General features: G+C 41.1%; 54 protein-coding genes. 36 read left to right on the top strand and 18 right to left on the bottom strand.

Annotated elements, in window-relative coordinates:
- Positions 1-472: 472 nt before the first annotated feature.
- On the top strand, positions 473-958 hold the full coding sequence (locus EDD57_RS14790; RefSeq protein WP_243649484.1) for a DUF3574 domain-containing protein: 486 nt from the start codon (positions 473-475) through the stop codon (positions 956-958).
- Positions 959-1005: 47 nt separating this feature from the next.
- Here EDD57_RS14790 and EDD57_RS07585 read toward each other — a convergent pair whose 3' ends face one another.
- Complete coding sequence (locus EDD57_RS07585) at positions 1006-1383, bottom strand: hypothetical protein (protein WP_131848854.1); 378 nt, start codon at positions 1381-1383, stop codon at positions 1006-1008.
- A 106-nt stretch (positions 1384-1489) separates the two neighbouring features.
- On the opposite strand from EDD57_RS07585, the gene EDD57_RS07580 reads away from it, so the two are divergent.
- Both EDD57_RS07580 and EDD57_RS07575 read left to right on the top strand, forming a co-directional pair.
- A complete protein-coding gene (locus tag EDD57_RS07580) occupies positions 1490-2026 on the top strand; it encodes a hypothetical protein (protein WP_131848853.1) in 537 nt (178 codons plus the stop codon).
- 400 nt (positions 2027-2426) lie between these two features.
- The gene (locus EDD57_RS07575) at positions 2427-4343 is read left to right on the top strand and encodes an FtsX-like permease family protein (RefSeq protein ID WP_131848852.1); all 1917 of its coding nucleotides are present in this window, start codon (positions 2427-2429) and stop codon (positions 4341-4343) included.
- Positions 4344-4432: 89 nt separating this feature from the next.
- Here EDD57_RS07575 and EDD57_RS07570 read toward each other — a convergent pair whose 3' ends face one another.
- The 3 genes from EDD57_RS07570 to EDD57_RS07560 form a co-directional block, all read right to left on the bottom strand.
- Positions 4433-5827, bottom strand: coding sequence for a transglycosylase SLT domain-containing protein (locus tag EDD57_RS07570; protein ID WP_243649487.1), 1395 nt, complete (start codon positions 5825-5827; stop codon positions 4433-4435).
- Positions 5814-6413 (bottom strand): hypothetical protein, encoded by a 600-nt coding sequence (locus tag EDD57_RS07565; protein WP_131848850.1) that lies wholly within the window; start codon positions 6411-6413, stop codon positions 5814-5816. The genes EDD57_RS07570 and EDD57_RS07565 overlap by 14 nt, the downstream gene beginning before the upstream one ends.
- Positions 6414-6613: 200 nt before the next feature.
- Positions 6614-8086 (bottom strand): nicotinate phosphoribosyltransferase, encoded by a 1473-nt coding sequence (locus EDD57_RS07560; protein ID WP_131848849.1) that lies wholly within the window; start codon positions 8084-8086, stop codon positions 6614-6616.
- 82 nt (positions 8087-8168) lie between these two features.
- Between EDD57_RS07560 and EDD57_RS07555 the strand changes: the two genes are divergently transcribed.
- The 5 genes from EDD57_RS07555 (at position 8169) to EDD57_RS07535 (ending at position 12039) form a co-directional block, all read left to right on the top strand.
- Positions 8169-9032, top strand: coding sequence for a DUF72 domain-containing protein (locus EDD57_RS07555; protein WP_131848848.1), 864 nt, complete (start codon positions 8169-8171; stop codon positions 9030-9032).
- A gap of 4 nt (positions 9033-9036) precedes the next feature.
- Positions 9037-9867: a sulfite exporter TauE/SafE family protein gene (locus EDD57_RS07550; protein WP_131848847.1), complete on the top strand. Its 831-nt coding sequence runs from the start codon at positions 9037-9039 to the stop codon at positions 9865-9867.
- 13 nt (positions 9868-9880) lie between these two features.
- Positions 9881-11344: a bifunctional metallophosphatase/5'-nucleotidase gene (locus EDD57_RS07545; RefSeq protein WP_165873708.1), complete on the top strand. Its 1464-nt coding sequence runs from the start codon at positions 9881-9883 to the stop codon at positions 11342-11344.
- A gap of 45 nt (positions 11345-11389) precedes the next feature.
- Positions 11390-11650: a DUF6154 family protein gene (locus tag EDD57_RS07540; RefSeq protein ID WP_131848845.1), complete on the top strand. Its 261-nt coding sequence runs from the start codon at positions 11390-11392 to the stop codon at positions 11648-11650.
- A gap of 95 nt (positions 11651-11745) precedes the next feature.
- Positions 11746-12039: a YunC family protein gene (locus EDD57_RS07535; RefSeq protein ID WP_424205581.1), complete on the top strand. Its 294-nt coding sequence runs from the start codon at positions 11746-11748 to the stop codon at positions 12037-12039.
- A gap of 77 nt (positions 12040-12116) precedes the next feature.
- Here the strand turns inward: EDD57_RS07535 and EDD57_RS07530 are convergent, their stop codons facing one another.
- The 4 genes from EDD57_RS07530 to EDD57_RS14955 form a co-directional block, all read right to left on the bottom strand.
- On the bottom strand, positions 12117-12503 hold the full coding sequence (locus EDD57_RS07530; RefSeq protein WP_131848843.1) for a hypothetical protein: 387 nt from the start codon (positions 12501-12503) through the stop codon (positions 12117-12119).
- A gap of 212 nt (positions 12504-12715) precedes the next feature.
- Entirely contained in the window at positions 12716-12922 is a 207-nt protein-coding gene (locus tag EDD57_RS07525; protein WP_072333201.1) for a cold shock domain-containing protein, read from the bottom strand.
- A gap of 192 nt (positions 12923-13114) precedes the next feature.
- Entirely contained in the window at positions 13115-13543 is a 429-nt protein-coding gene (locus EDD57_RS07520; protein ID WP_131848842.1) for a DUF2621 family protein, read from the bottom strand.
- 149 nt (positions 13544-13692) lie between these two features.
- Entirely contained in the window at positions 13693-15969 is a 2277-nt protein-coding gene (locus EDD57_RS14955) for an alpha-helical endospore appendage domain-containing protein (RefSeq protein WP_131848841.1), read from the bottom strand.
- Positions 15970-16475: 506 nt separating this feature from the next.
- Between EDD57_RS14955 and EDD57_RS07510 the strand changes: the two genes are divergently transcribed.
- The 17 genes from EDD57_RS07510 to yunB all read left to right on the top strand — a co-directional run bounded on the left by EDD57_RS07510 (position 16476) and on the right by yunB (position 34802).
- A complete protein-coding gene (locus EDD57_RS07510; protein ID WP_131848859.1) occupies positions 16476-18083 on the top strand; it encodes an ABC-F family ATP-binding cassette domain-containing protein in 1608 nt (535 codons plus the stop codon).
- Positions 18084-18153: 70 nt separating this feature from the next.
- Positions 18154-19296: a radical SAM/CxCxxxxC motif protein YfkAB gene (yfkAB, locus tag EDD57_RS07505; protein WP_131848840.1), complete on the top strand. Its 1143-nt coding sequence runs from the start codon at positions 18154-18156 to the stop codon at positions 19294-19296.
- A gap of 421 nt (positions 19297-19717) precedes the next feature.
- The gene (locus tag EDD57_RS07500) at positions 19718-20440 is read left to right on the top strand and encodes a hypothetical protein (protein WP_131848839.1); all 723 of its coding nucleotides are present in this window, start codon (positions 19718-19720) and stop codon (positions 20438-20440) included.
- A complete protein-coding gene (locus tag EDD57_RS07495; RefSeq protein WP_243649483.1) occupies positions 20437-21057 on the top strand; it encodes a class D sortase in 621 nt (206 codons plus the stop codon). Before EDD57_RS07500 ends, EDD57_RS07495 begins: the two co-directional genes overlap by 4 nt.
- Before the next feature lie 17 nt (positions 21058-21074).
- Positions 21075-21974 (top strand): conjugal transfer protein, encoded by a 900-nt coding sequence (locus tag EDD57_RS07490; protein ID WP_131848837.1) that lies wholly within the window; start codon positions 21075-21077, stop codon positions 21972-21974.
- A 1-nt stretch (position 21975) separates the two neighbouring features.
- Positions 21976-22245, top strand: a complete 270-nt coding sequence (locus EDD57_RS07485) for a hypothetical protein (RefSeq protein WP_131848836.1) — start codon at positions 21976-21978, stop codon at positions 22243-22245.
- 4 nt (positions 22246-22249) lie between these two features.
- Positions 22250-22669 carry a TcpE family conjugal transfer membrane protein gene (locus EDD57_RS07480; RefSeq protein WP_131848835.1) on the top strand — a complete coding sequence of 140 codons (420 nt, stop codon included), beginning with the start codon at positions 22250-22252 and terminating at the stop codon, positions 22667-22669.
- A complete protein-coding gene (locus EDD57_RS07475) occupies positions 22641-25151 on the top strand; it encodes an ATP-binding protein (RefSeq protein WP_131848834.1) in 2511 nt (836 codons plus the stop codon). Before EDD57_RS07480 ends, EDD57_RS07475 begins: the two co-directional genes overlap by 29 nt.
- Positions 25152-25193: 42 nt before the next feature.
- Entirely contained in the window at positions 25194-26759 is a 1566-nt protein-coding gene (locus EDD57_RS07470) for a CD3337/EF1877 family mobilome membrane protein (RefSeq protein ID WP_131848833.1), read from the top strand.
- A gap of 74 nt (positions 26760-26833) precedes the next feature.
- Positions 26834-29434 carry a type IV secretory system conjugative DNA transfer family protein gene (locus EDD57_RS07465; protein ID WP_131848832.1) on the top strand — a complete coding sequence of 867 codons (2601 nt, stop codon included), beginning with the start codon at positions 26834-26836 and terminating at the stop codon, positions 29432-29434.
- Positions 29435-29470: 36 nt separating this feature from the next.
- The gene (locus EDD57_RS07460; RefSeq protein WP_131848831.1) at positions 29471-29752 is read left to right on the top strand and encodes a hypothetical protein; all 282 of its coding nucleotides are present in this window, start codon (positions 29471-29473) and stop codon (positions 29750-29752) included.
- A 185-nt stretch (positions 29753-29937) separates the two neighbouring features.
- Positions 29938-30828: a sensor histidine kinase gene (locus EDD57_RS07455; RefSeq protein WP_243649485.1), complete on the top strand. Its 891-nt coding sequence runs from the start codon at positions 29938-29940 to the stop codon at positions 30826-30828.
- Entirely contained in the window at positions 30797-31504 is a 708-nt protein-coding gene (locus EDD57_RS07450) for a response regulator (protein WP_131848829.1), read from the top strand. The genes EDD57_RS07455 and EDD57_RS07450 overlap by 32 nt, the downstream gene beginning before the upstream one ends.
- Before the next feature lie 101 nt (positions 31505-31605).
- Positions 31606-32772 carry a type III polyketide synthase gene (locus EDD57_RS07445; protein WP_131848828.1) on the top strand — a complete coding sequence of 389 codons (1167 nt, stop codon included), beginning with the start codon at positions 31606-31608 and terminating at the stop codon, positions 32770-32772.
- Positions 32769-33347 carry an isoprenylcysteine carboxyl methyltransferase family protein gene (locus EDD57_RS07440; RefSeq protein WP_131848827.1) on the top strand — a complete coding sequence of 193 codons (579 nt, stop codon included), beginning with the start codon at positions 32769-32771 and terminating at the stop codon, positions 33345-33347. Before EDD57_RS07445 ends, EDD57_RS07440 begins: the two co-directional genes overlap by 4 nt.
- A gap of 63 nt (positions 33348-33410) precedes the next feature.
- Positions 33411-34016 carry a GNAT family N-acetyltransferase gene (locus EDD57_RS07435; protein WP_131848826.1) on the top strand — a complete coding sequence of 202 codons (606 nt, stop codon included), beginning with the start codon at positions 33411-33413 and terminating at the stop codon, positions 34014-34016.
- Between the two features lie 57 nt (positions 34017-34073).
- Positions 34074-34802 (top strand): sporulation protein YunB, encoded by a 729-nt coding sequence (gene yunB / locus EDD57_RS07430; protein ID WP_131848825.1) that lies wholly within the window; start codon positions 34074-34076, stop codon positions 34800-34802.
- Between the two features lie 32 nt (positions 34803-34834).
- On the opposite strand, the gene EDD57_RS07425 is transcribed toward yunB, so the two are convergent.
- Positions 34835-36598: a menaquinone biosynthesis decarboxylase gene (locus EDD57_RS07425; RefSeq protein ID WP_131848824.1), complete on the bottom strand. Its 1764-nt coding sequence runs from the start codon at positions 36596-36598 to the stop codon at positions 34835-34837.
- A gap of 83 nt (positions 36599-36681) precedes the next feature.
- Between EDD57_RS07425 and EDD57_RS07420 the strand changes: the two genes are divergently transcribed.
- The gene (locus EDD57_RS07420) at positions 36682-36915 is read left to right on the top strand and encodes a glutaredoxin family protein (protein WP_131848823.1); all 234 of its coding nucleotides are present in this window, start codon (positions 36682-36684) and stop codon (positions 36913-36915) included.
- Positions 36916-36980: 65 nt separating this feature from the next.
- On the opposite strand, the gene EDD57_RS07415 is transcribed toward EDD57_RS07420, so the two are convergent.
- On the bottom strand, positions 36981-38006 hold the full coding sequence (locus EDD57_RS07415; protein ID WP_131848822.1) for a M23 family metallopeptidase: 1026 nt from the start codon (positions 38004-38006) through the stop codon (positions 36981-36983).
- 212 nt (positions 38007-38218) lie between these two features.
- Here EDD57_RS07415 and lipA point away from each other — a divergent pair, with 212 nt between their 5' ends.
- Together lipA and EDD57_RS07405 are read left to right on the top strand one after the other, a co-directional pair.
- The gene (lipA, locus tag EDD57_RS07410; protein ID WP_243649481.1) at positions 38219-39124 is read left to right on the top strand and encodes a lipoyl synthase; all 906 of its coding nucleotides are present in this window, start codon (positions 38219-38221) and stop codon (positions 39122-39124) included.
- Positions 39125-39173: 49 nt separating this feature from the next.
- Positions 39174-39500, top strand: a complete 327-nt coding sequence (locus EDD57_RS07405; RefSeq protein WP_243649480.1) for a YutD family protein — start codon at positions 39174-39176, stop codon at positions 39498-39500.
- Between the two features lie 111 nt (positions 39501-39611).
- Here EDD57_RS07405 and EDD57_RS07400 read toward each other — a convergent pair whose 3' ends face one another.
- The 5 genes from EDD57_RS07400 to EDD57_RS07385 all read right to left on the bottom strand — a co-directional run bounded on the left by EDD57_RS07400 (position 39612) and on the right by EDD57_RS07385 (position 43360).
- The gene (locus EDD57_RS07400; RefSeq protein ID WP_131848856.1) at positions 39612-39881 is read right to left on the bottom strand and encodes a DUF3055 domain-containing protein; all 270 of its coding nucleotides are present in this window, start codon (positions 39879-39881) and stop codon (positions 39612-39614) included.
- Between the two features lie 69 nt (positions 39882-39950).
- A complete protein-coding gene (locus EDD57_RS07395) occupies positions 39951-40592 on the bottom strand; it encodes a MerR family transcriptional regulator (RefSeq protein ID WP_165873707.1) in 642 nt (213 codons plus the stop codon).
- 211 nt (positions 40593-40803) lie between these two features.
- Positions 40804-41802, bottom strand: a complete 999-nt coding sequence (locus EDD57_RS07390; RefSeq protein ID WP_131848820.1) for an alpha-helical endospore appendage domain-containing protein — start codon at positions 41800-41802, stop codon at positions 40804-40806.
- A 463-nt stretch (positions 41803-42265) separates the two neighbouring features.
- Positions 42266-42397 (bottom strand): hypothetical protein, encoded by a 132-nt coding sequence (locus tag EDD57_RS14950; RefSeq protein ID WP_279388946.1) that lies wholly within the window; start codon positions 42395-42397, stop codon positions 42266-42268.
- 198 nt (positions 42398-42595) lie between these two features.
- Positions 42596-43360: a TSUP family transporter gene (locus EDD57_RS07385; protein ID WP_131848819.1), complete on the bottom strand. Its 765-nt coding sequence runs from the start codon at positions 43358-43360 to the stop codon at positions 42596-42598.
- A 207-nt stretch (positions 43361-43567) separates the two neighbouring features.
- Here EDD57_RS07385 and EDD57_RS07380 point away from each other — a divergent pair, with 207 nt between their 5' ends.
- The 3 genes from EDD57_RS07380 to EDD57_RS07370 all read left to right on the top strand — a co-directional run bounded on the left by EDD57_RS07380 (position 43568) and on the right by EDD57_RS07370 (position 45932).
- A complete protein-coding gene (locus EDD57_RS07380) occupies positions 43568-44002 on the top strand; it encodes a DUF86 domain-containing protein (RefSeq protein ID WP_131848818.1) in 435 nt (144 codons plus the stop codon).
- 38 nt (positions 44003-44040) lie between these two features.
- Positions 44041-44385, top strand: a complete 345-nt coding sequence (locus EDD57_RS07375) for an HAD family hydrolase (protein ID WP_131848817.1) — start codon at positions 44041-44043, stop codon at positions 44383-44385.
- Positions 44386-44453: 68 nt separating this feature from the next.
- Positions 44454-45932, top strand: coding sequence for a recombinase family protein (locus tag EDD57_RS07370; RefSeq protein WP_131848816.1), 1479 nt, complete (start codon positions 44454-44456; stop codon positions 45930-45932).
- 13 nt (positions 45933-45945) lie between these two features.
- Here EDD57_RS07370 and EDD57_RS14945 read toward each other — a convergent pair whose 3' ends face one another.
- Positions 45946-46074, bottom strand: a complete 129-nt coding sequence (locus EDD57_RS14945) for a hypothetical protein (protein WP_279388945.1) — start codon at positions 46072-46074, stop codon at positions 45946-45948.
- Between the two features lie 441 nt (positions 46075-46515).
- On the opposite strand from EDD57_RS14945, the gene EDD57_RS07365 reads away from it, so the two are divergent.
- Together EDD57_RS07365 and EDD57_RS07360 are read left to right on the top strand one after the other, a co-directional pair.
- Positions 46516-47925 (top strand): ParB N-terminal domain-containing protein, encoded by a 1410-nt coding sequence (locus EDD57_RS07365; protein WP_165873706.1) that lies wholly within the window; start codon positions 46516-46518, stop codon positions 47923-47925.
- 31 nt (positions 47926-47956) lie between these two features.
- Positions 47957-49102 carry a hypothetical protein gene (locus EDD57_RS07360; RefSeq protein WP_131848814.1) on the top strand — a complete coding sequence of 382 codons (1146 nt, stop codon included), beginning with the start codon at positions 47957-47959 and terminating at the stop codon, positions 49100-49102.
- A gap of 934 nt (positions 49103-50036) precedes the next feature.
- On the opposite strand, the gene EDD57_RS07355 is transcribed toward EDD57_RS07360, so the two are convergent.
- Complete coding sequence (locus EDD57_RS07355; RefSeq protein WP_131848813.1) at positions 50037-50909, bottom strand: replication/maintenance protein RepL; 873 nt, start codon at positions 50907-50909, stop codon at positions 50037-50039.
- A 220-nt stretch (positions 50910-51129) separates the two neighbouring features.
- Between EDD57_RS07355 and EDD57_RS07350 the strand changes: the two genes are divergently transcribed.
- The gene (locus tag EDD57_RS07350; protein WP_131848855.1) at positions 51130-51678 is read left to right on the top strand and encodes a tyrosine-type recombinase/integrase; all 549 of its coding nucleotides are present in this window, start codon (positions 51130-51132) and stop codon (positions 51676-51678) included.
- A gap of 174 nt (positions 51679-51852) precedes the next feature.
- On the opposite strand, the gene EDD57_RS07345 is transcribed toward EDD57_RS07350, so the two are convergent.
- Positions 51853-52689: a hypothetical protein gene (locus EDD57_RS07345; protein ID WP_131848812.1), complete on the bottom strand. Its 837-nt coding sequence runs from the start codon at positions 52687-52689 to the stop codon at positions 51853-51855.
- Between the two features lie 372 nt (positions 52690-53061).
- Between EDD57_RS07345 and EDD57_RS07340 the strand changes: the two genes are divergently transcribed.
- Complete coding sequence (locus EDD57_RS07340; protein WP_131848811.1) at positions 53062-53775, top strand: Rha family transcriptional regulator; 714 nt, start codon at positions 53062-53064, stop codon at positions 53773-53775.
- 15 nt (positions 53776-53790) lie between these two features.
- A complete protein-coding gene (locus EDD57_RS15140) occupies positions 53791-54153 on the top strand; it encodes a Rha family transcriptional regulator (protein ID WP_131848810.1) in 363 nt (120 codons plus the stop codon).
- Positions 54154-54181 lie beyond the last annotated feature (28 nt).

Raw genomic sequence — 54181 nt, 5'->3', positions numbered from 1 at the left:
GGGACACCTCTCTATGGTTTAGTGGGCACTTTACCATTTCGAAGAAAGGTGTCTTTCTCCTTTTTATCCCATTTTTTGGTTAATCAACACACCTGTACTAAAATATTATTTAATACAATAATTATTCTAACTTTTTATTAAACTATTGTCAATATAATTTTTAAACTTTTTTATTAAATTATTGAATATCATGCACCGTAAATAATAACATTAAGTAAATACAACTTTTTTTTGTAAATGAAATAAATATTAAAAAATATACTAGGTTGGTTTGCTTAAAAAAGCTCCATCAAGGAGCCTTTTGTGTTAGAGAGGTTATTTTCAGATAGTCCTTAGTTATATCAATACAACTGACATAGTACAGTGAACGCCTTCTCAAGGGCTGACTTTGGAAGGCGTTCACCATCCTAAAGAGTTTCCGTACAGGTAAATAACATGATTTATCGAATCAATATGTAGGGAGGTTTCTACCATGAAAACGAAGCGTTTCCCCTATCTTTGGCTTATTATCCTCATATTGATTGGGATAAGTATAAGCAATTTTACGATGCAAGTCACATCAGATAAGCCGGTAGTAACACCTCAAATTTCGAAATCATCAGAAGTTGAGACGGGTGTTTTGTCAGGGTACAAGAACTTACACAATGTAGTGAAAATCTATATCCCATCTACCATCCTTGTAGACAAGGCCGCCAATAATGCTAGACATGTGGATCAGGCGTTAGAGAAGTTTTCCAAGCTATTCGGCGGAGCAACGGCAATGGAAGGGATAGGTGCTTGGGTGGCGGATGATAAGAAATTGGTCAAGGAAAAGGTTACGATTGTCTATAGCTATGGTGAGAAGCTAGATAAGAAGGCTCTAGATGAAGTAGTCGGTTATGCAAGACAAGTCAAGCAAGAGATGAAACAATCGTCTGTTGCGTTAGAAGTGAACGGAAAGATGTATTTTATTGAGTGAGTGAAACGGCCTTCCATTAGGTTCATTCCAAGTGGAGGGTTCATTTGTTATTTGGATTTATCGATATGTTTGATTAATTTAATAGGAGCGACGACGAATAGGAGAGCGATTACAAATGGAAATAGATATGGGATGATAGACGGAAATGAAAAGTGAGTTTCACAGCTTAAAGCGAGCGTATAAATACAGATGGACGCGATCGTGATGATATAAACATCTCGAACATACTTCTGATCGTGATGATATTTTTTTAAATACTTGATCGTCCATAGACCACAAATGATGATCCAGACCCATTTAAGGATCATGTATAGATTGAAAAAATCCTTATCTACAGCAAATTCAATAAAGAATCGACTTATCATCGCACCCCATAGAAAAAACACGGGTGCAAAACGAGAGAATTCATCCCAGTTTGGATACATAGTTTCCTCCTGTTAGCACAATGATTACAAATAGATTCATATAAGAATCATTTCTCTTAGTCTCCACATATTGTATGAATGAAAACTATATGGGAGGCCTTCTTCTATGGATATAAAAGAAACGAACAATGTGGAACTTTCCCCGCCTTGGGTCACATATTTTAATGAAATTAAGTACTCAGTAGGGGCTGATCCTGATGTAACAGTGGGGCCCCTTCTTCCTATTGGAGATGTTTATCTTATCATTGTCACAGTATCAGAAAATGAAAAAGCTAAAGCCATTGCTACACTCCTCAATCCTACGCAAACCTTCGGAAATGTCGAAGTCTTGGTTGTAGTGATCAATGAAGGAGAGCTGATTACTCCCTTACCTTGTCCTTTAAACGCTTTCTTAATCGCAAGCCTCGTTCAAACTGCATTAACGGGTAATGAATTCTTTCAAAAAGTTGTTGTACAACCTCAACTACCAAACCAACCGAACGCTGTCTACCCTGTTTTCAAGCCAGAAGTCATTCAGTTTTTCAATGATGATATATCAAATCTATGCAATACTTTTACTGGGGTTGCTGCAAGTGTATTTCAAGATGTTTTAAGAAATGAAATATGCGAAGTTCCTATTTTGTTTTCTACTAGTTGCGATTGAGTCAGAGGGTTCATCTTGTTTGAAATTAGATTTTGTTTGCAGTCTAAAAAAAGCTCCTAAAACGGGGCTTTTTCTGTGTTATGAGGATTGTTTATGGATCGTTCTTGCTAGTTATATTGAGTACAACTACCCATATTATTATTTTGTCACATAATAGTTGATGATCCTTACATTTTATTAAGATTATTGAAAGGTAAATCTATACTTTCTCATAATCCAGACTGCTAAACTAGTCCATAACTAGTTAATAGAGTGTCAAAAGGAATAGATCTATTAAGGTAGAACATCTATCAAAAGTTTACAGTGGAAAGGAGCACATAGATGGTTAAGTAAATTATCATGGAAGATGATTTTCCACGAAAAATATTGACATGTTATCGCTGTTAGGAGGAAATGTACATTGAACTTTCGGCAGTTTGCGTTTAATAATGTCAAACGAAATATTCGGGCTTATTCTGCCTATTTTCTAAGTAGTTCGTTTGCAGTAATGATCTTTTTTACCTATGCCATGTTTATCTTTCATCCTGATATGACGAAAACCCAAATGGGTAGACGAACTCAGATTGGAATGGGAGCAGCCGAGTATGTAGTTTTTATCTTCTCTTTTCTGTTTGTACTCTACTCGATCAGCGCTTTTTTAAAAGCAAGAAAAAAGGAGTTTGGTCTTTTAACCATTCTGGGATCGGAAGGAAGACAACTAAAACGTCTGATCTTTCTAGAGAATATGATCATCGGTTCCCTATCAATCATCGCGGGAATCGCATGTGGAATGGTCTTGTCTAAGGCTTTTCTCTACTTTGGTGCGGGAGTTGTAGGGGTTAAAGAACTACCGATCTACTTACCGTGGAAGGCGATGGGACTGACTACTGTTGCCTTTTTGACCCTTTTTCTCGTTATCTCTGCGCTTACTCTATTCTTTGTCCGACAAAATCGGGTGATAGAGTTATTACAAGGAGGCATGAAGCCCAAGCCAGAACCGAAGGTTTCCATCTGGCTATGTTTATTATCAGTGGGTTGCTTTATCAGTGCCTTTTATCTAATGAAACAACCATTATCGCAGTCTAATATGATGTATATTCTAGCACTCGGGCTTATCGCTACTTACTTTTTCTTTACACAGATCAGTGTGTGGACCATTCGCCTATGTAAAAGAAATCGTTCTTTTTCTTGGCGAGGAACGAACCTCCTCTGGGTTTCGGAGATTGGCTATAAGATAAAGGATAATGCGCGGATCTTTTTTATGATCACGGTTGTCACGGCAATGTCTTGTACTGTCATCGGAATTGTTCTTTCAATGGATCAAATGAATAAGAGAGCGTTTAGTGAAAATCCTTTTGCACTTACTTATACGGTAATGAACGAGAAGGGGGAGAATTGGAAAAAAGAGATTGATAAGATTGATCAAGAGTTGAAGTCTGCCAATGTAAAATTTGAAAAGATTCAACAGGCATCTATTGGTTCTCAATTCCGTGAGGCTCAGGATCGGTACCTACCGATAATGAAACAATCAGAGTATCAGCATCGGGTAGATAAGCTTAATGGGAAAAAGATTCCTACACTAAAAACCGGAGAGGCATTGGCTATTTCCCATCCTTCTATAAACAAGTTAAATGCGAAGCAGCTTACTCTACATGATGGGGGAGAAGTACTTCAAGTGGTCGGCCAGTTCGTGGAAAAATCGATTCAGGGTGGATCTCTCGTAGTCGTTTCGGATGAAACATATACTCAGTTGAAGGCTTCTAGGAAAGAGAAAGAAGATGTAGAGATCTCCTATTTGATTCCAGACTGGTCTAATAAAGAGTTACCTAATTCTAATTCGACAGAGGTGAAAATTGGAAAAAAATTAATCGATTTACATGATCAAGCGACAACATCAGGAGAAGAAAATGGTTTCCTCAGCTCTCGTGCAGATTCTTATTTAATGGTCAAGCAAAGTAATAGTATGTTAGTCTTTATCGGCATATTTCTCGCAGCGATTTTCTCCCTTTCTAGCGCTAGTTTCTTGTACTTTAAACTTTTTACTGATTTAAACCAAGATCAGCACATCATCCATGGACTTTCTAAGGTCGGTTTAAGTAGTAAAGAGATGAAGCGATCAGCGACTATCCAAATTGCTGCTCTCTTCTTTATTCCCATGTTTGTTGCAGCACTAGAGGCCATTATAGGTCTAGAAGCATTGAAAGGAACATTTGCTGATCTAGGAAATACCTTTCTCCCTACTATGACTGGGATCGGTGCCTTTTTCTTTATGCAGTTCATCTATTTCTTTATCGTTCGTGCTCATTATTTGAGTCAATTAAAGCGAGTAATGGTATAAAAAGGGTTGTACTACAAAAAAATGATGATCTTCTGATTAATCACTTCTGAACTTTGGATCAAAAAATAACCTAGCACATAAAGCCTAGGTTATTTTTTTTGCAGAAATAACAGCGGATCTCGCGCATCGGAGGAAGGGTTTAGACCGATGTGTACCTCAAAGTGAAGATGGGGGCCGGTTGAGCGGCCGATTTTTCGGATTAGGCCGATATACTGGCCTTTGGTTACTTTCGTGCCGACACGGACGCTTCCGTAGGGGATGGTATGACCGTACCAAGAGATAAGCCCGTTGGAGTGCTTGATGCCTAGATAATGGCCAAAGCCGCCGGGATTATCTTTATCGATATAGATAACGCCGTCCCCTGCTGCACGAACTAAGGTGTTTTCGGCACAAGCGAGATCAAGCCCACGATGAAAGTGTCCGGGTCTGCGCTCATTCCATCTACCTGTAATCGGGCAGTTCGGAGCTAGTGGCCAGGCGAGCGTGCCTCCGGTGTACTTCACATTTCCATCAATCGTAACTCTACCTGTGAAGAGATTGGCCTGAGAGGCTACTTCATTTACATAATCCCAACCACCGTCACCGGTAAATTTAGAATCTAGTTTATAAATTCCACAGATAACGTTGTCTCCGTAGGTACTAACGGTTTCTTCTCCTAATTTTTGGGTCGCATCCTTTTTACAGATCCCTTTTTGTGAATCGGCTTCTTCTTGTAACGTCTGAGCTAAGTCGAAAATGTAATCTTTAACAGGTGCAAGGTTGGTTTCTCCGGCAAATTTGCTCATTCGCTGAGGAACTTTTTTTACGTAATTTTGCGTTTCTTGGAACGGAGGAACCCCGTCGTAGCGCTTTACATTGCCAGCTCCAGCATTATAAGCCGCTAATGTATACTTTATATTTCCATTGAAATTATTTAGGTGGTTCACTAAAAGCTCTACGCCGCGATCGATATTATTGACCGGGATTTTACAATCTTGAATGGTCCATTTACGGGCTTGGCAGTTAGATGGCATAAGTTGCATTAAGCCAACTGCTCCGGCAGAAGAGACGACATTTGGATTAAAGTTACTTTCTTGCTCCATCACAGCGGCAACTAAAGCAGGCGTAACTTGATATTTTCGATCTTTGTTCCAACGGTAGAGGGAGGACTCGATATACTCTTTGTATTTTACATTTGGAACGGTTCCACTCACTTTCGAAGCATGGGAAGTGTATTGAGGGCTTTTGGCATGAATTGCGGCTAGGATTTCCCACGGTATGTTGTATTTGGCGGCGGCTTCTTCGTAATAGTCGCGAAACATAGACATGGTGGTAGTTGTTCCGTCTTCTGGTAAGGCCTCTGGCTTATTTATAAATGGGACCACCATAAAGATCGTAAAGGTGATGAGTAGGAGGATCAAAAGGGTAGGGAGCGCACCCATCCCCATTAAAAGGACTAAAAGGGGATCTCGGTCTTTTCTATTGTTTGGGTTAGTCGGCAGCATTGGCACTTTCTAACCACCTTACCTTCCATGTATCGCCGCTTGGCTTTAGTAGGATTGAGATAAATTGAGGCTCTGTTACGGCTTTGTTATCAGGGCCAGTAAAGGTGATATTGGCAGTTAGCTCTAGGCGAATATCTTGTGTATCTTCGACTGTTTTTGACTCTATTTTAAAATCTCGAAATTCCATTTTTTTCGTGTCTGCAAATGGCTCTTTATATTGAGCTTGTAACATTTCGTAGAGCGAGGGGTCTAAGCGGTTTTTTACCCTTTCTACATGTGCGGTTGGCTTCGATGCGTTGTATTGATAGAGATCTTTTAGAAACGAAGTGAGAAATGAGTCTATTTGTGCTCCCCGTTTTTGTTGGTTGTCTAGGATTTGTTTGGCTTCGGGATCTTGCTGATCCTTTTTCTTCGTCTCTTCTGTATCTTGGGGAGGAGTGGTAGGAATAAGAGTAGGAGGTTTTTTCTCAGATGCTGATTGGGCTGCTGGCTTCTCTGTTTCAAAGGGGATTCTACTAATAAAGGTAAAAATGAGGATGACCGTAAAGGCAATCAATAACCAAAATTGAAGTTTACTTAGCTTCATCTATATGCTCCTTAAAATGATAATTTTCTGTATAGTTAGAGTATATATAAAAAATGTCGAAAAGGAAATAATTTGTAAAATGATGCCGGTGAATTTCCAACATTTATCCCAATTATTGGAATTCCGCCTGTAGATGTATTTGCAAATATTGTAAAAGGTAAAAACGGGTTGCCTATCACATCGTAGGCAACCCGTTACATTCAATTTGTATCCGTAAGATCTTGCACTTGCTGTTGAATTAAATCTAACAATTGTTTCTTTGTTTCCCAAAGGGTGTCAGAGAGGTTTACGGTATACTCTTCTGGATTTAGGATACGGAGGTACTCTTCCCAAAACTGATCCATCTGCTGTTGATGGAATTGACGGATCTCATCCAGTTTTGGTAGCGAATATACGAGGTTCCCCCCTTGGAAAATGGGTACATGGAGGGGCTCTATTCGATAATTCCGGATTGTTTTCTTCTTAAATGAGTGAACAGGGTGAATTAACAGGAGTGGTTCGGCTGGATTTAGCTCCTCGTTTACTTCCATGATGTAGTCTGCCTGCGCTTTATTTGTTTTTGTATCAATGATTCGAACGATCTTTTTTCGGCCAGGAGTGGATACTTTGATCGGATTGGATGAAATTTTCAGTGTAGGGGTCCACTTATTATCTTCCAATCGCGAGACCATCTTATACACACAACCGAGAGATGGTTGGTCGTGGGCGGTAATAAGCTTGGTGCCCACGCCCCAACTGTCAATTCGGGCACCTTGGGCCTTCAGGTTTAGGATCGTTTGCTCATCTAGGTCGTTAGAAGCCACTATCTTCGTATTCGTTAATCCGGCTTCATCCAGCATGATGCGAGCTTGTTTGGAAAGATACGCTAAGTCTCCGCTATCCAATCGAATTCCTTTTAAGGTATACCCCTTCTCTCTTAACTCGAGTCCGACTTGAATCGCATGAGGAACGCCACTTTTCAGTGTGTCATACGTATCGACTAACAGGACAGCTTGGTCGGGAAACGCATCCGCATAGGCGCGAAACGCTTCCAATTCACTAGAGAAATCTTGTACCCAAGCATGAGCGTGTGTTCCGCTGGTGGGAATCCCAAATGTTTTTCCGGCGAGTACATTGGAGGTGGCGTTAAAGCCAGAGATATAAGCTGCGCGCGCTCCCCAGACGGCGGCATCTGCCTCTTGCGCACGACGAGTCCCAAATTCCATCAACGTACCTTGTTCTCCGATGATATGGCGAATCCGGGCTGCCTTGGTGGCAATTAGCGTTTGAAAGCCTGTAAAGTTGAGTAAGGCTGTTTCGATGAGATGAAGCTCATTCACATTTCCTTCTAAGCGCATGATGGGTTCATTAGGGAAGATAAGGGAGCCTTCACGAAATGCATATACGTCTCCTGTAAAGCGAAATTGGCGGAGATATTCTAAAAATGGGGCATCATAAGATGGAGATAAAGTTTGTATGTAAGAAAGGTCTTCTTCGGTGAATCGGACATTTTGCAAATAGGTAATCGCCCGCTCTAATCCGGCAAAAACGGCATATCCATTACCAAAGGGAAGGGTACGGAAATAAAGGTCAAATGCACGTCTTTTGGTATGGTTTCCTCGTTTCCAATGGGCAAACATCATCGTAATTTGGTACTGATCTGTGTGCAAGGCAGAAGCAAAATTGAGTTTCATGTTGTTTGAGCTCCTCTATATGGCTGTATTTACTATGCTACAATAAGAACATACATAGATAGAAGTGGGGCGTAATAATAGAATGAATCAAGTCCGAATAGGGGTTTGTGGTTGGGGAGACCATGTTCTTACTACGCAAGCATCAAAGACAAAAGATAAATTAGTGGAGTATACAAGTCATTTTCCTATTGTGGAGTTAGATAGTACGTTTCACGCGATAGCGGCTGTAGACCGTGTAGAGAAATGGGTTGAGCAGACGCCAGAGACGTTTCGCTTTTTAGTAAAGCCGTATCGAGAGCTTACGGGTCACGGACGACCCAGTCATTTCCCCGAGAGATCGTGGGAAGAGATTGTGAAGGCAGTCAAAGAATCGTTTGAGCCTATGCGGTTAACAGGGAAATGTGAATTGATGCTTTTTCAATTTCCTCCTTGGTATGATTGTTCACAAAAACATGTTCGATACATACGAAAAGTAAAAGAAGCATTTTCAGAATATCGTTTAGCTATCGAGTTTCGCAACCAAAGCTGGTTTAGTGAGTCGATGTGTGATCAAACGTTACGGTTCTTAACAGATGAGAAGTTAGTTCACGTTGTATGTGATGAACCACAGGCTGGAATTCACTCGATTCCGATCGTGGCGGCATCTACACATCCTACATATAGTGTAGTGAGATTCCATGGACGGAATAAAGCTGGCTGGGATCAGCCTGGCAATCCGAATTGGCGTGATATTCGCTATGCCTACGACTACTCAGATGAAGAAATTTCGGAGTGGGCTCCCAGAATACAAAGCTTAGCAACAAGTAGTAGAGAAGTATATGTATTATTTAATAATAACTCACAAGGGCACGCTGTCAAAAGTGCAAGGAAGATGATGAAACAGCTAGGTATTTCCTATGAAGGACTTGCGCCGAGGCAGTTAAGCTTACTGGACTGGATGGAGTAATCACATGGATGACATATTGATATGGGGATCACTATTATTAGTTGGTTATGTAGCAGGTACCATTGGAAGTATTGTCGGGCTTGGCGGAGGGATTATTATTGTTCCTGCTCTGCTGTATTTAGCTCATTTTTTTCCACCTTTTCGTATGGTTAGTCCTCCGATGGCTGTGGGGACCTCCTTATTTTTAATTGTTATTACCTCTCTCTCTTCGACTCTGAGTTTTCATAAACAAAAACGAATTGATTTTACAAGCGGATGGCTCTTTTTTCTGGGATGTGGCCCGGGTGCGATGATCGGTGCTTATTTATCACGTTATCTACAATCCAATTTCTTTCTCATTGGTTTCGGCCTCTTTATGTTGGTTATCTCTTTTGTTCTCGTGATAAAAGACCGAATTGGATGGATGAGATATACAGGGTCTCAGGTTAGAACCCATACGGATCCAGATGGCTATACATGGACGTATGGATACAATCGGTGGCTTGTGTTAGGGATGTCGTTTCCCATCGGGATCCTTTCTGGGCTTTTAGGGATTGGCGGCGGGGCACTGATGGTTCCCATCATGCTCATCGTGTTTCGATTCCCGCCCCATGTGGCTACCGCTACCTCGATGTTTGCGATTTTTTTATCGTCTATTCTGGGGAGTGGTATTCAGGCTTTTCAAGCACATATTCATTGGATGGCGGTCTTGTTATTAGCCCCCGGCTCTTGGCTGGGAGGGAAGACAGGAGCTTGGATTTCCTCTCGTTTGGAGAGTAAACATCTGCTACGAGTTTTTGAAGCGTTACTAGTAGTCATTGCGATTAAGATGATCTATGACGGATTTACCTTGTGAGGAGGACCCTTATATGAGGCATGTAATTCGTCTTTACCATACAAATGATCTACATAGCCATATGGAGGAAATGGAGAAAATTCATAGCTTTGTGGTGCGAAAGCGAGAGGAAGCGAAGCAGAGAGATGAGTCGTTTCTTCTCGTTGATTTGGGGGATCATGCGGACCGGTTTCGGATGGAGACGGAAGGAACGATGGGGGTAGTCAATCGTAGGATCCTCGATTATACGGACTACGATATCGTGACGTTAGGAAATAATGAATTATTAACGATTTCGGATGTAGATCTGGCTAAGATGTATCATCAGTCTTCTTTTTCGGTGGTAAGTAGTAACGTTCGTCAAAAGGAAGACCAACAGCTTCCTGATTGGCTTAAGGCTTGGGAGATTCGAGAAGTAAGAGGAGTGCGTATTGCTTTTTTAGGAGCTACGATCCCATATCCATTGGTTTATGATTTGTTGGGTTGGGATGTAGGTGATCCAATGGACTGTTTAGCAAGGGATGTGGCGTTGTTACGTTCACAAGTAGATGTTATCGTGGTTCTCTCCCATTTGGGGATTTTTTGGGATCGTAAGATTGCGACGATGATTCCGGATGTGGATATCATCATCGGAGCGCATACACATCATCTGTTGGAGGAGCCAGAGCGGATAGGGACTACGATGATTGTAGCGGCGGGGAAATTTGGGGAGTATGTCGGGGAAGTGCAAATGATCGTGGATCTAAGTAGCAACGCTACCCCTTGCTTCGATGCTTGTGTCCATATGACGAAACTAGAAGATTCTTCTGCTGAGATGGCTCACTTTATCCACGGTTTACGGATGGAGGCTAAGCGTGATATGACGAGGCCGATTGCGCAATTAAAGGAAACGCTCCCCATCTCGTGGAATAAAGAATCCACGTTTGCTAATTTGCTCGCCGATGAGCTTCGGGCATGGACGGGTGCTCCTATTTCTCTGGTGAATAGCGGAGTGTTATTAGGACCTCTTGTTGCGGGGACGGTTACGTGGGAAAAATTACATGAACTTTGTCCCCATCCGATTAATCCGGTATTAGTTGAGATTTCAGGAAGGGCGATTCGAGAGGCACTAGAGCAATCCCTACAGCCATCTTTTCAAAATAAAAAAATCCGAGGCTATGGGTTTCGTGGGAAGATACTGGGTTCTTTAGCGGTATCGGGATTGCAGGTGGTAACCGCTCGTACGACTAGCGGGGAGCTTGGTGTACAAGCTATCTATGTAGGCAATGAACGGTTAGAGGATGAGGATCGATATCAATTAGCCACGATCGATATGTTTACTTTTGGCTCTGGATATGTCACTTTAAAAGAGAGTGATTTGCTGAGGTACTATGTGCCCGAGTTTTTACGGGATCTCTTGAAGGATGCGGTTCAAGATTCCTCCAAAATTGAGAAAGCAAAAGAAAAACGTTGGTTTTCGAATGCTTCTCATGAAACAGATTGTGGTACACTCACATGATACGAACCAATAGATGTTTTTGATAGATGAAAAGGAGGACTCCTCTTGAGTTTCGTAAATGATATTTATGAACTTTATCGTGATCAGCTTTGTGATGATGAAGATGATGTGATTACCATCGTCCTAAATCTGTTAGAAGACCAATCACGTGAAAATATGATTCAACTGATTCAAAATATGGGTGACGAAGAAGTAAATCAGATGATGGGGATTTATCTGGTGGAGATGTTAAAAATGAAGATGGTACAAGATGGGAAAATTTCTCCGTATAAGCCAGTACCCGCCATTCCAACACGTATTCATTAACTTTTATAGGGAACTTATGTTCATCAGCACTCTTTGGGCGGGATCGACATATAATAGGATATAGATCCGTAAATGGGGTGTTTGATTTGATTCAAATGAAGCCAATCTATATTGGTGAATCAGTCGCGATGGGCATAGAAGTGAAATTACCCAAAACAACCCTTCTCGTCATTACCACAGATAAAGGATACATCATGTGCGGCGCGTTGGATGTAGGTTTATTAAATGAACGGTTAAGTGATCGTCAAATTATCGCAGCTCGGGCAGTGGGTGTAAAGACATTAGACGAATTGCTGACTGCACCTCTTGAGTCTGTGACTCACACAGCTGAGGATTTCGGAATCACAGCTGGTATGGTGGGAGAAGAAGCACTTCTACGAATGATGTAGTAAGCATATAGAAAAGAGCTTTTTTGAGCGGCGAGTGTCGTTCAAAAAAGCTCTTTTCTGTTTTGTTTCGTGGGGGATTACTGTAACAACTTTTTTAGTTCTAGGGATTCTTTATGAGGGAGTAGACCGTATTTTGTATCGAATGTGATTTCTGCTTCCCAGTTCTCGTTAAACCAGATGAAATATTTCTTCTCAAGGGGTACGTCTTCTTTCTTGTTTTTCGAGAACCAGAGTTGAAAATTCTCTGGCTTGGTCCTTGCAGGAGTGGAGGTCTTCCAGTCAATCATGCCGATATATTGGTTGATGCGATCGATTTTTTCTTTATCTGAGATCTCTTTTTTCTCGTTTAGTGTATTGTTGGCTTGTCTCTCTTGATAGATAACACGTTCATTTGTACTGTTGCAACCCACGATGATACCGATGATAGATATCATGAGGAGTAGAAGGAGCAATCTTTTCTTCAAAACAATCCCGCCTCTATATATGATTGATAGTATAATTTCCCACAAGTTTCGTTCATATACAGGAGCGGTTTGCACCTCGTTTGCAATTTGGTTGCAAATTCACTTTTTCCCCATAATAAGCTCGATAAAGCTTTGTTATGTAATCTTGAAAACCCTTGAAAACAAAGGAAAAAGCACCCTCAACATGAGAGTGCTTTTTCTTATAGTCCGAATTAACGAACGTTCAAACGATGAACGTTAGCGGATTGTGGACCACGGTCTCCCTCAACGATGTCGAACTCAACTGGCTCGCCTTCTTCGAGAGTTTTGAAACCTTCGGTTTGGATTGCGCTATAGTGTACGAATACATCGCCACCGTCTTCGCGCTCAAGGAAACCATAACCTTTATCAGCGTTAAACCATTTTACTTTACCCTTCATGCTTGGGGCCTCCTTCTTCATTAAAAAGCGGACAAACAGTCAAGCGTTTAAACCTATTGATGAACCTATTGTTTCAACGTACAAGAGGCCACACAAGGTGAAACTTGATTCCCAACCACTTTTTAACGTAATACACGTATCCTACCATACAACGTGAAAAATAACAACAAAAGCAGAAAAAGAAAATGCGATTTAAAACAAATGCTGATACGGCTGTAGATCGATCTGTTTTTTTTGTAAGGTTTGTTTTAGCCATTTGTGATCTCTTTTGGGAGTGGCTAGGATGTACCCACGGATGATGTATTCTTCTTTTAATTCCTCAGCTTTCTCAGCCAAGGCGATCTCACCTATTTTGCCAGCGATTTTTTGTTTGGCTATATCACGGAATAATTCCGGAACGGGTGCAACTAGATCCCGAAGGAGGGCTTTTTTTTCGTCTGTCCAGAGATGTAGTGTTTCGTTGATATAGTGTTCCTGCCAATCGAGCTCAGAACGACCATCTTGCTTGGGTAATCGTTTTAGAAATTTACGGAACATAAAAAAGCCGCCAATACACATAACTCCAAAAAGTGCTACCCAAAACAAGGTGTAGCCCCATTGGAGCCATAGGGATTCTACCACGGTTCTCACCTCTATTAAATTAAATAACTTCTTACTTGTTTTACGTTTAGTCTACTGGCTTTATTATATCGGGCATAGAGGCAAAAAAACAACACTGGCTATGACTATGGAGAGCCAGTGTTGTTGTTCAATATATCTATTGAAGGAGTTTACGATCGGGTTACACCCATTCCCACTGAGGTTGGAGCAGAACCAACGGTAATGGTGGTGATGATCAGATGTGAGTTTCCATCGAGAACAGAGACATTGTCATCTACATTATTAACTGCAAAGATCTGATTGGCAATGAGGTCTACGCTCATTCCGATTGGATTGTTGCCTACGGGAATGGTGGTGACGACGGTATGGGTGTTCCCACTGATAACTGAGACGTTATTATCAAGCCCGTTGGCTATATAAATACAGTTTGTGTGGGAGTTCACTCCAATCCCTGTTCCGCTGTCTAAAAATAACATACTTCCTACTGGAATCGTGGCGAGGACCGTGTGGGAATTTCCATCTATTGTAGAGATCGTATCATCGAGACTATTGAGAACATAGATACAATTGGAGAGTTCGTTTACTCCCATGTGTGTGGGGCTGTTTCCTACAGGAATTACGGTAGATACAGTAAAGGTCATTCCATCAATGACGGAGACGTTATTATCAACGGCATTTGCTACATAGATCCGGTTCGTAACAGAATTCACACTCACTCCTTCGGGGCCTGTGCCTACTGGAACAATAACAAATACGGTATAAGTGACGCCATCGATTACATAGAGATTATTTTTTGATTGGGTAATTCCGTAGATTCGATTTCTAGCAGAGTCGACGCTTAGTACGGATAGATCTACTCCTACTGTAAACGTGGAGACAACTGTATGAGTATTTCCATCAATGGCAGAGACGGTGCTATCGTCAAAATTGGCTACATAGATCCGATTAGTGGTGGTGTTGACTGCTACTCCTTTGGGGTTATTGCCCACGGGTACCGTTGAGACGATCATGTGGGTCATTCTGTCGATGATGGAGACATTATTGCTGTCAGAATTGCTGACATATATGGTTGATAAGGGGGCATCAGAAGGCCCAGTGGGTCCAGTTGCACCTCTGAAAGAGGCAGATCCCGGTGGTCCAGCAGGTCCTTGGGGACCGGGTGGACCAGTTGCTCCTGTTGCGCCAGTGGGAGAAGTATCTCCAGTGGGTCCGGCAGGTCCTTGAGGTCCAGGCTCTCCCTTGTTCCCAGGAGTCCCCCTTTCTCCAGTCGGTCCGGTCGGTCCAGTCGGTCCGGCAGGCCCTTGAGGTCCAGTTGCTCCTTTGCTCCCAGGAGTTCCCATTTCTCCCGGCGGCCCAGTTGCACCAGTGGCAGAAATGGGTCCGGCAGGCCCTTGAGGTCCAGTGGATCCGGTGTTTCCAGGAGCACCTCTTTCTCCAGTGGGTCCAGTTGAGCCAATGGCAGAACCGGATGTAGTGGGACCCGGCGGCCCTTGAGGTCCGGTTGGTCCAGTGTTGCCTGGCGAGCCGATTACTCCGGGCGGCCCAGTGGATCCAGTGAGAGAACCGGATGTAGTGGGACCCGGTGGCCCTTGGGGTCCAGCAGGTCCTTGAGGCCCTGTTACTCCCTTGGTTCCCGCCGATCCTTGGGGACCCGGTGGTCCGATTGCACCCAATACCTCCGATATCCCAGGTACCATCTTCGGTCTGACTAGTTGGGTCCAGATTGATCCGATAGCTCCTGATAATCGAGTCGTTCTTACTAATCCTTGGGGTCCTACCGTGGTCGTTGATTTTGGCATTTTGTCGTCGTCCGTGTCCTTGATCGAGCCGGTCTTCTCGTTAATGCATGTTTCTTTCGTTGTTTCCATGATATCTGTATATGTTTTTTCAAGTCTTGAAGCTTCGGAATGGGGTGTGATTTTATGGGATGAGGGTTCAGATGGACAATCGATGTTCTTTATAGAGGATATTGAAATAATTTCATCTCCATCTGAATGGATGGATGTTTGAATTTGAATTTGACTGCTGTCTGTTGCACATGCTTCTTCTGTCGCTTCTATGGATTTGGTTGGTTTGGTTGATTCCACTTGTCTTGTGGTGCTTTTGGTACGAATAGCGCTAGGCATACAGAATCTAGGCTTTGGGGTACCCGCTATACGGAGGACACTCTCTAACTTCTCTTGGAGAACCCATTCTTTTTTTGCTAATTCTCGAATCGTATTGCGAACACTTTTATTCATTAAGAGTATGTCACTAATCGTAGCAGGTTGGGGAGAAGTGACTCCTGGTAAGGTTCCTAAGACATACTGTATCTTCTCGCCCTCAGCATTGATAATATGACTAAGCCCTATCTCCTCCATTGCAATCGAGGCTAACAGCAGGTTGATCGCATTGTCTCGAGTAATCGAGATCGTAGGGCTGATATTAGGAATATTGGCTTGAGACATCTCCACACCTCACTAGGCATCCGTCTATTTGTTCTGTCTAGACTATTCGCAAGTGCCCAGTGGTGTGCAATGTGTTCATATTATTTTGCGTAAAGAAAAAAGCTCATCAATGGAGGATGAGCTTTTTTTCTATGAGATTCCATTTATATATTTATTAAAAAAGGAAGTGAACAGCTAGAACGATCAGGCTCCACATTGGAATACTTAGTAAAAGTCCGTTTAATAAGCCAGTCATTTCTCTCATTGCTGTTTCCTCCTAAAAGATTGTCCGTTTGGATTTGATACTTGTATTCTACATGGTGAGGATGAAGATGTCCCATGTTTCGTCTATTTGTAATGTAAGTGTAATGTTACGGTGATAAATATGACATATGGCAACAGATTCGTTGCAAAAGTCGGTGTGCGTTGTAACAGCGCGATTGATTCACCTGTCCAATATTGAGTTAAGCAGGAAACATGGTACAATAGACTGGAATCATTTTGATGTTACGGAGGAATTTAGCGATATGATCACGGTGCAAAATGTAGGCTTACGTTTTGGCGGACGGAAGCTTTTTGAAGATGTAAATGTTAAGTTTGTTCCCGGCAACTGCTACGGAGTAATTGGAGCCAACGGTGCTGGGAAATCTACCTTTTTGAAGATTTTAGCTGGAGAAATTGAAGCGAATACAGGGGATGTAATCATTACTCCAGGGGAAAGACTTGCTGTTTTAAAACAAGATCATTTCCAATATGAAGAGTTTGAAGTATTGCAAACCGTTATTATGGGGCATGCTCGCCTATCTGAGATTACCCGCGAAAAGGATGCTCTCTATGCAAAAGCTGACTTTTCCGAAGAAGATGGCATGCGTGCAGCTGAATTAGAAGGTGAATTTGCTGAGTTAAACGGTTGGGAAGCAGAGTCAAATGCTGCCATCCTACTATCTGGACTCGGAGTCTCAGATGATCTCCATTATAAGAAGATGAGCGAATTAGATGGTGGTCAAAAAGTGAAAGTGTTGTTAGCTCAAGCTCTTTTTGGTAAACCGGATATCTTACTACTTGATGAGCCTACTAACCACTTGGACTTAGAAGCGATTCGTTGGTTAGAAGACTTCCTTCTAAACTTTGAGAATACCGTTATTGTCGTAAGTCATGACCGTCACTTTTTAAATGTGGTCTGTACTCATACAGTTGATATTGATTTCGCTGAGGTTAGACTTTACGTGGGTAACTATGATTTTTGGTATGAGTCCAGTCAATTGGCATTAGCACTCGCTAAAGAGAAGAATAAAAAGGCAGAGGAAAAGAAAAAGGACCTCGAAAACTTTATTGCTCGATTTAGCTCTAATAAATCAAAAGCGAAGCAAGCTACCTCACGGAAGAAAATGCTTGAAAAGCTGAACTTAGAAGATATCAAACCTTCTTCTCGTCGCTATCCATTTATTAATTTTGAACAAGAGCGTGAGGCGGGCAATGATTTAGTACGTGTAGAAGGTCTTAGTAAGTCGATTGATGGTGAGCCAGCATTGAAGGATGTACGCTTTACTGTCAATAAAGGAGATAAAATCGCACTCGTTGGTACAAATGAGGTAGGGAAATCAGCCTTATTAGAAATTCTAGCGGGTGAGATGGAACCAGATGCTGGGGAGTATACATGGGGAATTACGACAACCCAAGCCTATTTCCCAAAAGATGTGTCGAATTATTTCCAGGGAAATGAAGAATCCCTTGTCGATTGGTTGCGTCCTTTCTCGAAAGATCAGACAGAGACTTATCTGCGCGGATTCCTAGGTCGAATGTTGTTCTCAGGTGATGAAGTGTTGAAAAAGCCAAGCGTTCTCTCTGGAGGGGAAAAGGTACGTTGTATGCTCTCACGGATGATGCTAAAGGGCGGCAATGTTTTATTGATGGATGATCCAACCAACCATTTGGATTTGGAATCGATTACTGCACTTAATAAAGGCTTAATCAATTACCAAGGAACCATCTTATTTATCTCTCATGACCATGAGTTTGTGCAAACCATCGCGAATCGTATTATTGAAGTGAAACCAGATGGTACGATCTTCGATAAACAGATGACCTATGATGAGTATGTAGAAATGAAGATTGCAGAAGGCAAAAATAAGTAACCAACTTGTGGGAAACCAGCTGAATGGAGGGCTGGTTTTTCATATTGATTAGAAAAAAAGGGAGAGACCCATGGAACAGCACGAGAACTTTCGAATCAAAAGCCGTATTTCGCCTCAGTTTGACCCTTGGGATGCATGGCATACCCGCCTGGCCAAAGGGCGTTACGAGTTAACAAGTGTTGAATTTACGGTAACGAATTTATGTAATTTACGATGTGAGCATTGTGCGGTGGGAGAAGAGTTGGTCGAAAGAGAAGGGGCTGCGATTCCAGTCGAGTTATTAATCCGGAGACTAGACGAGATTGATACGTTACAAACGATCAGTATTACGGGCGGGGAACCGATTGTGAGTCCGAAAGTGGTCAAGGAAACCATTCAACCATTATTGAAATATGCAAAATCAAGAGGGATTTATACACAACTGAATTCTAATCTTACTCTACCCCTATCGCGTTATGAAGATTGGATTGAGGATTTAGATGTTCTTCATATTTCATACAACTATAGAGATGTACATGATTTTCACCGGATTGTGTTTGCAAAAATGGGTAGAGAAGTGGATATAAAAGCGGCTGAGACCTTGTTTGGGAGAATGAAAGAAAACTCACGGGCGTTAGCCAAGGCGGGTGTGTTTGTCTCTGGGGAGTCTTTATTAAGTCCCTTTACCTCTCAATTTATTGATCAAATGCATCACGATCTGGTAGAGATGGGATGTGCACGGCATGAGGTTCATCCTCTTTATCCAAGCGACTTTGCCCGTCATGCGGATCTGATCTCATTAGAGCAGTATGAAGAAGCCATTCATCGTCTACTAGAGGTCCGTGATCCGAATACATGGATTTTATTTGGAACCCTTCCCTTTTTCCCATGCAGTGATGATCGCCAGCATCGTGGCCTTTACACCCAGTTACACGAAACACCCAATGTCACCGTTCGCCAAGATCCCGATGGACGTAACCGTCTAAATGTAAATGGGTTTACCGGAGATATCATCGTAACCGACTTTGGAGACGTCCCATCCCTAGGAAACATCCACCACGATCGATTATCAGATATCTTTGATCGATGGCTACAACATCCATTAGCGAAAAAGTATCATTGCTACTGCGAACAAGCCAAATGTACAGGTCCTAATATCCTAGTAGCGAATGCCTACTATAATAACTGGGATTTTACCAAACGCAGTGCTGAAGGATTAGTGAAGATTGTATAAGCACGGAGCGGACATGCTTTTCACATCTTCGCAGGCTCACTATTGAGTTGTGGTCAGATACAACTACCCTGGGATTGCCCCAATAGCTATCATCACCCACCTTAAAACACTCTTTACACACATAGAAGCATATGTATGTAAGGAGTGTTTCTTTATCTTGAAGCCCAAAATAATCCTCAGATAAAGCAATATTCATTTTTTAATAGAAAGGAGACAAAACAACAAAATTCTCCATTTTTCGAAGCCGCCATCCCATTGTTGTAAAGCGATACACGAGTTGTCAATAAACTACAAAAAATATGAAAAGTTGTTGAAAAAGACATTTAATTTGTAATAAGATAAGGAAAGAACTAGAAATTGTGCCGTGGCGAACACGTGAAAATGATGTATTCTGTTGGTTCAACTAGAAGGAGGTTAAATGATGGATAAAGGTCCGAAATTAGTTTTGGGAATGTTCCAAATTGATAAGGATAAAAATCGATTATTGGAGCCCACTACATTATCTCCTCCCAAAAAACAGTTATCTCTTACAACTTTGTTAGTACTTTGTGTAGCGACGGGCTTGACTATGGGGGCGGGGAGCGCATTTGCGAAAGGGTCTTTATCGATGGATGATGGAGCGATTGATCAAGTTCCATGGAGTACGAAACCTTCCCAGCAAGCAGAAGTGAAGCCTAGCGTTTCCACATTTGAAAGGAATACGGCTCCAAAGGATTCAGGGTCAAATGCTGATTCGAAGGAGATTCTTCCTGTAGCACCTTCCACGCCACCTAAATCAAACCAAACAACTCCCACTTATGAGAAGAAAGTAGAACGTGCTCAAGATGAATCGAAAGTGAAGGAGAGTGCCCCCTTAGTTAGCTTTAACAAGGAAAAAATTAACTCTTCTTCCAAAAAAGAAGATCAAAGACAACGTGCAGTTTCTAAACAGCCAAAGCAAGTATCTACATCCTCAGAAGTGAATAAACAAGCTTCTACCTCAGCTCCTGCTGTAAGTACGAATGCCCCTCTACCTAAGACAGAACAAGGTGGAAAGCTCCCACAAACAGCCGGGCATGATGTGGAAGGAGTAATGGTTGGGGTGGCCACAGCGTTGTTGGCTGGTGGGTATTTATTTTATACAAGAAGGGTTCAGTCACAGTGAAATGGAATCAGTGGCTTGCGATATTTTTTCTAACAGCAGGGATTGGCTATGCAAGCTATTCAGGTGTGAGTTACATTCTTCAATTACAAGTAGTAGAGACAACAGCGGATAAAGTACATCCCCCTTCTGGGCAAGCAGAGAAGGGGGATGTACAAAAATCGGAAGATGTTTTATGGCGTACCGTACCTGCTACTGAGCGTCCTAAAAAAGGGGAGCATTTTGCGGATTTAGTCATCCCTCGATTGGAAGCAAAGATGCCAATTATAGAAGGCACAAATGAAGATGAACTGGAGCGGGGAGTGGGGCACTATTCGAAAAGTGTCTTACCAGGAGAACCAGATAATGCAGTATTATCTGGCCACCGTGACACCATTTTTAGGCAAATGGGGAAAATGCAACTAGGTGACGAATTGCGGGTTGTTACCGTTCGTGAAACATTTGTCTATGTGATTCAGAAGATGTGGAAGACAGATGCATTAGATCGTACCGTTATCGTTCCAAGGGAAAAGCCTGTCCTCACTCTTACTACTTGTTATCCGTTTTCATATATTGGTCCTGCCCCAGAACGGTATATCATTGAAGCCCATTTAACGAAGCGATTGACCAATTCGGATTAATCAGTAGGAGGAAGACCATGTCACAACTAGCGAAGCGGAAGTTTGCGATATTTGGATTTTGGCTGCTATTGATCTATACAGCAGTCAGTACAACAGCTGTATGGTTAATCCAGTTTGGGATTGTACCTTCGAGTCCAAGAACCGTAACAGCGGCAAAACAAGAAGTGCAGGGGGACGGATTGGGAGACGTTTTAAGTGAGACTGCTTTTGTGGACCAATTTGTACGGGAATATTTTACGTGGAATCAAGGAAATGAGACGATTCGTGCTAGTCGATTGAAGCCTTATTTGCATTCCACAGTAGATCCGCAAGCGGGAATCGATATGAAGAATGCTACCTATAATTCATTCCCTCGTTCGGTTGGAATATGGAGAATAGAAGATGGTGAAGGTGGGATGAAAAAGGTATACGTCACAGTGGATACTGTTCTGACCCATGCTAAAAACGAAAGTGATCAGCGCAGGGCCATCCGCTATCTAGCTGTTACGATTCAGAAATCAGGTGAGTCCTTCCTAGTAGTAGATAAGCCTTATTTAATGGCACCACCAGTTCCCGCTAAAATAGAGCTACCTGAGATGAAATCCGAACCGGGAGAAGCGGTTTCAGATGCAGAACGAGTCCAAGTTGAGAATTTCTTAAAGACGTTTTGGAAGGTGTATACCACAGGGACTGCTAATGAAATTGGCTACTATGAAAAAGAAAAGAATGTCATTTCAAAGGGATTGACTGGTTTAGTTGGCTTGTCTGATGTAAAAAATGTGGCTGTTACCAAGAAGCAAGGAAAACTAGAAGTGAAATGTGATGTGTCGTTTACTGACTTACCTAGTGGAGGCCAGCTATCCTATCAATACTCTCTATCAGTAGTGAAGGAAGGCGACCGTTTTTATGTAACAAATATGAAGCAAGGAGTGAGGTAGTATGAATGATGTTTTATATCCATTAGCTATTTTTTTAGCTGATACTCCTGCTGCTAAATTAGAGAAATCTTTAGGCGCAGAGATCGGATCCGTTTTTTTACTAATCGTTATTTTTGTAAGTGTTACTCTATTTTGGAAGCGTGCATTTACCGCATTTTTAGGATTCGCTTTGTTTGCTATGTTCGTCAGCGTATTTGTTTTCAAACCAGAATTGGTGCAATCCTTGGGTGAAAATGGGTTTTCATGGCTATTTGAAGCGTTTTTGAAGTGATGCCATGAAACAAATTCGAGTTTACAACCAGGTGTTTCGCATTGAGAAGACCGTTTATTCTGTCCAAGGGATTCAATTACCTATTCCGGTTTCGTATCGACAGTTAGCTTTTTTTGCGGGAACTTTATTCTTCATGTTTCTACTAAATGAAATTCCCCCGTTTAGTTGGGTCGATTACTATCTGATTAAGTTTATCGGCATCCCTCTCTTAGTAGCATGGTTTTTTACAAGAAAAACGCTAGATGGTAAAGCACCTCATCGATTTTTGATTCGCTTTCTTGAGTACCGTTCACAGCCTAAGTACTTTGCTAGATATCAAGAAATTCCAGTTGAAAAAAAGGCTATATACCACTACACAGGTACGGTTGTATATCGCAGACATGAGGAGGTGACGGATGATGCCAAACATCCCCTTTCCGATTAAGTACTTTGAGCAGAATCTAATTTTTGGCATAGATGGAACCGTCTCTGCTTATTATGAATTGCAACCTTTTAACTACGATTTTCGCTCGGTGGATGAGCAGTTGGATCTTCTGGGGAATCTGGAGACCCTCTACTGGAATATACAAGCTGATACGCATGCACTCGTCGTTCCTGAATTTCACAGTTTAGAAGAACATCGAGCCGGGCTCCGTAGTCAGCTATCTCCCGATCTCGGGAAAGCGGGCGCTGGATTTATTGAAGCTAGCATGGACCACTTATCCGGGAAAGGTGTGCATTCGCATCGCTTCTATTTAGGAATTAAGCTAAAGGAAAACCAAGTGAAAAACGGTTCTATTTTTTCAGATCTCGCATATGTATGGAAGGATTTTAAGCGATATTTGCTAGCTCGTTCCGGAACAGGGATTCCTGAAATTTTCGAAGAAGAGATCCAAACATATCGGACTCAGGAAGAGTTGTTTTATTCTCGAATCAATAGCTGTTTTCGTGTGCGAAGAGTGACGACCGAAGATTTTGAGTGGCTGATTAGACGCAGTTTTTATCGAGGAATAGCTAGGACTCCCAAACGAAAAAATTGGAAACCAGAAGCTACTCCTGTTCACATACAAGGAAAGAAAGCACTTCGTCCTGGACGTGATGTACTAACGCTAGCAGAAGGATCGTTTACTGCTACTGCGGGGCGTCGCTTGGAAGTAGAGCAATTTATTCAAGGAGTATCTCGAAAAGGATATATGGCTTTTTTGACCATTTCACATATTCCAGATAAAGCTCCGTTTCCTGGGACTGAGTGGTTGTATCAGTTACAAAAGCTCTCGTTTCCTGTTGAAGCCTCCGTTAGAACAGAAACCATTGAGTATAGTAAGGCACTCGCTCAAGTTCAAAATAAGAAAAAAGAGCTAAAAGCAGAAGATGAGCATGCGTCTGAAAGTGGAGAGGATACTTCTTTCCATATCTTAAACAGTCGCCAAGAAGCGCTAGAGTTAGAGAACAATCTGCGAACGGACAAGTTTCCATTATTAACAACGTCCATCATCTTATGTGTCTCTGCTACTACGGTTGAAGAGTTACATATGCGAATTCAACTCATCAAAGATTTGTATAGCGACATGATGGTTCAAATTGAAGTTCCCTACGGAGACCAGTGGCGGGCATTTAATGAGTTTTTACCAGGCTCGAAGCGTTATATTACGGATTATATTCACCACATGGATCCCACTGCTGTAGGGGCAGGGATGTTTGGTGCAACCCGCCAATTGGGGGATGGCCAAGGGCATTTTATCGGGATGTCACAAAATCTGCCGGTGTTTTTCCAGCATGATCGCGGGCCTAAAGATCCCAGGTTAAGCACAACTGCTTCAGCGGCTTTTATTGGGTCGCTTGGAGCGGGGAAGTCACTGGGGGCAAACTTATTGGCCTACCAAGCACTTTTAAATGGATCAAAAGTATTAATTTTTGACCCAAAAGATGAGCGTGGACATTGGCCAGATTTATTACCTGAATTAAAGCCAATCTCTCGGGTCGTTACACTACGAGCGAGTGTGGAGGATGGAGGGAAGTTGGATCCTTTATCAGGAGCTCATAATCCAGCTGAGTTAACTGCATCGGCTGAAACGGCCAAGCGAATTCTCCAATTTTTATCAAGAGCGTCTGATGGCACCTATGAAGCGATTTCGATCGGAAAAGCGGTAGATACCGTTATACAAAATAATTCTAAGCCATCAATGACCGCTGTACTTGAAGCTTTGATGGAATCGAATAAACTAGCACCTGAGAAACGACAAGAGAGTTTAGGAGAGATGGTAGATGTTCTCCAATATTTAGCGACATCGGGCCAAGGACAGCTTTTGTTTGGTGATGGTAGTCAAGAGGCAATCGACTTGTCGAAACCGCTAACCATCCTGCAAATTGAAGATCTGCAGCTACCAGAAGAGAGTCAAACGGATTTTGGTCGTATGGGCATTGCCCTGTTGATGGCCATCTCGGATTTCTCGCGGAGATTCTCTCATCAGACAGGTGATGGCTTTAAACTGGTTCTTTTTGATGAATCTTGGAGATTAGCGAAGGTTCGTGAAGGAAGAGCGATTTTAGAGGAGCTAGTCCGTACAGGTAGAAGTAAAAATGCCGCTATCTATCTGATTAGCCAAAATGCAAAGGATTTACTAGGGGAAGAGATCCGCTCCAATTTAGGTTGTCGATTTGTTTTTCGATGTCGTGACCAGCGAGAAGCGGAAGCCGCTTGCGATATCTTAGGAATCGAGGCAAACGATTACAACGTGGAGAGAATTCGTAATCTACCAACCGGAATGTGCTTGCTATCTGATCTTGAAAAACGTGTCAATGAATTAGAGATTCAAATTGTAGAGGAACGAATTTTTCATGCATTCGACACCAGACCAGGCTCCAATAAGAAGCCACAGACAGGAATTACCATTGAACGGATCACCAGGCGGACTGGTACCTCTTAAACATTCGTGTGGTTCGGGGAAACGAAAAAAGGAGTAAAGTGGATGAACAAAAAAAGATGGCTACCCATGAGCTTCATCCTCCTGTTTATCTGCCTCATATGTAGTCGTGATCTGGTCTATGCAGAAACAGGGCAAGAAAGCTCCATACCTGCAGGGGAAGTTCAAACACAAAGCACAGAAGGCAACAATATGTTGTTTGATGTTTTTACTAGATTCCCAGAAGAAAAGATCAAGAAATCCAAAGAAGCGGGTTATGAAGTAAACTATGCCCGATATGATTCGAGCCGGTACACGTTGGAGTTTGAAGCGGACGGCCAAAACTGGTGGGATATAGCCGAAAAGGCTGAAAACATCGGGCATTACACCTTGTATCAACTAGATAATACGATCTGGCAGGTAATCCTCAGCTGGGATTTTACGGTCATTTCGGCCATCCAGAGCGCATTTTCATTAGATATTGTAAATGAGTTTGCTGAAACGGTTGAGAAGACGATTCAACAATTTGCTGGCTTTAATGGAACTACCATCGTAGCGGGCAAGGGATTATGGGGTGGATTTATCCTCTTTGTCATCGTCATTTCAGGAGCTTGGTTTGCATACAGAGGTTTGTATAAACGAGATCAGACAAATGCTGTTTCCAGTATTATTACGATGATGGTGATCTTCATGGCATCATTAGCTTTCTTCGCGAATGCGGGTGGGATCATGAAAGATCTAAATGCGATTAGTAGTGGAATCAGTACCGAGTTGATGGGGATTTCGTTAAATCTAGGTGATGTGGGAACCGGTGAAGGAAGTTCTGAAGATGACGTAGTAGGTGGGATTCGAGATGGTGCTGGGAAACCACAAAACTCGAATGAAGTAAAAGCTTCTCCTGTTACCTATCCATTTCGTTTAGCAGATCAAGTGTATCACCTACTCATTTATGAACCCTACTTGATGCTTCAATATGGCAATGTGGACGGTTCCGATGCTGTTAATTATGCTAGAGCCAAGAAGTTACTAAGCCAAAAACCTGGTAGTGAAGCCAGGAAACAAGTTGTCAAACAAGAGGTAATCGGGACAGATGGAAATCCGCCTAATATCATGATGACAACCAAAGGCACATTCCAACGACTCAGCATTCTATTGCTACTCGGCATTACCCACTTTGTAATTGGAATTGTGTTCTTTTTAACAGCAGGGGCAGTTATTCTCTATCAATTTTTCTTTATCATTTTTGCGTTATTTGCTCCAATTGCGTTGCTCTTAGCACTCTATCCTGCATGGTCGAGTATTGCAACCAATTGGCTAAAAACATTTTTAGGATATCAATTAATAAAAATCATATTAGGCGTCTTTCTGAGTATCTTGCTTACAATCTCTAATTTCCTCTATCGCTTAACTCCGCCTAAGGATTATGGGTATTCATGGACGATCATTATGCAGCTGATTTTAGTGGTAGGAGTTATGTGGAAGAGAAAAGAGTTGTATGGAGTATTAAATACAACGTTTTCTGGGAAGGCCGACAAGGGGATTGCGGACCCTGGTTTGCGCAACATGCTAAATAAGATCAATCAGTATGCTTCAAACACTTCTACTAGACTTGGGAAAATTCGACGTAAATAGTGGTAGAATCCTTTGTTCCCGAAAGATTATGGATCAATGTGATAGTTGATTCAAAAAAGGTGGGATTACGTGGTATGAGTTGGCTAAAAGAGCCCAAAGGCGGCGATGATCAGCTCAAAGGAATTCCTAGGATTGTATTGTTCTATATGGTCATACCAGTAGGCGTTCTTTTGCTCTTAGTACAAGTTTGGCCTTATCTGGAAGAAACGCTAGAAGGAAGAAAAACAGGTCAAACCGTTGCAAACGAGACGAAAAAAGTGGTAGTGGATACAGCTGGGACTCTCTGGGACGTTGCGCTACAAGTGTTGTTTTGGGGTTTGGTGGTAGCGGCTGTAGGGGCAGTGCTATGGGTTATTGGAGGGTATATTTTGTACCGTTACTACCGACAACAAGCCCAGTTACAAGCCAGGTATATCCGGATTCTGCCTTCAGACGATACGGTTTTGGATATTGAAAAGATAACGGTATTAACTCGTACTTTTGGAGAGATGCATCGCCATCGCCGTCACCGCGTTTTATGGGGACCCCCTTGGTTCCGATTACGATTTGCTATGCCGCTTGGTAGTAGTGAGATCGGCATATATCTTTCATTTCCACTCGATAAAAAGAGTAGTGTCATTGATACGATTCGTGGTACGTATCCCAATGCGGAGATTCATGATCTGAAACCAAGCCAATTTCCACAACCTACACGGGGTGGAGTAGGCGGGATCTTTACCGATCAATGGGGAAAGAGAAAGGGCTTGCCGCTAGCTTCGCTCGAGCAGAAGAAGGCAAGTATGTTAGGAGATGTCTTAAACTGCTTACGACCAGGATCTTTTATCGATCTTCAATTTTCTCCTGTAAAATGGAGCCGATTTGAAAAGAGATTTGAAGGTGCCTACGATGATTTGAAAGATAAAAAAATGAGTGATTTGGATCCCGAAGAAAAGCAAAGAAAGATTAGTCTCATCAAACGTACAACAGGACGAGAACTCCCCTTTAAAATGCGTTTATCTATTTGGTCCAATTCACCACAAGCAGTTTCCGTTATTCGATCGACTGCGGAATCGATTACCACTACGATGAATTATGATGGTACGATTCGATTCTGGTTACAATCTCGTTGGAATCCAATGGCTGATGCGAACCCAGTCCCGGCTCCACTACCAGGTAGCTTCATGATTTGGTCGGGAGAAGAGATGGCCAATCTATTTCACTTGCCACCTGCCAATCATTTTATTTACCAGGATCCTGAACCAAATGATGAAGATCCTCGGGGAAAGCTATTACACATCTCTCAAAATCAACGGTCCCTAGCTGAAAATGAATGGACGGAAGGGGTATTGATTGGGAAAGTGAAGCATCCTCTCTACACCCGAGAGGTGAGAGTTCCTCATGAGCACCTTAGTAGGCATTTCCTTTTAACAGGAGCGAGTGGGATGGGTAAATCTAGCGCAGGAGTTGAAATGATCCAATCCATGATCGATGATTGGATTCAAAATCCAGATGCTCCGGGCTTTACCATTATCGATCCCGCTAGAGAAATTATTGCGATTATTGAAAATCGCTTGCGTTATTTAGAAGGAACTGGAGTCCATATTCCAAAGGAAAAGATACACCATTTTAATCTAAGCACTGATACCACTCATGTAGTAGGGCTTAATTTACTACACTCGATTCCTGATATTCCGGTTAATGAGCTGGCGGAACAGATCGCTGACATTTTATTGTTTAAGCAGACTCCAGGTGACTTACAAGCCCGCACACGCCGTTTACTAGCTATGGCGATTCATAGTTTACTAGAGGACGATGTGGCTCACACAGTGCTAGGAATCGATGATTTTTTCCGTAACGAGAAGTTTCGTCACAGTGTCCTTGAAAACGGTAAAGATCCTTATGTAAAAAGATATTGGGCCAAATTTGATCAGCAGATGAACTTGGAAATTGAGCCGATTTTAGCCCAAATTGATCCTTTACTACAAGATCCGACTATGCGAAGAATCTTCCTACAAAAAGAGTCGCTGTTTGATTACAAGAAAGCAATGGATGAAGGCCATATCGTGTTTTTTGATCTATATGGTATGCAAGACAATGAGGTGAAAATAACAGTTGGACATCTCGTTCATCTCTATCATCAATATTCCAGACAACGTGACTATAGTGCTAGGTTCCATCTCATGTTAGTGGAGGAGGCTCATCTCGTTCAGATCCCCATTGTTACGTCTCTATTATCAGAGGATGCCAAATATAATTTTGGGATCGGACTTGTTACGAGAGATATTGACTCATTTCATGAAGAGAATTTTATGCAGGCGATAAAAGGCAATATTGGGATGATCTTAAGCTGTGCCCAACATGAAGGTGCTGATGAAGTAGAAAGCTTGACGCGTGGATCGGTCAAAACAACCTTCTTAGAACGACTACAAGAGCGAAATGTCGCCGTTTATTTACGGACAAAGAAAAATCAACGGAGTCACACGACAGTATGTGTCGTTGAAAATGATCGACCATTTGTTTATTTGCCAGATGGAAAAGTAGCTGATCACCGTACAGAGGAAATCGGGTTCGCCAGGAGATGGGGATTGGATTGGGGGCTAGAAATAATGAGGCAATCTGCTGAAGCTCGCCCTATTGAAGAGATTGATCCCCAAATTGCTGAATATATGACCGAAAACTACAACATCCATGATTAAATCTGTTCACAGACATCAGTTTGGGGTGGTGGAGAAGTGAAACAGCTAATAAAAACAATAGGTCCTTTCCTTGAGATCTTTCTTATTAGTTACTTTATGGGCTTTGCATATGGGAACGCAGTGGCGGTCATGAGTATCATCTTTTTGTGTATCATAAGTTATTTCATAAGGCCCTTTATCATTCCGCTTGCTTGGGGAGTGGCAGCTTTTACGGTTATATGGGCATCTGATCAGTTTTCTTTGTTAGATGCTCTTATATTTGCGGTACTGGTAGGGGGATTTCGCTATTTGCTGATGCGCTTCAAGATATGGAGTTAGCATGATAAAAATCGGGAGCTTGCAATAGGCTCCTGATTTTTTTTACAAATGGGTGGTCAAAATGATAGCCATTTTTTTGATATATGAGGTAAAATGTTTACCAAGTAAATTTAATAGAATCACGTTATTTAAATAGTGTAACTATTTATCATTTCTGATACTACAACGAAGGAGGTACCGGTTTGGTGCTCAGGCGGTGCTGGACATTACGGACTAAGGTAATTCTTTGGATTAGTATGATCAACATGTTAGCGATCTCTGTGGGTATCCTCTTTCTTTATTGGGAGCATAGAGAAATCAATGTTGGATGGATGATTGGGGTCCCCATGGGGATTTTGTCGATCGAATGGATTGCTACGATCAAACTGTTCAGGTATATAAAAAGACGCATTCATAATGAATTGCATAAAGAATTATCTGGGGTTCATGAATATATGGAGTCAATGAGGGCCAAAACACACGAGTTTCAAAATACTCTTTATGCGATTTCCGGCTTGATTCAGCTGCAATCGTATGATGAGGCAATATCACTTATTCAACAAGAATCTCAGCTTCATCAGGATCAAATGTTGGCATGGACGAAAAAAGTGAAAGATAAAAGAGTATCTGCTATCCTAATTGGGTATTACAATCATGCAAGCGAAATGAAAGTAGCATTGCAGATGGATCCCGATACGTATATTCCTGAACATATAAATATTCTAAATATAACATCATTTATTTCGTTATTTGGTAATTTGGTTTTAAATGCATTGGAAGAATTGCAAAAGGTGCAGGGTGAGAGAAAGATACGAATTTATATGGAATGTATAGAAGATACACTGGTTTTAGAGATTGAAGATAATGGCTTCGGAATTACAGAAGAGATGGTTCCGTTTATCTTTGAAAAAGGATTTTCTACAAAAGAGATCACGCATTCTGGAAAACGTGGTTTTGGATTGTGGAAAGTAAAACAAATTGTAGAGGAGCAAGGTGGTACTGTGCTGGTAGAGAGAGGGGATTGGAATGGCTCTCTATTTGCCATTACTCTACCATTGAAAGGGGATGAGAGACTTGATAGAAGTGTTAATTATTGAGGATGATCGGCGAGTTGCGGAGATTAATCGGCGTTTTTTGGAGAAAATGAAAGGGTTCAAATTAGTAGCGATTGCGTGCTCTGGAGAAGAAGCAAAAGAGTACCTTGAGGTGATGAGACCACAGTTGGTTCTTTTGGATGTATGTCTTCCGGATATATCAGGAAGTGATTTAGTATGGTATATCAGAAAGACCTATCAAAACATAGATATTATCATGATGACTGCTACTGGGGAAACGGGGATCGTTCAAGAAGCTCTGCGTGGTGGAGTGTTTGATTATCTAGTGAAGCCGATCACTCTGGATCGTTTTAGACAGAGTTTGGATAAATATAAAGAACGTATGCAGTTTATTCATTCGATGAAAGTAATGGGCCAAGAGGAAGTGGATTATCTCATCCATCGGGGAGTACGAGAGGAGTTAGAGGGGTCTCATACGATGTCACTTCCTAAAGGGATTGACCCGATGACACTTGAAAAAGTAGAGAGGGTTGTGTTAGGCAATGGAGAGTCTGGATTGACGGCTGAACAAGTAGGGAGAAAACTAGGAGCGAGTAGAACCACGGCAAGGCGTTATCTCGAATACTTAGTTTCGACAGAGAGACTTCGGGCAGATCTAGCATATGGAACGATTGGTCGACCTGAGCGTAGATATGGGATGAAAGTAGATAGCATGTGATTGTGAACGATTGATACATCTTTTCCTTATAGGTTCTATTTTTTCTACATGTTTCCAATTTGAGTGGGAATGATATAGAAAAATGACCTGAGGAGGATAAGATGTCACGTATTGTTGCTGTAGGAACTGCTGTTCCTCCCCATATATTGAAACAATCAGATGTAAAATCCTATGTGGAACATACTTTTTCAGACTCTGTGGAGCGCATTGATCGATACTTATCTATCTTTGAAAACACCGCTATCCAACAACGTAGAATGAGTCAGCCGTTAGAATGGTTCCAGGAGGATCATACCTTTGCAGAGAGGAATCAAATCTATATAGAGATGGCGTGTCAATTAGGTGAAGAAGCGATTCTTCGATGTCTGGCTCAGAGTGGTTATCACATTCGTGAAATCGACCACTTAGTCTTTGTATCGACCACAGGACTAGCAACTCCTAGTATTGATGCGCACCTCGTTCATCGATTAAATATGAATCCGCATATCAAGAGAACTCCTATCTGGGGATTAGGCTGTGCGGGTGGTGTAGTTGGCTTAACACGAGCATTGGAGTTTGCAAGGGCGTGTCCCGATGAGAAGATATTGCTGGTAGCAGTGGAGTTATGCGGGCTTACTTTCCGTAAGAATGATCGTTCTAAAAGCAATATAGTGGCCACTTCTCTGTTTGCAGATGGAGCGGCGGCAGTGTTAGTTACAGGAAGTGAAGTGCCGATTCGTGTTCCCCAAGATACATATTTGCACTATCATTCATCTCAGAGTCGTGTTTTCCCTGATTCCTTAGATGTAATGGGATGGGACATAGAGGATGACGGTCTAAAGGTTGTTTTTTCGAAAGAAATTCCAACGTTGGTCAAAAAAGAAGTTGGCCCTGTTTTGCGATCCTATCTACAAAATCATGGTCTTTCATGCGACGATGTACAAAGATGGATTGCTCATCCGGGTGGTAAAAAAGTGTTACAAGCTTACGAGGAGATCACAGGATTGCCGGCAGAATCCTTTGCCTCTGCTTCCGAGATTCTAAGTGATTTCGGAAATATGTCTTCTGTAACAGTCCTGTTTGTATTACAACGTGAAATGCAAAACCAGCATCAATCGCAAGAAAAAGGCATCTTATTAGCAATGGGTCCTGGGTTTAGCGCAGAGTTTTTACTAGTAGAATGGCTCCCGGTTCAGCAAGAGAGTCAGTTGGCACAACCTGATCATGTTCCGAACCGGAACTCTCAATATCAGAGGCACTTTCCTGATTGGGAGGTTGAGCTTACATGAAATGGACACTGATTCTCTGGTCTTTGGTTGTGCTCCAAAGGATCTGGGAGGTAGGAGTTGCAAAACAAAATGGAGAATGGATGAGGCGACGAGGTGGTCAAGAAGTAGGGCGAGAGCATTATCCACTTCTAGTAGGTGTTCATGTGTTGTTTTTTCTAGGGATTCTCATTGAAATGTTTTTGTATCATGCTACCCCTCCCACTTGGTGGTGGATTCCTTTTCTCCTGTTTATAGGAGTACAAGCTTTACGATATTGGTCGATCCGTTCTTTGGGGCGGCTCTGGAATACAAGGATCTGGGTTTTACCGAATACGCCTATTGAACGAAAAGGGCCTTATCAGTACATGAGGCATCCTAACTATGTAGCGGTTGTGACGGAATTCTTAGTGTTTCCGCTTCTCTTTGGCGCTTACGTAACCTGTATTGTGATGACTTTCGTCAATATACTCGTGTTGGTCTTACTACGTATTCCGATGGAAGAGAAGGCATTAAAAGAAGTGAGTCTAAGCTTAAACGAAGAAGAAATGGAATATACAGGCGGCCTATTTTCCCGTTGGGATCAGGAGCCGTCTTGAGTTAAAATATGAGATATGGGGGATCTATTAGATCCCCCTAAAATAATGAAATAAGGTGATGGAATGTCCGAGAATAGAGTGATATTACGAGGAAATAAAGTTAACCTGAAAGATATATCGTTGGAAGATGTAGAAAAAATGTATTATTGGACATATTTAGCTGATAATCGAGAGCATCTTAACTGGAATGCTCCCTACCATCCTATAGAGGAAAAGTCTTTAGGGGAATTTATAGAAGGTTATCGATCTCTTTTAGATGTCACGGAAACGAAACAGGTTCGAGCTAAACTAGCTATCATCGTGAATCATAAGCTGATTGGAACAGTTGGTTGGTATTGGATAGATCAAAGTACGAATTGGTTGGACAGTGGGATTGTTATATTTGATTCCAACTTTTGGTCTGGAGGTTATGGTACAGAGGCATTTCAGATGTGGGTAGATTATATATTTGAAAATATGGATGTAGCACGTGTGGGTATCTCTACATGGTCAGGAAATGAGAGAATGATTGGCTTAGCCAAAAAAATGGGAATGATCGAAGAAGGTCGAATTCGGAAGGCCAGAATTGTGGAAGGGAAGTATTTTGATTCGATCAAGATGGGTATATTGAGGGAAGAATGGGCAGAGGCCAAAAACCCTTTTTTAATCAGTACTAGAATGAATGGATAGACACTATATATAATTATCGAATTTTATCGCTTGCTTAAGTAGTTAGAGAGGTGGGAGATGATGCCTCGTCTGTCGAGACGTCCGATGCGTAAATCTTGGAACGTTTCGTTTCGTTTTGCACGAAATAAATGGATTTCCATTGTGATCATCGTGCTACTCATCCTCATTCCGGTCTTATGGACGGTTGAACAAAATATTGATCCTGTCCTGATGCACATTGCGGTTACAGAGGTGAAGAAGGAAGCTCAATCTGCGATTACCAAGGGGATTGAACAGCAAGTTCATATGGGAGAAGAGTTAAATAAGCTCATACAGGTTCAAAAAGCAGAGGACGGCAGAATTGTTTCTGTTCAACTAGAACCCCTCATTCAAGCCAAAATTTATACGAATACTGCGAAGGAAATTGAAAAATCGATGGCGCATCTAAAGGATAAACCGATTGAAATCTCCTTAGGTCAAGTGATGCAATCTACGATGTTCGCAGACTACGGACCGGATATTCCTGTGCAAATGTGGCAGGAAGGATCTGCGAAAATTAGCTTAGAGCCAAAACTTGAATCACAAGGGATTAATATGGTCCTCATCACCGTGAATCTGGTGGTACAAACCGAATTAGGAATCATTGTTCCATTTAATAAAGATATGATTCCATTTACTACTTCCTATCCAATTGCCCAAACTATGGTAGTAGGTGAAGTGCCAAGCTACTACTATAACTCTGATGATTCTAAACCAAGCGGAAACCAACCTGCTCTGCCACCTATCGAAAAGAAAAACGAGCATTGATCCCCTTTGATCGATGCTCGTTTTCAATATAGTTATCTAGAAGGAAAATACTCTTTCCAACGTTTATCTACTAACTCTTTGATTTCAGGTAATGGCTCAAGTTCATCCGGATATCCGGGCTTCATTCGCGCATCAATGATAATCGGACATTGATAGCTCGAATGGTGGCGGACAAGTTCCGCTTTGGCATAAATATCATATGCTGGATCAAATCGAGTAAATGCTGTCCACAAGAAGGAAGTTTGATCAGATGCCGCCTCTATGTCGTCTACGAGGAAAAGGAAACACCAATCTTGCAACTGATCTCCATAATGTTTCAGTAAGATATTTGGAAGATCTGGATTTGCCTCGTAGGCATCTGCTTGGAGTACTAGCGCGCCTCTACAGTAGACAGCTACATCATGGATCCCTTTCATATCAGGTCCGTGATACTCAGATGGTAAGTTTCTGACAGGATCTCCGGTTCCAACTAAGACCGCCTTACTTCCATGATTGAAACGGCGACCTGTATAGTCCAATGTATCCATTGAAGTATTGTTAAAAATGAATAAATCGGTCTGTGGGTCAAAACGTTCCATTACGGCTTCAAATAGTTGAGTAAAGTTGCCTAAATCGACAGCTTGATCCGTGACAATCAGGAATTTTGTCAGTGTTAGCTGACCTTCGCCCAAGATGCGGAATGCATTAGCTAGAGCTTCGCGTTTATAGCTTTCTCGCACCACAGCAGCCGCTAATGGATGGAAGCCCGTCTCCGCATAGGTCCACAAATCACGCACACCTGGCATAGCCATCGGGAATGCAGGCGAAAGAAGACGTTGGAGGAAATCTCCTAAGTAATAATCTTCTTGCTTTGGCTTCCCTACGATGGTAGCTGGATAAATGGCATCGGTACGGTGATGAACGGATTTGATGTGGAAGACTGGGAAGTCGTGCGCTAACGAGTAGTATCCGTAATGATCTCCAAAAGGCCCTTCTAATCTGCGTTCATGGGCAGTAACTAATCCTGAGAGTACAAATTCGGCTTCTGCAATAATCGGATAACCACCATCTGCAGGACGAACAACCGGTAATTTTTCACCTACAATTAAAGAAGTAAGAAGTAATTCTGGTAAAAATTCAGGAACGGGAGCGATGGCAGAAGCAATTAAAGCTGGAGGTCCACCTAGAAACATGCGCACGGGTAGATCTTGGCCCCGCTTTTCCGCTTCAAAGTGATGGAATCCGCCACCTTTATGGATTTGCCAGTGCATCCCCGTTGTGCACGCATCATACACCTGCATGCGGTACATTCCCAGATTATGTTGTCCCGTTTCGGGATGCTCAGTATACACAAGAGGTAAAGTGAAAAAAGGACCCCCGTCTTCTTGCCAAGAGGTAAGGACAGGTAGTTCGTTTAGATTTACTTGCATTTGCTTGGAAGCCAGAGCAGGAGCTTGGCTTTCGGAAACGGTTTTTAGTCCGACTTTTAATAAATCTTGGAGGACTTTTCGCTCTTTCCAAAGGGCTGATGGAGAAGGCGGAAGCATCGTATGGGTAAGTTCCACTACTTTTTTCATTAATTCCTCTGGACGAGTTCCAAATGCTAAGTTAACCCTACGGATGGTGCCAAAAAGGTTTGTGACGACGGGGAATTGACTTCCTTTTACATTGGTAAATAATAAAGCAGGTCCTTCTTCATCGATGACGCGTCTATGGATTTCTGCAAGTTCAAGTTTGGGATCGACGGGTGCTGTAATCTCTACCAGATCTCTTTCCTGGCGAAGTTGATCCAAAAAGGAACGTAGATTTTTATGCAATGGAATCTCTCCTGATTGTCATGATTTTTCTATGTAGTACCTATGATATAGTATTAGTATATGAGAGAAAAGGAGTTTCTTATATGAGCGTAATTGTATATTCGAAGCCACATTGTCCAGAGTGCAATGTGTTAAAGCGTTTCTTGCGTGATTATCAAATTGACTTTGTGGTTCGTGACTTAAGTAAGAACCCTAAATATATTGATGAAGTGAAAAGTATGGGATTCCTTGGAGTACCTGTTACCGTTATCAAGGGAAAAGCGATTCCAGGTTTGCAGCCTGATGCAATTTTAGCCATGCTTGGGCGGAGATATTAGACTGTGATGTGACGGAGCCCTTCTATGTTAGATCAACTAACAAGGAAGGGCTCCGTTTGTGTTTTCTAATGCTTCTTCTTTTTATTGGCTCTTTTCTTGATTCGTGCCTCTTTCTCCCATTTTTTTAGAAGGGGAAAAGGATCAAAAGAGTAATTGCGGCTTCCGTTAAACTTATACACTCCGTAATGAAGATGAGGCGGAAATTTTCCAGAGGTACCAGGTGGGCCATAACCAGAAGATCCTACTGCTCCCAGAACTTCCCCTGGAGTGACGAGATCTCCTTTCTTTAACCCTTTTCGAAACCCTTTCAGATGGGCAAAGTAGTGGTATCGATTTTGTGCATCTCGAATTCCAATTCGCCAACCACCAAACACATTCCAACCCACTAGTTCCACATATCCGTAGCACGTACTTAGCACGGGGGTTCCATAATCAGCGAATATATCCGTTCCTTCATGGATGCGACGGCCTCCCCAGCCTCGATTGGCCCCCCACGTTCCCCTATATGTATAGTTATATTGGAGAGGGATGGGGAACGAGCTAGCATCCAATTGAAGAGTTTGATGTTTCTGATAGAGGCGTGCGATATGCGTAATAACGTCAACGGCGCTAGGTTGTTGATAGTATTTCCAAAGTTGCTCTCGAATTTGATCCTCGCTATTCCCGGAGCTACTTAGCAAGATGGCCACGGAATAGAGAACATCTTGATCGTTTCCCGAATCGACGATCCCGTCCCCATTTCCATCACGTCCTATGCCCTGAAAGAATTGAATGCTAGTAGGGTTTGAGCTATGTAAGTCTGGATTCGACAAGCCGGACCATTTGGAATCGATAACCTGGATGGACGTAATCCGATTAGGCAATGGCTTCGTATCTTTCTTTTGGATATTCTGTTCGTATTGATCCATAGCAGCTAAATACTCCCATGGCAGTCCGGTTAGAGATTCTACGGAACGAAAGAGAGCTATTTTTTTTGCATGTTCAGGTTCGGAATTATAGGCAAATCCTTCGATTGGATACGTAAGAAGAGAAAAAATGATGAGCCAAATACATAAAGTACCAACCTTCTTGCTTATGGTAGTTTCCTTCATTCTACCACCCCATTTCTAAGCCATATTCTGTTTGTTAGTCTGTCATGTTTTGCTGAAATTAAACATCTCTCTTGCTGTTTTCATGAATGGAGCAATTCCTCTTTTAGCACATTCAATTTTTTGAGGGTAAATGTGGTAAGATAAGAAGACAAGAAAAGTTTCATCTCCAAAACGGATTGCTAGCATTTGTTGATATAGAGGAGGAGTAGTCGGTGACGACGGAACGTGTGGATGGAAAAGAGCGTAAGCCCGAATGGCTAAAAGTTAAATTAAGTACAGGTGAGAACTACCAGGAGTTAAAGCGGATGATGCGCAGTAAGACGCTCCATACTGTATGTGAGGAAGCACGCTGTCCAAATATCTATGAGTGCTGGGCCAACGGTACTGCTACTTTCATGATTTTGGGTGATATCTGCACACGTGCTTGTCGTTTTTGTGCAGTGAAGACGGGACTACCTACGGAATTAGATTTAGCAGAACCAGAACGTGTAGCAGAAGCAGTTCAGCAGATGAGAGTGCGTCATGCGGTTATCACATCGGTAGCACGAGATGATCTAAAGGATGGCGGTGCAGGAATCTTTGCTGCTACGATTAAAGCAGTTCGTGCCAAAAATCCACTCACGAGTGTCGAAGTGTTGATTCCTGATTTCATGGGGAATTGGGATGCCCTGCAAGTCGTGATGGATGCGAGGCCAGATATTCTTAACCATAACATTGAGACCGTTCGCAGACGTTCAGATCGTGTTCGATCCAAGGCCAAATACGACCGGACACTCGAACTACTAAAGCGTGCCAAAGAAATGCAACCGGATATCCCAACGAAATCCAGCATCATGGTAGGTGTGGGCGAGACGTACGAAGAAGTAAAAGAAACCATGCATGATTTACGTGATCATGATGTAAATATTTTGACGATCGGTCAATATTTGCAACCTACCAAGAAACATATCAAAATTGAGAAGTACTATACACCTGAAGAATTTGCGGAGTGGAAAGAGTACGGCATGGAACTTGGCTTTTCACACGTGGAATCAGGGCCGCTCGTACGTAGTTCCTACCATGCTCACGAGCAAGTAAAAGGACATCAAAAAACGACGGAAGAGCGCCTAGCTCAATAAGGATATCTGGGATCGTGCCAGAAAAAAAGATTGAGGTTGATGGATCTCTATGGAAATCGTGGAAATTCAGGGATTACCCTTTGAAGTGGTCATGGATTACAAAGAAGGTTGGAATCCAGAGGTATTTAAAAAACGTTACAGCGAGATCTTAAGTAAGTACGATTTTATTGTAGGAGATTGGGGATATGGTCAACTGCGATTAAAAGGATTTTTTCACGATGACCATATAAGGGCAACGGCTGATACAAGTATCAGTTATCTCGAAGAGTATTTAAATGAATACTGTAACTTTGGTTGTTCTTACTTTATTCTGCAAAAGAAATTTACACAAGACGATGTAAGGGCAAAAACAACCGAATCAGACACCGTGGTGTAAAAGGTTAAACAGAAAAGATAAAGAAGATCCCCCTTCCGTGTTGAAAAGGGGGATCTTCTTTATATAAAAAAATAAAATCAATACGCTATGTACGTACGGATCGTGTTTTCCTTAAAAAGTTTGTTCTAAAAAGAACTTTAATTCCTCGGCGGACTCTGCACTAATGCCAAAGGCAAACTCAAGATAACCTTCTTCTTCTAAATCATCTTTTCCGATAATGGCAAACTTACTGGATTGGATATCCATAACGACCATTTTCCCATAAAATCGATCCGTTCTCATGATAACGAGATCAAACCGGACCGTCTCGCCCATAAATCCGACAAAACGCGTGTTTGTTTTTACCGTATCATCATATAGGTGCATGAAGTCATCCAACATCATGGTGCTATCTCCTTCACTGTGTGGATTCTTGCCCCATTATACCGTAGGAATCGAAGTTTGCAAGCCTTAGAAGAAAAAGAGAAATTTTCCTCTCTTCTGCCTCTTTGGAACCACGGGTTGTTCGCTAGCAGCGGCAGATAACTTTTGTGTAAAATGAACATTTCGTAGTTCAAGCTTTAGTTGATCTTGCTTTTTCCGGATCTCATCAAACATCTGATGAACATCGTTCCCTGATATGCGGTCTAGGTTGAGTGAGACTAACTTGTGCTCCATATCTTCAAATGTCTCAAAGATGGTATACATATGGTCTTCCATACGATCCATTCGCTCAAATAATTCTTCCATCAAATCGCCCATCTGATTCATCGTCGACATGACTTTTTGCATAGTCTTTTCTTGCGTAACATTTGGTAAAGAAGTGGAATCCTCTTGGGAAACAGAGGCCGCAGTTGCTGGGATCGTTAACTTCCCTTCAAATTTAAGATCTTCACGAACCTGCTTCATCGATTGATTCGGCACCGCAAGACGCTCTTTAATGTCCATTAATCGCTCTAAACTATCTTCAGATAGGATATAGTGTCCGCGCTCATTTAGATCGGGACCAATATAGTCTTCAAATACATCAATCCACTTACGAATCGTCCTCGCATGGACTTGGAGGTGCTCCGAAACTTCCCGAGTAGTGAGGAATTCCTTTTGATTGATCAATGAAGATCCTCCTAACATTTTTCTTGTTAGGTATCATTTCTCTTTGAAAAATAGGAATCCTCCTTGTTGACAAAGGAAGTCAAGAGTTGACAGAAAAGTTGTTTTTCATGATTTGCAACTCCCACGTTTAAGGGAGCTTCCCAATTTCTTGGTTAGCTCCCTTACTTCTAACATTTTCACCTTATATACCAGCAGTTAACATGATATGAAATTAATCGAGTTTAAGGATCCTGATGTTAGCAGCTGGAACCGCATTCCCACTTCCAATCGAATTAATTAATCCGAATAATCCGCCTACCCCTGTATTTGTATTAATTAATTCTAGGTCTGAAATATCATCAACTGAAATGATTGCTCCTCCGGACAACGTAACAATATCTGCTAAAGCACTAGATCCTGATCTGCTTAAAACAATTTCATTCCCACCTAATCGCAAACCAACTGTCGGCGGAGTTGTACTTGAAATTGGTTCTGTTACGGAAAAGCCTTCTGTAGTCGCGTTGTACTCTACTAAGTAAAGTCCTGGTTGCAGACCTATACTAGAGCTCGGGGGAACAAAACTTATATCGGCACCTTGTAGAATTAAACTGGTATCAAAAGGAATAGCTTCTTTGCTATTTATAGTTGCAAGAGTACTTAGAGCAAGAAATGCCATACTAGGGATTATAACCGGTGCTATTGGCCCTATTGGCCCTATCGGCCCTCTTGGTCCTTGTGTGCCCTGAGTACCTGGTGTGCCTGCTGTGCCCGGTGGTCCTATTAGCCCTGCTGGTCCCGGCGGTCCTGCTAGTCCTTGGGTACCTGGAGTACCTGGAAGTCCTGGAGTACCTGGAAGCCCTGGAGTACCTGGGAGCCCTGGAGTACCTGGCGGTCCTGCTGGCCCTTGTGGTCCTTGTGTGCCTACGCTCGGTCCAGCACCATCTAAGATATTCTCTAACTTTTCGTTCAAGATCCATTCTTTCTTAGCTATCACATTAATGGTATCCCGAACACTTTCATTGATTACTAAAAGATCTGTAAGCGAGGGATTTAGCGCTGACGAAATACCGGGGAGTGTCCCAAGTACGTACTGCAATTTCTCCCCTTCTGCATTAATAATATGACTCAATCCTAGTTCCTCTAGAGCAATAGAAGATAAAAGCAAATTAATCGCATCATCTCGAGTCACAGTAATATTAGGGCTTACATTCGGTATATTGGGATAAGACATATTACTCACCTCCTGACAATTCATTTTCTTATCTAGCTTATGCTCGAAAACAAAAAGTGTATAAACATTTTTTTCAATGAATAAGTCAGGAGCTTTCCAATTTCTTGACGAACTAGTTAATTTTTTCACAATTATATGTTATATATGGGGAATTTGATTATTAGTAAAGGCAGTCAGAAGTGAGGGCTGATTAAGTTATAGGATAGAAGGAATTTGTATCTGATATAGTTGATAAAATAGAGTAAGGTGGTATTGCGTTATGATCATCATGATAGGTGGATCACTCTTTTTGTTTTATATGTCTTTGGTTGATTAAGGTCCTTATTTTTAACTTTTTACTTCTACCTATCGAATAAAGGGATACGTAAGAGGAGCAAGTTATTAAATTGAAATAAGCATCTCTAGTGACGGTTTGGGCTAGGGATGCTTATTTTTCATAGAAGTGTTGTTTATCCAACTTCTCTTATCTAATGTTGCGGTTTAACATGACTTCGATAAAATCTTGTGAGTGAGTCACGTTTAGTGTTTTCTTTGGCTTGTGAATCATGAAGTCAGCACATTCAAGAAATGACTTTAGTTTCGCTAAGATAGTCACAAAAATTCCTCCTTATGATGGTTGTAAGGGTTATTTAGAAGAGCTAAGGACTTGTAGGTAAACATGATTTGTTTCATCTGGATCACCTCATGAAAGATAATTGTGTTTAACACACATAGGTGTAGGTACCCTCTTTTAAATATAGGAAACATATTGGAATAGTTTTTCTAATTTAATATCATGCAATGGATCAGCAAATTAATGAAAGTAATCCCACACGCTTTTACTAATCATCAAGATAGAGACGCTAATAAATAATATCTTTACATAAGCTGCTCCCTTTTGAATGGCTACTTTCGAACCGACGATCGCTCCGAGAACCATGGCGGCTCCCATAGAGAGGCCATAGGTGAAATGGACAGAGTCAAATAGAATAAAGGTGGCTAGGGCAGCTAGGTTACTTCCAAAGTTTAAGGCCTTTGCGTTTCCAGCGGATTCAACGAAGTCAAATCCCATGATCAGAAAGGCAAATAGTAAGAAGGAGCCTGTGCCTGCACCGAGAAAGCCATCATAAAACCCGATGATAAAAGTGGCTGTGGCGATAAAAATAGCTAACTTGAGGGTCATGGAGGTAAAGGTGGAGGTCATGCCCCAATCTTTTTTCATGATGGAGTAAATAGTGACGCAAATTAATAGAACTAGGATAAGTGGCTTCAGGAATGCGGAGGGGACTAGTTGAACGATATACACGCCAAGGGCTGAACCCACCACGGATAAGGGAAACAGCTTCATCACTAGTTTTTGATTCACTTTTCCGGATCTCATAAAAGAAATGGTGCTGGTTAATGCCCCCATGGTGCTAGCTAGTTTATTGGTTCCTAAGGCGATAGTAGGTGGCAGACCTGTAAATAGAAGGGCTGGTATGGAGATGAGACCACCGCCTCCGACTACTGAGTCAATAAAAGCTGCTAGAAACCCTGCTCCTACTAAAAAGATCAACATTTCGATACTGATGTTATCCATATGTTTCTCCAGTCTATGAATTCAATTAGAATATATATATTTACATTAAGACACGCTTTTTTACATGTCAAATTTGAATGGTTATTGTTTAGATGGGTTTTTTATTTGATTCATAAGGATATGAACGCAATTTTCCTAGATGTGGTTTCGATAAGACTGAATCGTTTATAATGGAATGGATAAGGGTGAACAAGGAAAGGGATAACTATGTTATATAAACTAAACCTCTCAAGAATTGAAGAGCAGTTAGAGATGTTACGCGTCTGTTATTCGCTGGCTTCGGGGTTACAGGTAAGAAGTCAAGATACGATGGAACGTTTTGCATTAGAGCGAATGGCTCATCTCGCGGTGGAGTGCATGATTGATGTAGGAAATACGATCATCGATGACTTTATCATGCGGGATCCAGGCGGCTATCTCGATATTGTTGACATCATGGAAGATGAAAAAGTGATAGAGCCATCTGTCGGTTCTGTATGGAAGCAATGGATTTTATTACGTGATCGCTTGGTACGACATTATACCGACGTTCAGGCAGATGAACTTGCCATTGTTACAGAGCAATGCCAAGTGATGATTCAATTTGACCGTCAAGTTCAAACATTCTTGCAGGTAGAGAGAGAAAAAGGAAATATTGAATAGTAGCATGGAGAAGGTTAGTTGGATAGGGGTAATAAAGGATGAATCAGAAACGTTATCAAGGGTATTTGATTGATTTAGATGGTACGTTATATCGAGGAAGTGAGGTCATTCCAGGGGCTGTCCACTTTATGAAACGATTAGTGGAACAAAACATTCCATATCTGTATCTAACGAATAACTCATCTCGTCTTCCTGAGCAAGTAGCGGAACATCTAAGGAGCTTTGGACTTCCTGCCACGCCGGAACAAGTGTACACATCGGCTATGGCAACAGCACAGTATGTACAAAAGAACCATCCGCGATCCAGGGTGCTTGTAGTAGGTGAAGAAGGCTTACGTCATGCGCTGACAGAGGTTGGGATGACGGTGACAGATCGAGAATAGAGCGTCCGTAAATGTCCCTTTTAATGTATAATCATTGGTAGAATCCATTAAAGAAAGGCTGATTATATATGGAAGATTCTATCAATGAAATAAAATTCGTAGCAATTTACTTGAGAAGGTCAAGAGATGAAGGAATAGACTCTAAAGAAGTTCTAACTAACCATGAGCGGATATTGACACGATATGTGGCGGAAAAAGCATGGAAATACGAGATACATAGAGAAATAGGAAGTGCAGCAACAATAAAAGGTCGCCCTATTTTTTCTAAGCTATTGGAGAATCTGGATAATTACGATGCGATGGTCTGTATTGATCAAGATCGACTATCTCGGGATATAGCAGATACTATTCAGATCAAACAGCAATTTATCCTAACAAACACATTCTTTGTTACTCCAGACAGAGGTGTTATTGATTTTACGAAAGATGAACTAGTATCTAATCTACTTGCTGTTTTAGCGGATAGTGAGTATAAGAAGATCAAAGAACGACTTAGACGAGGACAAGTTGAAAATACACGACGAGGTTTTTGGATAGGAGGAACCGCACCAATAGGTTATAAATATGATTCGAAGAAAAAGAAATTAGCAGTAGATGAAGAAAAGGCTCATATCGTTCGGTATGTTTTTGATGAATACATCAAATGTGGAAGTTTACGTAATGTTGCAGTCAATTTGAATAAACGTGGCTATAGGACAGCGACAGGTGAATTATTTTATCAACGATCAATAGATAGGATGATAAAAAATGTATGCTATATTGGTGTAATTAAACGTACATTTGACAATGAAACTATTATCATCAAGGATGCTCATGAACCATTGATTTCAGAGTCGATATTTAATAAAGCACAGGAAATTATGGGAGCTATGTCTACTAGAGGAACTGCGGCAAGAGCACGGAAGTATTCCCTGTCAGGACTTGTTCGGTGTGGGCAATGTGGGTACTCGGTTAATATTCAGAAAAGAGTAAGTAAAAAGAGAACCAGAGTAATCATGCGTAATTGTTTGCACTATAATTACCTAAACGAAAGAATGTGTCATAATCGATCCTATCCGCTTCCAGAATTTGAAGAAGCAGTATTTAGTAGTCTAATAGCCAAACGTGATGATATTCGCAAAAGGATTGAACAATTAGAGTCAAATGAAGGTGAAGTCAAGAAAAGAGAGAGGGATGTGCAAAAACAGATCAAGACCCTTTCTCGAAAAAATGAAAATCTAATAAAACGGGCTGACAAGCTTACAGATATGTATTTGGATGATGATTTATTTAGTCGAGAGGAATACGTACGTAGAAAAAGAGATTATGAAGAACAGATAAAAAGTACGAAAGAACAGATAGAAGTTCTGCGAAATAGCAGCAACACAGACGTAGAGATAAAGAGCAGTAGAAGTCTCTTAGAAGCTTTTGACGAGTTACTTCAACCACATTTCTTTGATCTCCCAGATGAAGATAGGAACCTTTTTTATTCAAGAGTAATTGAAAGAATCAACTATACCTACGAAAAAGGTGCAGATCAACCAATAATCGAAATTGTATACAGATAAAAAGAGATGGTTTTTATGCCGTCTCTTTTCTTTGATCAATACTCCTTTTCATTTCCTCTAGTAAGTGGATCATGGCATCTGCTATTCGGTCAATATCGAGTTCATTTCTTTCGATGACGATGGGAGTTGGGTATTTTTTCATTTATCTCTGTCCCCTTTCCCTTATATAAGCGTTCGGGCTTATCGAAAGAGGACATTTAGTTTCATTCATGTTAAGTGGAGCCATGCTAGGTAGACCTGACATGGTAGTAATAAAGAAATCAGTAATAAACTATCTCTTGTAACGTCTAGAGAACCAGTGGTACTTGTATTCCCTTTTTATTTAGAAACAACCCTGATCTTTAGCACTATGGTGTCAATTGTCTGGAATACGATATTACGTATTACAAAACGACAGTAGGGACGGAAGCTACGAGCTACCGTCTTTTTTTGTCTTGTAAAGTCCTATTGTAAACGTGTTTCATTTTATCTTTTTATTTTAGAAAACATGTATGAAACTAAATTTCCAAACCAATAATACCAGTATCAAATTACTTTTCCATTTTCCCAGGGGGATGGATTATCAGAATGGGGGATTTTGATTGTGTCGTATTCGACTAAGATTGTTGAAGTTCCTATTGAACAGGTAACATTCGGTACACGATACCAAGAACTAAATCCTGTTATTGTCGAGCAATTAAAAGTCAGTATTGAAGAGATAGGGTTAAAAAATCCTATTACTATTACACATGATGGTGAATTGGTTGCTGGACTTCATAGGCTTACTGCTTTAGGTGAGCTTGGTTATGAAAAAGTTCCAGTCATTTATACAGAAGTAAACTCTGTTAAAAATGATATTGAACAGATTGACGAAAATCTAGTTAGACAAACCTTGCTGTTTCCCGAAAGGGCTCAACAAATTGTTCGTAAGATTAAACTCTCGGTGAAGGCTTTAAGGAAACAAGACAGCACTGAGTCAGAAGAAATGGAGGCTTATTTGCGTGATAGGCAAACATATAAGCCCTTGATCGATAGGCTAAAAGTATCTGAAAAGGATTATCTTAATTACTTGGAAACTGTACTTAATGTAGATCCAAGTGTACTGAAAATATTGGTTAAATGGCATGTAAAAGAGCAAATGAAGATTAGAAATGCTACCTACCTCTCTCTTTCTAAGATGCCGAAAGAATGGCAGTATCGTTTTGTAAATGTAGTTCGGGAACAAAATAAAAACCCTAATACTGCTGCTGCTAACTTAGAAATCGAGTACAACAAGTATCTTACTAATCTACGTGTAGAAGAAGCACGAAGAAAAGAGCAAGAAAAATTACGAAAGCGTGAAGAAGAGCGACTTCAAAAGTTGGCAGAAGAACAAGCAAAACAAGCAGAATTGTTACGTAAAAGAGAAGAAGAGAGAAAAAAACGAGAAGAGGAGGCGGCAAAGCAACGGCAGTTATTATTACAACAAATGAAAAAAGCTAAGGAAGAAGAAGAGAGAAAAGCCTTACTGCGTAAACAAGAGGAGTTAGAAAGGCAAGCCAAACAACGACGCCTAGAAGAGGAAAAGAGAGCTAAGCTGGAGAGACAGCGCTTAGAACAACTACATAAGAAGCAGGCTGAGGGACAAAGAAGGGCGATTGAAGCTGAGGAAAAAAGAATTAGGGCAGAGGAAGAGAAAAAGAGAATGGCTAAGTACATGAGGGAGTATAATACTAGCCCTCCAAGATTAGAAGATGCTAAAACGTCCCAAAGTGTGATCCAAGTAATTAAGAATGAGAAGTCTAAACCCAAGCATCGAGTTATCCATTTTTCAGAAACATTTAATCTGTCATCAGAAGCCGAACAGGCAGATTATCGTACATGGATTGACTCAAAGGGTGATATCTATGATGCCGGTGGTAGGAATCGTATCCAAGATGCGGTTAGCAAGTACAGTAAGGTACTATTTATTTGCTTCAATCAATTAGACAAGCCAAAGGTTGTTGAAGAGATTGAAAAATTTGGTCAATCCTAAGCTAATTTACACAACAAGGAGAATGAATGACATGATCGCAAATACATCAGACACACAAAACCAAGTTGAGAGATATCTTGAATTCTTTGCTCTCGTTACACCAACACCTTACGGTAATCGTTATACAACTACATTTAATTATGATATGTTAAACGATCAAAACCTTGAGTTGTTCTCAAACAAAACAGCACAGAGAGCGGTTAAAGAGGAAAGAGCGGAACAAATCGCCAAAAACTATCTTCGTATTTTCACGAAGGAAGTAGGAGAGGACTATGAAGTTCCATTCCAATCTAGCTTCGTTCTGAATATGAATTTAAAGGAAAGCGGTTTGACAGAAAAAGATATTTTTCAAAATGGCGTGCTACGTATCCCGATCATTAAACACATTTTCAGTATTCGTGATGGAGGGCATCGAAAAGTTGCTTCGGATAACTTTTTCCAGATGTTGAAAGAGAAAATTAGTACGGTGAGTAATCGCTCCAGAAAAGCCCTGTATGAACAGATTAAGCAAAAATTTCAAGACATCTCTTTCACAGTAGATATTTACATCGACTTAGATGGAAATTACAGTAAGCGATGCCTGCTAGATTTAGGGAAGAGCGAACCGGTTTCGCCTGGAAGAGAGTTTTTCTTTATACACAATGAGTATGCGGATATTATTGAGTATTTAAAGGAATCAAAGAACACTCCAATTATACTTGATCTGGATAGTGCTAAATACTCGAAGTACAATGGGTTATCGATTCCATTACATTACGTAACGAGTATCATCACAAAAATCGGAAAACCTTTACTCGATCAACATCAATTGTCGACTAAGGAAATTAACAAGTATATCATTAATTTTCTGAGTGAGATTTTTTCCTCTATGAAAGTGGATACTTTTAATTCTAGATTGAAAGATACCACTCAAATACTACAATATCTTCCTGAATGCAAGGTCATCTATTTCAATGCAATTAAGCGTCTGTTAAACAAGGAATTAAAAGAATCAATGGACCTTGCTATAAAGAAGGTCATTGGTGCAGAAGTGTTGTACAGTAAGTTATCCAGCAAACCAAAGAAAGAAGTAGATGCTATGTTTGCTGAGGTGGATTTGATTACTAAATTTGATGCGGTTAAGGAATTAGTCATTTCGGATGAATTTAAAAAGGATATACTTTCGTCAGAAGATTGATTAGTAACCGGTTAATTTTATAATTTTGGAACCCCTAATTTACTAGGCGACTCTAGCGATTAGGGGTTAATTTTGTTCAGAAAAGATCATCCTATCATCGTAGTAAATGATAATGTAAACAATGAACGGAAGCACCGTAGATCTACTGTACAACTTGATCGAACTGATATACATGGTAATTGTTATCCATCTTAAACATATACATTGGCTTACTAAAAGTAAGTTTTCACAATCACTCCCTTAGAGATATGGAAGGCGCTCTCCAAACTCAAGGGGTATTTTTTGTTATCGAATAGACCAAAATCTGACTCCCCAAATTTGAGCGCATTGAATCAAAGCTACTATCGAGGGCAAATCGATACATCCACAGTTGGATGCGCCAGATAAGAAGAGATATGAGCGGTGATGGACGGATTCTTTCATATAGCATCCATATCGCTCTTTCTATCTGAACTCAAGTAGTGCACCTATACCGTTTCATTCAACTAACAAGATCAAGTGTATAATCCAATACTAACGATGTTGTTCTTTGACATCGTAATCTTGTAGGTCTTGTTATTTAGTATTTGTTAGTAAGTTAATCCATGTCATGTTTGCTTTACATGGTTCTTTAGATTCGATATGAAACCTTAAACAAAAGATGAAGTGATTACCGTCGCCTAAAAGGCAGGCTCCGGTTATATTTGATTACTTAGTTCCATGTTGATGATGAAAATGATTAGCAATGTAGTCACTTAGTAATTGCAACACCGAATAGGTTTGCAGGCGATAGCCTAGTATTTATGTTCTTATAAGTAGTGGACGTAACCTTAATAGTAATAGAAGATAAAGAGTCTTTTTCCCCACTAAACCATCATCAGACCTTTGATACCAAGGGATTTAGCTGTTTTGAATGGTGCAGTTATTTTCCGCAAGATAGGGGGTTTTGGTGCAATTATTTTCCGCTAGTTACGGCAGATAGCTGAACATCTAGCTCTTGAGATCTCTTGAGTTGTAACCTATAGAATTGTTCTCGAACAACATCCGTATATTCATCCTCGACATCCTTTCGAAACATAATATCGGGATTAACTATGAAGGCATCCGTGTTAGACAACTTCTGTATCATGATGAACCCTTCGCTCTGTAGGGCTTTCATATGGGTACGAAGTGTCCTAACGTCTTCATGGATCGCCTGTGCCAATTCTCTTTGATTCATATGCTTAATTTCGTTAAGGTCAGCTTCGTTTGGGTTATGTGCGAGATAATACGTCTGGTAGTGGAAGTGAGGTAGTATCTTATACAGGATTCCTGCTTGTTTAAGTGTTAGATTCCGCAACATTTTTCTTGCTGCAAGTTGATAGACCTTCGTAAACGGATCACTATGAAGTAATTTCCCTATAGAATGATAGTGCGGATTTAATGAGTAGATGTTTCGGTTTCGTTCCTTTCGCTTCAAGATAACGTTTAATCCCTCTAGCTTGTTCATGATCGTAATGGTAGACCTCTTTGTTCTGCCGATCACCTCTCTAATATCAGCAATTCGCATTACCTCCCCATCTTTAACTAATTTTCCGTTCCCTTTGAATTTCGTATACGGTAGTAGATTCATGACCACTCCTAACTCATGTAACTCTAGCACCTCTGATAGCTTCTGTATCGGCTGATGGAAGCAAGCAATCCACTTACGTGACCGTTGTCGATCTCTATATTCCTCTCTTTTAAGCATCTTCTTGTATTCTTGGGATTGCTTGATATTCTGTAGCTTATATTCCCGTTTGGATTTCACCTCGCCTGTCCCTAAATCAATATAACTATTCTTGTCCATGTAATCCCCTGCTTTCGTAAAATGAGTTATACACTTTACTAAGCGTGTAAAAGGGGATAATCAGGACATTAATAAATACTCTCTTTTATAAATAAGCGAGAATTCATTTCGTTAAATCTATTGCCGTATACCAAATAACCCGATAAGCTATGGATGTGTGAGAAAAGCGTGCATTCAAAATAGCTATTTCAAAGGAGTTTAGAGGATGGGAGATTGTTCGCTGAATCAAATTCAAGATGTGCAACCAATACGAGATTTGCAAAAGATAGATGATATGAAATGGGCTTTACGGAAGTTTTGTAGTGAACGGGATTATATACTATTCGTCATAGGGATCAATACGGGATTACGTTGTGGTGACTTACTAAAGCTCAAGGTATCAGATGTACGTAAAAAGAAACGTGTCCTAGTCCTTGAAGGGAAGACGAAGAAGACACGAACGATCCAGCTAGATAATATATACGATGAGATACAAGCCTACATAAAGGATATAGATTCTAAGTGGTTATTCCCTAGTCGTAAAGGTGATAATCCTATTACCACATCCCAAGCATACAAACGATTGCAGAAGGCGGCAGACATGGCAGAGGTGGAATCTATCGGCACTCATACGATGAGGAAGACGTTCGGTTACTGGTACTACAAGCAGACTAAGGACGTAGCAAAGTTACAGATGATCTTGAATCATTCGCATCCTTCGATCACTTTAAGATACATTGGAATTACGAATGAAGAGATTGAAAATGATTTATTGTCATTCAAGCTATAGATGCACAACAACGAAAGACGGACTCCTAATTAAAAGGAATCCGTCATTTTTCGTTAGCCCCCAAAGCCCCCCTCTGGTAGGGTTGCGACTAGTGGGTAGTGGTTACGTAATATATTTTTGAACTCGGGTAGTGCCTACAAGTCTGTGGTTCTCAATCTTGAGGAACATATAGGGTTACATATCAATTTCATGACTCTTAAGGGAGCCAATATCTTGTTCAATTTCATCTAAAGTAAATTCTTCTGCAATGAAATTAGCAGTTTCCAATGCTTTATCAATTAAATTTTTGATATTAGTAATGAGTTCTTTTGATTCACTAGTATTGTCTTTTTTAAATCTGTTGTAGCTTTCTCCATCTACTTCAATAACATCGAAAAAACGATCTCTCAAGCATCTCGCATTCGTTATCAAATGTTGAATTTCCATCCAAGTATCAGATGAATAATAGAAACAACCATTATTACGTTCCAAATCTAATGCTGTAATTATTTTTTTATACATGGTTATCCAATCTGATTCTTCTTCGATAGAAATTTCTGTATTATTTATATTGTTAAATATAGATACCAATAAAACACCGAAATCATCCAAGATCTCCAAAAAATTTCGATAGGCAGGGAATCGTTGTTTTAGAACCTCATCTCGTAACGTCGCCCTCGCTTGAAACCGCATAGCTTCTATATTCATTTCCTGAATTTTTAGCTGAAGCTGTTGATTTTCTTGACTTAGTTTCAACTGAAGTTGCTGGCTTTCTTGGTTTATCTTCAATTGAAGCTGTTGGTTCTCTTGATTCATTTTTAGTGCCATACGTTGAGTCTGCGTATTAACGGCAATCGTTACCCCGATGGTTCCGACCAACACGACAATACTGACGATTCCTGTGACAACTCCTGCATCTAACTCCGAGCTATGTTTGAACCATTTCGGATAATACCATAATGCGAATGAGCAAAGAGATACTAAGGCAAAAATCATCAGCATACCTACGGTTGTCCATTTTATCCATTTCATTTAAATGACTCTATCCTCTCGATTCACTAATATACGAATCTTATACCCAATCATGAAATGTTTACACTCATTTTTATGTACAAGAAGTGTCCTCCTTTTTAGTATCAATGCGCTAATAAAAGGGATTTCACTAAAACGTAGGAGGGAGATTGGTAGTAGTTCACCCGAACAACAAAGCCGAAGCAATGGAAAATGAAAAAATAATCTCTTTTAGGTCTCCTTCCTTCTGACCTCTACGCTTATGTAAGTAGGAAGGATTAAGCATAAATCAAACAGAGGGGATAATCTTCTATGTCCTCTTTTGATGGGGTGATGCGCTTAGGAAAATTATGTTCAGTTATCTCAAACAAAAATAGAAGAGGATGATTTTTAATGGACAACAACAACAGCCAACTAGTATTTATCGAGAATGAGAAGGTGGTTACGGATTCTTTAATGGTGGCTGAAGTGTTTGAGAAGCAACACTTTCATGTTACTCGTGACATTGAATCACTCGATTGTAGCTCAGATTTCAATGCATCCAATTTTGGATGTATCTACTATAAGGATTCAGCAGGACGATCACAGAAAAAATACCACCTTACCAAAAACGGACTTATGTTCCTTGTGATGGGCTACCGAGGGGAAAAGGCAGCTATCATGAAAGAACGTTACATTGGAGAATTTGACCGTATGGAACAACTCATCAAAAGTGGTGGTTTCCATGTTCCTTCCACATTGCACGAAGCATTGCGACTCGCTGCTGATTTGGAAAAGGATCGCATGTTGCTAGAAACTAAGATAACCGAACAAGCTCCGAAGGTGGAATTTCATGATAAGGTCCTTAGATCGAAAGAACTGCTTACGGTAACGACAATTGCAAAGGATTTCGATATGACGGCTATACAATTTAATAAATTGCTACAATCCTATGGTATTCAATATAAGCAAGGTGGTAAATGGCACTTGTACGATAGATATGTCGGTAAGGGATATGTCGATTACGTGACCTACGAACAAGGAACCACGTTAATGCGGTGGACACAGCTAGGGAGATCGTTCTTGTATGATTTCTTGAAGGGGAAAGAGATACTGCCAGCTTGTTAGTAGTAATTGAAAAGGATGGTTTATGTGACCATCCCTTCTTTATTCAAACGGAAGAGGATGATTTTAATGGACAACAATGATAACAACAGCCAGTTATCATTTATCGAAGATAAGGAAATTATGGTTGATTCTCTTATGGTAGCCAAGATATTTAGAAAGCGTCATGATCATGTTATAAGAGATATTAGAAACCTAGATTGCAGCCCCAATTTTGCACTACTCAACTTTGGGGAGTCAGATTATATGAATAATAGAAGGAAAGTGTACAAGAAATATCTTCTTACAAAAGACGGGCTTATGTTTCTCGTAATTGAACTGCACCCCAATTGTTGGACACGAAATACAATCCAACAGTTGGAGGTGCTTTTTCATGACTAAGTATTCGTTTGAGACAAAATTAGAAGCT

This window comes from Baia soyae, from assembly GCF_004341445.1.
Classification (GTDB): Bacteria; Bacillota; Bacilli; order Thermoactinomycetales; family Thermoactinomycetaceae; genus Baia; species Baia soyae.
The sequence above is the reverse complement of the archived record's forward strand: the minus strand, read 5'-3'. Positions and strand labels throughout refer to the sequence as shown.

Excerpts from the sequence above, each read along its gene's own strand:
- EDD57_RS14790 (WP_243649484.1), top strand. The coding sequence starts at position 473 with ATGAAAACGAAGCGTTTCCCCTATCTTTGGCTTATTATCCTCATATTG.
- EDD57_RS07585 (WP_131848854.1), bottom strand. The coding sequence starts at position 1,383 with ATGTATCCAAACTGGGATGAATTCTCTCGTTTTGCACCCGTGTTTTTT.
- EDD57_RS07580 (WP_131848853.1), top strand. The coding sequence starts at position 1,490 with ATGGATATAAAAGAAACGAACAATGTGGAACTTTCCCCGCCTTGGGTC.
- EDD57_RS07570 (WP_243649487.1), bottom strand. The coding sequence starts at position 5,827 with ATGCTGCCGACTAACCCAAACAATAGAAAAGACCGAGATCCCCTTTTA.
- EDD57_RS07565 (WP_131848850.1), bottom strand. The coding sequence starts at position 6,413 with ATGAAGCTAAGTAAACTTCAATTTTGGTTATTGATTGCCTTTACGGTC.
- EDD57_RS07560 (WP_131848849.1), bottom strand. The coding sequence starts at position 8,086 with ATGAAACTCAATTTTGCTTCTGCCTTGCACACAGATCAGTACCAAATT.
- EDD57_RS07555 (WP_131848848.1), top strand. The coding sequence starts at position 8,169 with ATGAATCAAGTCCGAATAGGGGTTTGTGGTTGGGGAGACCATGTTCTT.
- EDD57_RS07550 (WP_131848847.1), top strand. The coding sequence starts at position 9,037 with ATGGATGACATATTGATATGGGGATCACTATTATTAGTTGGTTATGTA.
- EDD57_RS07545 (WP_165873708.1), top strand. The coding sequence starts at position 9,881 with ATGAGGCATGTAATTCGTCTTTACCATACAAATGATCTACATAGCCAT.
- EDD57_RS07535 (WP_424205581.1), top strand. The coding sequence starts at position 11,746 with ATGAAGCCAATCTATATTGGTGAATCAGTCGCGATGGGCATAGAAGTG.
- EDD57_RS07525 (WP_072333201.1), bottom strand. The coding sequence starts at position 12,922 with ATGAAGGGTAAAGTAAAATGGTTTAACGCTGATAAAGGTTATGGTTTC.
- EDD57_RS14955 (WP_131848841.1), bottom strand. The coding sequence starts at position 15,969 with ATGTCTCAAGCCAATATTCCTAATATCAGCCCTACGATCTCGATTACT.
- EDD57_RS07510 (WP_131848859.1), top strand. The coding sequence starts at position 16,476 with ATGATCACGGTGCAAAATGTAGGCTTACGTTTTGGCGGACGGAAGCTT.
- yfkAB (WP_131848840.1), top strand. The coding sequence starts at position 18,154 with ATGGAACAGCACGAGAACTTTCGAATCAAAAGCCGTATTTCGCCTCAG.
- EDD57_RS07500 (WP_131848839.1), top strand. The coding sequence starts at position 19,718 with ATGGATAAAGGTCCGAAATTAGTTTTGGGAATGTTCCAAATTGATAAG.
- EDD57_RS07490 (WP_131848837.1), top strand. The coding sequence starts at position 21,075 with ATGTCACAACTAGCGAAGCGGAAGTTTGCGATATTTGGATTTTGGCTG.
- EDD57_RS07485 (WP_131848836.1), top strand. The coding sequence starts at position 21,976 with ATGAATGATGTTTTATATCCATTAGCTATTTTTTTAGCTGATACTCCT.
- EDD57_RS07480 (WP_131848835.1), top strand. The coding sequence starts at position 22,250 with ATGAAACAAATTCGAGTTTACAACCAGGTGTTTCGCATTGAGAAGACC.
- EDD57_RS07475 (WP_131848834.1), top strand. The coding sequence starts at position 22,641 with ATGATGCCAAACATCCCCTTTCCGATTAAGTACTTTGAGCAGAATCTA.
- EDD57_RS07470 (WP_131848833.1), top strand. The coding sequence starts at position 25,194 with ATGAACAAAAAAAGATGGCTACCCATGAGCTTCATCCTCCTGTTTATC.
- EDD57_RS07465 (WP_131848832.1), top strand. The coding sequence starts at position 26,834 with ATGAGTTGGCTAAAAGAGCCCAAAGGCGGCGATGATCAGCTCAAAGGA.
- EDD57_RS07450 (WP_131848829.1), top strand. The coding sequence starts at position 30,797 with ATGAGAGACTTGATAGAAGTGTTAATTATTGAGGATGATCGGCGAGTT.
- EDD57_RS07445 (WP_131848828.1), top strand. The coding sequence starts at position 31,606 with ATGTCACGTATTGTTGCTGTAGGAACTGCTGTTCCTCCCCATATATTG.
- EDD57_RS07440 (WP_131848827.1), top strand. The coding sequence starts at position 32,769 with ATGAAATGGACACTGATTCTCTGGTCTTTGGTTGTGCTCCAAAGGATC.
- EDD57_RS07435 (WP_131848826.1), top strand. The coding sequence starts at position 33,411 with ATGTCCGAGAATAGAGTGATATTACGAGGAAATAAAGTTAACCTGAAA.
- yunB (WP_131848825.1), top strand. The coding sequence starts at position 34,074 with ATGATGCCTCGTCTGTCGAGACGTCCGATGCGTAAATCTTGGAACGTT.
- EDD57_RS07420 (WP_131848823.1), top strand. The coding sequence starts at position 36,682 with ATGAGCGTAATTGTATATTCGAAGCCACATTGTCCAGAGTGCAATGTG.
- EDD57_RS07415 (WP_131848822.1), bottom strand. The coding sequence starts at position 38,006 with ATGAAGGAAACTACCATAAGCAAGAAGGTTGGTACTTTATGTATTTGG.
- EDD57_RS07405 (WP_243649480.1), top strand. The coding sequence starts at position 39,174 with ATGGAAATCGTGGAAATTCAGGGATTACCCTTTGAAGTGGTCATGGAT.
- EDD57_RS07400 (WP_131848856.1), bottom strand. The coding sequence starts at position 39,881 with ATGTTGGATGACTTCATGCACCTATATGATGATACGGTAAAAACAAAC.
- EDD57_RS07390 (WP_131848820.1), bottom strand. The coding sequence starts at position 41,802 with ATGTCTTATCCCAATATACCGAATGTAAGCCCTAATATTACTGTGACT.
- EDD57_RS07385 (WP_131848819.1), bottom strand. The coding sequence starts at position 43,360 with ATGGATAACATCAGTATCGAAATGTTGATCTTTTTAGTAGGAGCAGGG.
- EDD57_RS07380 (WP_131848818.1), top strand. The coding sequence starts at position 43,568 with ATGTTATATAAACTAAACCTCTCAAGAATTGAAGAGCAGTTAGAGATG.
- EDD57_RS07375 (WP_131848817.1), top strand. The coding sequence starts at position 44,041 with ATGAATCAGAAACGTTATCAAGGGTATTTGATTGATTTAGATGGTACG.
- EDD57_RS07370 (WP_131848816.1), top strand. The coding sequence starts at position 44,454 with ATGGAAGATTCTATCAATGAAATAAAATTCGTAGCAATTTACTTGAGA.
- EDD57_RS14945 (WP_279388945.1), bottom strand. The coding sequence starts at position 46,074 with ATGAAAAAATACCCAACTCCCATCGTCATCGAAAGAAATGAACTCGAT.
- EDD57_RS07360 (WP_131848814.1), top strand. The coding sequence starts at position 47,957 with ATGATCGCAAATACATCAGACACACAAAACCAAGTTGAGAGATATCTT.
- EDD57_RS07355 (WP_131848813.1), bottom strand. The coding sequence starts at position 50,909 with ATGGACAAGAATAGTTATATTGATTTAGGGACAGGCGAGGTGAAATCC.
- EDD57_RS07345 (WP_131848812.1), bottom strand. The coding sequence starts at position 52,689 with ATGAAATGGATAAAATGGACAACCGTAGGTATGCTGATGATTTTTGCC.
- EDD57_RS07340 (WP_131848811.1), top strand. The coding sequence starts at position 53,062 with ATGGACAACAACAACAGCCAACTAGTATTTATCGAGAATGAGAAGGTG.
- EDD57_RS15140 (WP_131848810.1), top strand. The coding sequence starts at position 53,791 with ATGGTTTATGTGACCATCCCTTCTTTATTCAAACGGAAGAGGATGATT.